The sequence below is a fragment of the Bradyrhizobium sp. AUGA SZCCT0176 genome (assembly GCF_018130145.1).
Taxonomy (GTDB): Bacteria; Pseudomonadota; Alphaproteobacteria; order Rhizobiales; family Xanthobacteraceae; genus Bradyrhizobium.
Map to the genome: position 1 here is coordinate 1 of NZ_JAFCMB010000004.1, position 56,698 is coordinate 56,698.

A 56,698-nucleotide genomic window follows, 5' to 3' on the forward strand; every position below is an offset into this window, starting at 1 on the left:
GCAAACCAGCGTCCACCGCAACCCGCCCAACGTCCGTGACGACGGCCGACGCCCTTCTGAGTAGGACGGGATGGGCAAAGATATGCACCTGATTTGCCTTCTGGTAAACAGAAATATTTTTTATTTTGGGGCTTGACACGATTTCCGTAAATCAGAACTGATTTGCCCGTCGGGTCGTTTTGTCGCGCCCACGCGTCATTGCACGCAGGCCCGAACGGCCTTCGCGACCATCGCGGCGGCTGGCCTGCTTCAAGCCGATCGCATCGGATCAGGCGACAGACAGCTTTCCGGCCGCCCCGAACCCCGGCATGACGCCGCCAAGCATCGTGCCCAACGCCGCCAGGCACGGCTTCACCATGCGGCGCTCGCACCAATTGCCCGGCGTATTGGAGAAGGAAAAGCCTGCCTTGCGCGCAAGGGCCTGCATCTCATCGTTGGTCCGCAGCGTGTCGCCGAAGATATGGCGGGCGCCGAATGCCGCCGCGAGGCGCTCGAGATTCGAAAGCAATGCAGAACCGATGCTGCAGCCCCGGTGCTCATCGTGGACGGAAACGCCGAACTCCAGGCCGCCGGTTGCCCGATCGAACGCATAGCAGGCCTCGGCGACGATCGTTTCGACGCCGTTCACCGTCATGACGGCGACCACAGCGAAGCGACTGTCCGCGCTGGACCGAAACAACAAATCGAGATCCCGGTCCGAGGGGCCATGGCTGGCGCCGGTGAACCGGTTGCGCCGCGCGGCCGGCGACAGCGCCTCGAAGTAGGCCTGCAGCGCTTCGCGGTCATCTGGTTCAAGCAAGCGGATCACCACCGACTTACCGGTCCGCAACCGCACAATCTCGAAAACCGCCGCGGTTGCCGTGGCTACGAAGGCCGCGGCGACGTCGAGCACTTCGCCCTGGAGCATTGGTGCGAGCGCGGGAGAGTCGCAATCCACAACCATCACTTCATGCCGCCATTCGATCGAATTCATGACCGGCTCCTCTGAACATACTGGTGAAGGGGTCGAGGAGGTCATGCCCTCCCCGGGAGCGCACTAGGCGGCAACGGGCTCGATATTCTGATATTTGACCACGTCGACCAACGCCTTGCGGGCGTAGAACAAGCGCGTCTTGATCGTCGCCTGTGGGAGGCCGATGATCTCGCTTGCTTCCTCGAGGGACTTGAGCGCGAAGTCGACGAGTTCAATCACCTCGCGATGCGCCGGCAGCAACCTCCTGAGATAGTGGTCGAGCTCCACGCTCGTCCTGGCGCATCCAAGCCGCAGCATCATCTGAGACAGATCGATGCCGGCCTCGTTCAGCCAGGAGATTCCGTTCTCTCGGGCCGATGCGCTGGTCTCGGCAGAAGTCGTTTGCATGATCGTCTCCTTATTGCGCTTCCATTCACGCGATGGAACGGACGAATAAGGAGGCCGCGTTTCTGCACGACTTCGTGAATTGCAGAGAATAGTTCTGTGGAACGGAAAATGGTTTCAGGTTCGCTTTCGCGGTGAAACCCTAAAACAGGATAAATTTTATTCAAATGATAGATATGCACGCGTCAAAGCGACGCCTGAACTCAGCTTGCGGCCAACTCGGCGAACGTCCGGCCGGCAGCGGCGCGCAATGGCGAACCCTTTGAGAGAATCGCGAGCAGTGCTGCGTGCTGATCGCCTTCCGCGCTTTCAAGCGTTGATTTTGCCCACAGATAGGACGCTTCGAAAACACGCTTGTGATTGTCGAACTCCATGACCTTGGCGCCAGGAATGGTCGGCGGACGCATCACAAAATCGGCGGGGCCCACCGGAATCGAATCCACGCGCTGATGCACGAGCAGGCTGCGCCAGAGCACGCTGACCGCTGATGGCGCCCTTGGCAGGCGCTTTTTGCCAAACGGCAGCAGCAGACTGGAAATCAGCTTGAGGCGTCCCGGAAGCGCATCGTAATCCACCTCGAAGCGTTCGATTTCCTGCTTGCCAAAATGGACCACCAGGTTGGGCCCGCGCTTGAGATTGTGCATCGGCGCAAGCGGAATGTTGTCGATCAGACAGCCGTCAACCAGCATCGAGCCATCCTTGGTGTAGAACGGCGGCAAGATGCCTGGAATCGAGGCTGACGCCCGCACGGCCTGCCACAGCGAACCAGTACGAATGACTTCGCCAGCCTGGGTGGAGAGATTGGTTGCCACGGCGGCAAACGGCTTCCAGCAATCCTCGATGTTGCAATCCGCCCCGAGCGCCTCCGCAAGCGCGCGGTCGAGGGCCTTGTGGTCAAGCAGGGAGTATCGCGGCCAGGTGGGGCGCTTGAAACTCCGGCTCTTGACGAAGATATCGTCCGTGCCTCGATCAAGATCTTCAGCTTCGAGGTTCTTGGCGAAGCCGGCGACCATGGCAGCCCCGACGCTGGTTCCGACGAAGATATCGAAGTCAACGCCGCGTTCGCGAAACGCCTTGTAGATTCCAAGGTGCGCCGGCCCCAATCCTCCTCCGCCAGCCGCCACAAACCCGATCGCCCGGCCGAGCAGGAAGCGCGCCAGGCTCCGTACATCGATGTCGTCCTGGAGCGATATGTGGTGATGCATGAAGACGGGCATGCGCCTCAACCAGGCGCCCGTGCCACGCACTTCACCGCTTCGCTCATCATGAACGAGCACGAGCCGCCGCTCGTTGGTTCGATGATAGGTCGACGCCGCAGCCTCTACTTCGGTCAGGGAATCGTCCGGCGCCCTGCCCCTGCATACGAACAGGACCTGATCGGATTGCCGGATGCATTTCTGGGTCCAGCGCGTCAGCTCCCGGTCGCCAAAATAGGCGACGAGATCGGATGCCTGCTCCAGTCGATGCAGCCAGCCGGTTATTTCTTCATCGTCCGGATCCCGTCCGGGGAACATTTGATTGATACGCTGGGAGGTTACGATCTCAACCACCGCGTTGCCGAGCGCCTGTGTCAGCAACGCGTAAAACTGCGGCGGCACCGGCTCCCTTCCCCCTTCCAGAACCACGATTGTTCGCGTGCGCGCAAGTTGTCGATTGGGAACGACGCGCGACGTCGTCTCGGCCACCCGAAGCGCCATCGCCTCAAGCAGGAAACCAACGATGCTGGGCGCTTCAGTTGCAATTTTGTTGTAAGCGGCACGCGACAATGAGAGAACACAGGAATCCCTGATCGCCGTTACGGTGGCCGTCCGCCGGATCTTCCCAAAAAAGCCGATTTCACCGATGAGATCGCCCGGCCCCAGTTCGGCAATCGGCCCTTCGTCGCCCGCGCGCTGCACCGTGAATGCGCCGCGCACGACTTCAAAGAAAGCGTCCGACGCATCGCCCTCGGCGACAAGCTCTTCGCCGCGCAGAATGACCAGCTCGCGCATGAAACCCCGGATCTCCTGACGCTGCTCTGCGGTCAGCATCCTGAAGATCGAGACGTCGGAGGGAACGAAGGCCTCGGGAGGCGTTGCGGCATCGGCGAGAAGGGGAGCGTCGGGGACGAAGGGTGGCTCAGATGCGGTGGCACCATCTACCATTATGTTTTCCTCGATCGAGACTGCGCGGCGCAAGTGACCTTGTTGCCGCCAACTTATTTCATAGCCGCGCCGACACATAGCAGCTCACGCGTTCAAATTGCCTTGCCATACGTCAGGACAACGGGATTAGTTGAGCCATGGTAGATGGGCGGTAATGTCAATTACTCGACATTTGATCGATCGCGTTAAGCCGCCTGCAATCTTCGGCATCTCGTTGCAATTATCCGGACGAATCTGAAAAAATCCTGATATCGCTTCGCTCGCCCGGGCCAAGCTCGCTAACGTACGGGTCCAAGAAGGAGCACCGATGAGCAACGGCGATGACGTGCAGATCGAAGTTGCGCTGGCCGCGACCGATGAGGTGCGCCTGCTGATCGGCGAGCTCGAGGCCGTGCTCGCGGTGGAGTATCCGCCGGAGCAGCGGCATGGCTTTTCCATCGATGCGATCTTCCAACCGCATGTCCGCTTCTTCCTCGCGCGACGTCACGGCGCGGCGGTGGGCTGCGGCGGCGTCGCCCTCTTCCCTGAATATGCCGAGGTCAAGCGGATGTATGTGCGCGGCACCGCGCGGGGCCAGGGCGTCGCCGACGCCATTCTCGCACGCATCGAAGACGAGGTGCGTGGCGCCGGACTTCCCATGTTGCGCCTGGAGACAGGAACGCGCCAGATCGCGGCGATGCGGCTCTATATACGGACGGGATTCCGGGAATGTTCCGCGTTTGGGGATTACGCGCTGAAAGCGCCGCAATCCATTGCGGCGAGTGTGTTCTTCGAGAAGCGGATGTGAAGCGGATTGTTATGTAGCCCGGATGAGCGAAGCGATGTGCGGGGCTCTCGCACCTCCGATACCCGCATATCGCTAGCGCTCATGCGGGCTACCAGCTTCAGGTCAGCTTCCCCGCCTCGTTCAGCCCGCTCTGCCAGGTCGACGGCTGCGTGCCAAAGCCGCGCTTGGCGCGCGTGCCCAGCCAATAGCCGAATTGCGGGGGCACGTTGCGGAACGGGCCTTCGACGCCGAGTTTGAGGGCGGCGTCCATCGGCCAGTTCGGGTTGTTGAGGATTTCGCGGCCCACCGCGATCAGATCGGCTTGCTTGTCCTGCAGGATCTGCTCGGCCTGGTCGCCATGGATGATGAGGCCGACCGCCATGGTCATGATATCGGCGTGGCGTTTGACATAGTCCGACAGCGGCACCTGGTAGCTGTATTTGATTTCCTTGCCCAGGATCGGCGCCATCTCGGTGATGCCGCCGGACGAACAGTCGATGACGTCGACGCCCTTGCTCTTGAGGATTTTCGCCAGCCGTGCGCTCTGCTCCGGTCCCCATCCGGCGTTGTCGTCCACCGACAGGCGGACGAACAGCGGCTTGTGGTCGGGCCAGTGCGTGCGCACCGCTTCGGTGATCTCGGTGATGAAGCGCATCCGGTTGGCCTCGGAGCCGCCATATTCGTCGGTGCGCTGGTTGGATCGCTCGGACAAAAATTGATGCACGAGATAGCCGTGCGCACCATGCAGCTCCAGCACGTCGAAGCCGGCCTCATGGGCGCGCCGCGCGGCCTGGCCCCAGGCCTGCACGAGGTCTTTCACTTCGCTCCGCTCCAGGGCCTTCGGCACCGGCCATTTCTCGCTATGGGCAATCGCGCTCGGCGCCACCGGCGACCAGGCGTCCCAATCCTCGATCTCGGGCGTCCGTTGCAGCGGCCGGTCGCCTTCCCACGGCCGGGTCGCGCGCGCCTTACGCCCGGAATGGCCGAGCTGAATGCCCGCGACCGCATTCTGCTGATGGATGAATCTAACGAGGCGGCCAAGCGGCTCGACAAAGGCATCGTCCCAGATGCCGAGATCGCCGACCGTGCCGCAACCGCGGCGCTCGACCTTGGTCGACTCGACGACGACAAGCCCGGCCCCGCCGGCGGCGAATTTGCCTGAGTTCATCAGGTGCCAGTCGGTCGGAAACCCCTTCACGGCGGAATATTGGTGCATCGGCGGCACCACGATGCGGTTCTTCAGCTCAACGCCGCGGATCGTCACCGGCGAAAACAGCAGCGTGTTCGACATTCTAGCGTCCTCGCCGGTTTCCTGGAATCCTGGGCACCCCAGTCCCGGCAAGCTGCCGGCGGGCGGCTGTTATTGTTTTGCGGTGGTCTCGGTCTTGATATCCGTTTTGGCTGCCTTCGGCTTCGCGGGCGGCTTGGCTGCGGCTTTCGGGGCGGCATTGTCGCTGCGCACGGTTCCCCAGGGATCGGTGCTCTTTTGCTCCGGAATATTGCCCAGCGACCGCTTGTAGGCCCGCTCGGCCTCCTTCGCCGCCGCGATCTCCGACGGCGACTTTTCCTTGTCCGGCTCCCCGTATTGTTGAACGGGTGCCTGCTGGGCCAACGCCGGCCCGGCCAGCAAGACCATCACAGCCACGATACCAATCATTTTCATGCGATCACTCCCCGGACTTTCCGGCCAAACGCTTAGCACAGCTCCCGCGCCAGCCTAAGTGCTGGATTGGGCGGAAGTTGCTCGCGAAAACAAGCATTTTGCTGGTTGCAGCCAGTCGTTGCCCAGAGCGGTCCAGTTTTGTAAACGTCTGGCATGAACGCCCCGCTTCTCCCCAACTCCGCCGACGCGCTCCTGTTCGATCTTGGACGCGTCGTACTCGATATCGACTTCGGCAAGGTGGTGGCCAATTGGGCCGGCCATGCCGGCTGCGAGCCGGCACAGCTGGTCGAGCGGTTCTTGCCCAATGATGCCTGGCATCGCCACGAGCGGGGCGAGATCAGCGACGCCGAATTCTTCGCAGGCCTGCGTGGCTCACTCGGCATCGGGATATCGGACGCCCAGTTCCTGGAAGGCTGGAACGCGATCTTCGCCGGCGAAATGCCCGATATCGCCGCATCGCTGGCGCGCGCCGGACAACGCCTGCCGCTTTATGCCTTCTCCAACACCAATAACGCGCATGTCGTGCATTTCAGCCAGGCCTATGCCGGCGTGCTCGGCCATTTCCGCGAAATCTACCTGTCATCGACGATCGGGCTTCGAAAGCCCGATGCGGCGGCCTATGATCACGTCGTCAAGGCGATCGGTGTTCCCGCCTCCCGCATCGTGTTCTTCGACGATTCCGCCGCGAACATCGACGGCGCGCGGGCGCGCGGCCTGGCCGCGGTGCATGTGACAGGGCCGGATGACGTCGCAAAGGCGCTTGCCGCGCTGGGAATTTGAGAGGGTGTTGCCGTGGCCCTGATGCCGGTCGTTGATGCGCTGGCCGCGATCCTTGCGGGCGCCGATCCCTTGGCGGAAGAAATGGCCGCACTCGACACCGCCTGGCATCGCGTGCTCGCGCGCGACCTTGCGGCAAAGCGCACCCAGCCGCCACAGGCGATGTCCGCGATGGACGGCTATGCGGTGCGATCGGCCGACGCCGCCGACCTCTCCGCGCGGCTGAAGGTGATCGGCGAAGTCGCGGCGGGCCGCCCGTTCGAGCGCATGGTGGGCCCGGGCGAAGCGGTCCGGATTTTCACCGGCGGCGTGATCCCTGATGGCGCCGACGCCGTCATCATCCAGGAAGACACGGCTGCCAGCGGCGACCACGTCACGATCACGGAAACCGCCAAACCGGGACGGCATATCCGCGCCGCCGGCGCCGATTTCCGCGAGGGCGATGTGCTGCTCACCAGGGGAAGCCGCCTCACCGAACGCGACCTGTCGCTCGCCGCCGGCATGAATTATCCGGAACTCGCCGTGATCAGCCGCCCCAAAGTGGCGGTGCTCGCCACCGGCGACGAGCTGGTGATGCCGGGCTCGACCCCGGGCCCGGGCCAGATCGTCTACTCCAACGGCTATGCGCTGCGCGCGCTGGCGCGGGCCGAGGGCGCCGAGACCATCGATTTCGGCATCGCCGCCGACACGGTCGAGGCGACCACCGACGGCATCCGCCGCGCCCGCGCATCGGGCGCCGACATCCTGATCACGATGGGCGGCGCCTCGGTCGGCGACCACGACCTCGTCAAGCGCTCGCTGGAGGCCGAGGGCGTGGCCATGGCGTTCTGGCGCATCGCGATGCGGCCGGGCAAGCCGATGATGCACGGGCGCCTCGGGGCGATGCGGGTGATCGGCCTGCCCGGCAATCCGGTCTCGTCCTATGTCTGTGGTTTCCTGTTTCTGGTGCCGCTGATTCGCGCGCTGTCGGGCCGAAAAACCATCCATCACGCGCGTGAGACCGCCCTGCTCGGCCGCGATCTCCCCGCCAACGACCAGCGCGAAGACTATCTTCGCGCACGACTTGAAGAGCGCGAGGACGGTGCGTTGATCGCGGTGCCGGTGAGCCACCAGGACTCGTCGCTGCTTGGAAATCTCGCTGCGGCACGGGCGCTTTTGATACGTCCGCCGTTTGCGCCGGCGCTGCCGACAGGCGCGCCATGCGAGTTCCTGCGCCTGCCGGAATGACGCATCGCGGCGGCCTGTTCGGGCGAAGTCGGCGCGCGTTCACCTGAAATTAAGTGGTTGCGGAACATGTATCGAACATATAGTGTCCGTTCATGATTTGTTTCGAGAGCTAGTGTCTACAAATGGGAGTTTTGGACTTCCGAATTTGAGACCGCACTCGCAACTGAACTGAACGACCACGAATTACGACGCGCCAACCGGGGGATTGCTCGAGATGCTTACGCGCAAACAGTATGAACTTCTGCGTTTCATCAACGAACGGCTCAAGGAAGCCGGCGTGCCGCCCTCCTTCGACGAAATGAAGGATGCGCTCGACCTCCGCTCCAAGTCCGGCATCCACCGCCTCATCACCGCCCTGGAAGAGCGCGGCTTCATCCGCCGCCTGCCCAACCGTGCCCGCGCCATCGAAGTCATCAAGCTGCCCGAGCTTGCGGGCGCCGGTAACGGCAACGGCCGCCGCGGCTTCACTCCCAGCGTCATCGAAGGCACGCTCGGCAAGGTCCGCGCCGCCAGCGCGCCCGCCGAGGACGATGGCAACCGTCCGGTCGCCGTTCCCGTAATGGGCCGGATCGCCGCCGGCACCCCGATCGAGGCGCTGCAGACCCGCAGCCACACCATCAGCGTACCGCCTGACATGCTCGGCTCCGGCGAACATTACGCGCTCGAAGTCCGCGGCGATTCCATGGTGGACGCCGGCATTCTCGACGGCGACATGGCGCTGATCCAGCGCAACGAGACCGCCGACACCGGCGATATCGTGGTGGCGCTGATCGACGAGGAGGAAGCCACCCTGAAACGCTTCCGCCGCCGCGGCGCCTCGATCGCGCTGGAGCCTGCCAACACCTCCTATGAAGTCCGCATCCTGCCGCCTAACCGGGTCCGGATTCAGGGCAAGCTGATCGGGCTGTACCGGAAGTACTGAGGGCGGCCCGCTTTCGCGGGCGCTTCTGTTCGGTAACGACATCCGTAAGCTCGTCATGCCCGGCCTTGTGCCGGGCATCCACGTTGTTGGCTGCAAGATCAAGACCCGGCCCTGACGGAGAACGGTGGGGCCGCGCGTCGCACAATTGCCCAGAATGCGGCAAAAACTGTGCGGGCGAGGATGGTTGGTTTGACGCGTTTTCTTCGACTCGAAGACGCAAAAACCGGGGGGACGAGACGTGGTCAGCAGTATGATCACCAAGATCACCTGGCAGAGGGCGGGACTCGTGACCGAGCCGGGCCGCTACATGCTCCGGTTCGGCTGGCTGATGGTGACGGCGGAAGATCTCGCGATCTGGCAGCAATATCCGGAGGCTGCGTTCACGCTGGTCGCGCTGCCCGGGATTGCCGACGACGGAAGGGAGCAATTCCATCTCGGCGCCTTCGAACTGCCGCTGCCGCCGATGCCCGAAGATCCGCAGCCGCCGTAGCGCGTTTGTGATCGGGCACGCCGGCCTTTCCGTCGCACTATTGCCCAGAACAGGAATAGACTTTGCTCAAGTCCACTCTGATAGAGGCCAGCGCCTCGAGGGAGGCACGGGTCTCTATCTCTTACGAGGGAGCGATCCGATGTGTGACTATAGTTTGCACGCGATGGCAACGCGTCCTGCTGAGGTCGGCGAGACATTGATATCGACCACCTTCCGCGGCACCTCGACCCGCGGCTTTGCCAGCGAACGCGACCCCGCAGTCGCGGTCTGCATGCTGCCCGGGACCGAACTGGCCTTCGCGCAAGACGTCAAATACGACAATCGCTGGATCTGGACGCGGACGATCGGTTTTCGCGTCGGCAAGTTCAACACCATCGATCCGCATATCAAGGAGCGTCACCACGACGCGATCGAATTTCCCGACGGCAGCCATGTGCTGGTGACGCAGCTTTGCGAGGGTCAGCGCGTCACCGTGCTGCAATTGCCGGTGGTGCATCCGATTCCCGAGCGCACAACAACGAAGGCGGACACGGCGACACCGCTTTCCACCGGTTGAATTCCGCGCCGTCGGTCGCGCCCCGCCGGGGAACGTGAATCCTTATTCCTCGGCCTGGAGATCCGCTTCCGACGGGGTCGCATCGACCGCACGCGGCGCCGTACGGCGCGGCGCGAGGATGGTTGTTTCCGCGTCCCCCTCGCCCGCGATCGCCGGCGACCATGGACGATCGACGCCCCGGAGCTTGACGGCATCGATGGTAAATCCGCTGCCGCTTCGCCGCAGCACCATGGCGCCCTGCCGCCGCAGACGCTCCGCAGAGATCACCGAGGCGCCGCACCCCGCAGGCGCCTGCCTTGCGGTGACCACCAGCGCCGCGCGCTCACAATCATCCGCCAGCGCTTCCGGCCGCAGCGCCAATGCCACGAACCCGCCACCGGCGCCTTGCATCACGCAGCCGCTCTCGTCGCATGAGACGCCCTCGGTGAGCGAGGCATCGGCAGGCTTTCGGGCGTCGGCATCCGCCGCCAGCCATTCCTTGACGAGGAAGCCATCCCTCGCGGCGCCCTTGGCCGCGCGCATCAAATGTAGTTTGCCGTCCTGGCCGCGGACACCGACATTGCGCCCGTCGGCGGCGATCAGGATGTCCGGCTGCGGCACCCTCGCCGCCCACACCGCCGCCACCAGCACCACGGCCGCGCCGGTATAGCGCAGCGGCGTCCGCAACAAGCCGAGCAGGATGATGCCAAGACTCGCCGCAATCAGCGGGCCGATGCCGAACGCCGGCACACGACCAACCGCGCCCGGCAAGGCCGCGACCCATTGCGTGACAACGATCATCCAGTCGATGCCGACGCCCATGATGGCCCAGAACACACCGTCAAAACCGAACGGCATCGCAACCAGGCCGAGCAGGCCCGCCGGCATCACCAGCGCCGAGACCACCGGCATCGCCGCGAGATTGGCGAGCACGCCATAGGGCGTCACCCGGTGGAAATGAAACGCCGCGTAAGGCGTGGTGGCAAGGCCCGCCACCAATGAGGCCAGGAGCAGCATCGTGATCTCGCGGCCGCCCCACAGCGCCACCTGCGCCGTCGCGGAATGATCCGGCTGCGCGAACAGGCGCGGCATGCCGAGTTGCACCAGCGCCACCAGTCCGAGGGTCGCCGCAAACGACATCTGGAAGCTCGGATGCACCAGCGCCTCCGGTGCGATGGTCAAGACAATGAGGGCCGCGACCGCGAGCGTTCGAAACGTGATGGCGCGGCGGTCGACCATGACCGCGATCAGCACCACGGCCGTCATGAAGAACGAACGCTGGGTCGCGACTTCAGCGCCGGAGAGCAACAGATAAAACGCCGACGCGGCGAGTGCCGCCACCGCCGACCATTTCTTGATCGAAAAACCAACCGTGAGCGTCGGGAACAGCGCCAGCAGTGCCCGTACCGCAAAGAACACGACGCCCGCGACGACAGCCATGTGATAGCCTGATATCGACAGCACATGGCCAAGGCCGGAGATGAACATCGCGTCATTGACGGGCTCGGAGATCGCATCGCGCCGGCCGGTCAGAAGCGCGGTCGCGATCGCGCGCTTGTCGCCTTCCAGCACGGTCCGGATCCGCGCATCGATCGCATCCCGCATGCCTTGCATGAACGCCGAATAGCGCAGCTTCCACCCGCCGCCATCAGGCGCTTCCGCGGTCCTGATCGCGCCCATCACAAAACCGGAGGCGCCGATGCCGGAGAAGAACATGTCGCGGCCGAAATCGTAGCTGCCGGGCCGCAGCGGCGACATCGGCGGCAACAGCCGCGCTTTCAATTCGACAAAACTGCCCACGTCAGGCGCGGTACCCTTCTTGACCGACAGCCGCACCCGTTCGATTTTTGTCGCGTCGCGCGCGCTCTCCATGGTCACGACGCGCAGTACAAAACGGTCGGTGCGCTCGCGGATGTCGCGGGTTTCGACAAATCCCGTCAGCGCCACCGAAAACATCGGCCGCGCCAGCACGCCATGCGCGATCCGCGCCGTCTTCCAGGTGGCAATCGCAAAGCCGGCGGCGACGGCGGCGATCATCACGGCGACCGGAAACATCTTGTGCCGCCGCAGCAAGAACGCCGCCGCGCACAGCACGATGGCGGTGACAGCCGCGACCGACAGCACCGGCTCATGGTCGGCGGCAAAATAGAACGCGATGCCGGTGCCGAAGGCGACGGGCACCCAGGGCAGCAAACGCCCCGCCCCCGCCTCCGCGCGCGCCCATTGCCGCAAGGTCTCGATCAGCGGTGCCCACAGCGCAAGACGCTGGGGCGCGAGACCGCCGACCGGCGCCGCCCCACGCGGCGGCCACGTGCCGGCGTAGCCTCGCCTTTGGCCCGACGTGTTGCCCTGCTCCGACATCAAGCTACCCACACGATACGCTCGCGGGGACAAAGCTACCGGAAGGTGTCAGGTGCCGGCTAGCAGAACGGAAGTAGAATATCGGGGAAAGGCGCCGCGCGCGCGGAAGCGAAGCCCCGCGCTCTCAAGACTGCTGTGGGAAGAAAAACCCGCCGGTAACTGCCCCGGCGGGTTTCCTTTACGCATCACTCTCGCGGGGGCTTTGGGGTCCGTTCCGCGATTGCCTTCAGGATGACTTGTGACCGTTAAAAGTTGATTTTCTGACGACATCGGCAGTCAATATTGACTCTCGTCACAGCACGTCAGATCGCCACCCGGCATACTCGCTCCAGATCAACAGCGCACAGCGCCACAACATGGAGCGGGACAATGACCAACCAGACCTCGATTTACGAATTGACCGCCTCCGAACTCGATGCAGTCGCCGGTGGCTGGGCGGGACTGGTCCCTGCAGCTACGAAGTCCGCCCCAACTAGCGGCCGCACCCCAGTAGACCTAAACAGCAAATCGTCTTCGGGCGCAGTCTTCTCTGCCGTCGGCAGCCAGACTTGGTGAAGGCCGAGTCTGTTGCGATAGTCGCCTCAGTTTGGCGGCCTCTTTCATTCCGAAATTTCAAACCGAGACACTACCGGCGCTAGGGCTGAAGGCGAAGACGGTGCCGGTACGCCTGGTGTGAGCCGTGGGGACGTTCCAGCGCAAGAAACCGGCGGCATCGGCGTCAAGGCGCCCTCTCTAGACGAAAAACCCCGCCGGTTAGGGCGGGGCTAAGTCGGGTATCATTGCTTCTTTAGCCCGCGTGAGGGCTGCTGACAGCGTAACAAACCAGCCGGCATAGTCGATTCGCTTTTCTTGCATGCTTGCCTGCTTATCCCGCATGCGCGTACGCAGTGCGGTTCCGCAACAGAGCCGCACTCCCACTCTGGCTGCGCTGGTAGCGTCGCTAAGTGCCACGGGACCGCGGGTTCAATGAACTGTCGCCGCCTTGCAACATGCAGGTGACCTTGGCATGACCGCTGACCCAAACGGGTGATGGAAAGATGATGGGTTAAGGTGTTTAATCTTTGCCAACTTGGTGGCACGCATTAAGTGTCCGCTGGTACCTATTATTTTATTGCGCTTTAGCGAAATTTATTTTTGAAGATTTGCAATGGTTCGGGAAATCGACAGGATAGTTGTCGGGACTCGCTTCAAGACGAGTAAGCTAGGCGCTGCTCGATGCCCGGAACTGGCTAATCTGAATGGCATCGTTGTCGAGGTGAGTCATACCAACACGGGCATTACCGTGTTGTTCGATGGCGCCAAAAGACCAACATGCCTGCACAGGCAGTTTATATCCCCCGTCTCGGGTACTGGATCGGGGAGCTATTTGGCTGGCTCTGAAAAAACGCGTCCCTGACCTCGACTTGTTTTGATCATCGGTTCGGTATTACGGCGCGGCATGATGTTCCCATCACCGCCCCGACTCGGCAGCTACCGGTGACTGAGAAGCTTTGCGCTCCCGCCTGATCAAGGCGTGCATCATTCGTAACTTCTGCCGGTGGCGAAAGAAGCACTATTCGCGGCGCGCGCCTACTCTGAAATTACCTCTCCGGAGCCACCAAACTCTTTCGGAACATCCTTCAACTTGGTCACACCGTCGCGCATGGGCAGAGCTGTTTCTGAGTAATTTATATGTACGCCCGGCGTAAACTTCAGCGTTGGCAATGTTGCTGCAAAGACGTCTACCAGTCCCAAGGGCGGGTGATTGGTCATTAGGTGCCCGCCACATTTTTTACGGTACTGCGGCTTACTGACCTCGGTCTTTTGGAACATTCCTACATGCCCGATGTTATTCGGACCGCCTCGGGCTTCCCGAGACTAAAAGCGTTGACGGGTCCGCCTGACCATGAACGGCACGAACTGCAATGGCAGTAGCCCATTGCTTCCGGCTCGCCTGATACCTCCACATGAACCGTGCCGCAGCAGCACTCGCCTTTATGTGTAGTTGCCATTGCACACTGCTATCTCCCAACCCTTCAACCATAAGCCGGAATGCGCGCAGGCCAGATTTAGTTCCAGACTCCCGACCGCCTGGAACGAATCCGCCGGGGCTAGCTTGAATCGCGGTCCTGTAAGCCGGATTCATGAATGTCCGGGATTACCCCCAAAGGCCCACGCACGGGATCGAATGTTTTTGTTAACGAATAGACCGATGGGTTTGCTTTCGACTGACGGCTTCGGTTCGTCCTTCTGGAGGCTGGCATTGTATTCTGGACCGGGAGTTCCGTTATGCGTCGCTCACCGTCGATCGTGCCGCGCGAAGCGGACCGGGACGTTTATCTGGTGCTGGACGATTTCGGCGCCCGTTTAGGCCGAGCATGGCGCGAGACCGACGAAGCGGGTACCGATCGCGAGACGCTGATCCAAGACCTTATGAACGACGAATGTGGGCATCCGGCGCGCATCGTAGCCTTCAATACCGTCGACGGCTGGTCGCGGGACGTGACCATGGATATCGCCGACGAACTGCGCCGACGATTTGTCGAATACGATCAAGTGCCGCGCTCTGTGCAGGAGTTCTTGGAGACGGCTGTCCGGCGCTAATCTGGATCTGCAATCGCGACAAATTCGGCTTGTCCGGGGGTTGAAGGCCAAAAAATGAGTACGGATAAACTTCAGGAGATGGACAAGGTTCTTGCGGAGATATTCCGCGAGCCTCCACTAATTTCGACCCAGATTGAGCCCGCGCCGGCAACATCCTTTGACCCACCAAACGAAGAGGAGCCTTCTGTTCAAGCCCCTGCAGTTGACGCTGCACCCGATGCCGAAGATGCGTTGAGACGGGCGGAGCAAGCAAAGTCATTGCTGTCCGGACTAAACCTTGACACCGCGATCCGCCTCCGCTGGGCGATGCGCGATATCAGAAGTAAGCGAACGAAATTGACGCCCGTCAGCGAAAATGACCTAGCGGCGCTCGTGGATCTGGGCTTCGTCGAGATGCAAGAAGGAATACCGAGGCTCACCGGTTTGGGCGTCCTCGCGCTCGATTGACCCGTCGAGATCGAGATGAAGGCGATGGGTAAGTGAATGCCTGAAGATGCGGCCCGCGGAACGTTTCCAATGAATCGACGTCAGAGCGACGACCCTCTACCAGAATTTCACGTGGGAGATCGCGTCCGGTTGAGTGAGCTAGGGAAATCGCGCACGCCCCGAACTAAGTCTCGTGGCACGGTAGTGCGTATTCCTGGGTGGACGGCCGCACAAGGTTCTGTTCAAGTCTTGTTTGATGGCAACAAAGAACCGACAAAAATGCACCGGTCCTACCTCGAGATCGACCTGTAATCTGTAATATTCACCAAAATGGAAACGGCCCCAGCGCGGGAGCGAGTACCGCTGGCCTGCCGTTGCCGACGCAATCAACCAGTGCACGGGCACGCTGTTTCTGTGGCGCCACGATCGACATAGCGACGGCCGACCGTCACATATACGAAGCACATATGATGGATTTGCATCCCGCATGAAACACGTCACCGCCCGCCCCTACGCCGATCCCGCCAAGGCCGCACAGCGCTGACACCGCCGCTGCCCCGCTTTACGTCCTACGCTTCTCCCACCCATCGTGGCGTTCCGCCGCGCCACGTGCCGGCACTTCCCCTTGACATGCCGGCGCTCCGCCGCCCGAATGGCGGGTAGCGCAAAAAGCGCGCGCCGCGGTGCAATGCCCGGCGCATCAAAAACAAAATCGGGAGGGTTTGCGAATGCTTCGCCAAGTAATCCGCGATGCCAAACGTCTGGCCAGAAATGTTGCCCTTGCTTCGCTTGCAGCGTTAAGCCTGCTCGGCGCCCGCAACGCGCAAGCGGCCTTCCCGGAGCGACCCATCACGCTGATCGTGCCATGGGCCGCCGGCGGCGGCACCGACGCGGTCGCGCGCCAGATCGCCAACATCATGGAGCGCGATCTCAAGCAGCCGGTGAACGTCGTGAACCGCACCGGCGGATCGGGCGTGGTCGGCCACCAGGCGATCGCGACTGCAGCGCCTGACGGTTACACGTTCGGCCTCATCACGCTGGAGATCACCCTGATGCACTGGGCGGGGCTTACCGATCTTACGTTCGAGAAGTTCACGCCGCTCGGGCTGGTCAACCAGGACTTCGCCGCGATCCACGTCAAGGCGGACTCGCCCTACAAGAACGTCAAGGAGCTGTTCGCGCATATCAAGGCGAACCCGAACAAGGTGGTGGCCTCGGGCACCGGCCAGGGCGGAAGCTGGCATGTCGCGCTCGCCGGCCTGATGCAGGCCGACGGCGTTTCGCCGACCTCGATCCGCTGGGTGCCGTCCACGGGCGCTGCGACCGCGCTGACGGATCTGGCCGCCGGCGGCGTCGACTTCGTCGCGTGCTCGATGCCGGAAGCCGAGGCGCTGATCAAGGCGGGGCGTATCCGCAGCCTCGCGTTCTTCTCGCCCAAGCGCGCGCCGAACTTCCCTGACGTGCCGACCACCGAGGAGGCGACCGGTCACAAGTTTCACAAGGGCGTGTGGCGCGGCTTTGCGGCGCCCAAGGGCCTGCCGCCGGAGATCGCCAAGATGTATGAGGCCGCGATCAAGAAGGCCTGGGACAGCGACGAGTTCAAGGATTTCATGACCCGGCGCGGCTTCGACATGATCTATCTGGATGCGGCAAGGTACGGCGAGTTCATGAAGGCCGACGATGAGGACAACGGCAAGGCGCTGAAGTCGCTCGGGCTGGCGAAGTGAAGCGCCCCGCAAGCCTCGTCGTCCTCCCGTTTCGCCATTGTGGCGTTGCCTTTCCCTTCTGCCGCTGACACGACTTCCTGAAGATCACCCCGGCCGGCGCCGAAATGTTCGCCTGCTGGCTCGGAGCAGGGGTAGAGGGGAATTGCTTTTGCCGCTATTGGCCCCGCCGATTAATGGCCGGAGCATTTTCTACCGCCATGTCCAGTAAGTAGCAGGCGAGAACGCCCAGCTTAGCACCACCGATCAGCGCAAGGAGCGCCATTGCCCATCGGAGGCTCATCTCCGCAAACATGTCGGACGTGAAAACGAACAAGAGCCCGACGCTGGCTCCCACCGCTGCACTGAAAAAATACCTGACGGGCATGCTGTTCAACAGCAAATGACGTCATATAGTTCCGGGGAACCTTTGGCCGGCGCGGAGATGTTTGCGTGATGCTTAAAGGATGGCTCCGCAAATTCGACGAGGCGATCGAGGCGCCGGACGGCACACAGCTCAACACGCTGCGCGAGGCGGTCGCCTACCTCGCCGAGACCGTTCCCAAATCAGAACGCGATATGCCGGCAGTCACGACCGCGGCGGAAATCCTTACCTACGCCGCGGAGCGCGGTATTGCCTGGATGTTCTTGGCGCGCATGGCTGTGCTCAAGGCACTGCACCGCCACGAAGTCCTGCAGTTCAATCCCGATGCCAAAGAGCATAATTGGGGAGAGCGGAAGCTCAAAAGAGATCAGTAAGGCGCGCGCTCCCGCAACCGTGAACCGCACGGCCCCAAGCCGCACTATTTCCACGACCTGTAAGCGTCCAGCGCGTGAGCGACAAGGATGCCGACGCTGAGAATTATCAGAAATGCTGCAACGGCCTCGAACATTGGCGATCCTCGCAGGGTCGCTCAAGTAAGCAACTCGCCGCGCTGCACAGTCAAAATGATTCGCCTTGTCGCCACAGATCGCGGTGCGACTGGTGACTTTGAGCAACGGTTGACCTGGTTTTCACCCGAATCTCTAAGCTTGACTGCCCATTTTTTGCCTGTTTTTGGGCGGAAACAGCGATCCTAGCCTTAACCTAGCGGCCAACGCAGGCGGTGGCTGAAATGGCGGACCTATCCCACGAAGTTGCGCAAGACCACGACCTCCGTATCCTTGTCCGCGTGGTCTCATTTTGTACTCTGGGCCTCTGGTCATTTGCAGCCGGTTTGCTGATAGGCACCTTTCTGTTTTCGTGATCGATGCCCGCTGCTGCGTAAAGGCCTCTCGGCCATCAAGTTGGTCGCGGGTGAGTAAACTCTGCCTTCTAACATTCAGCGCCGTTCACCCCTGACTTCGGCGAGGTGCTTGATGCAACGGGCGATCATCGGACTCTTGCGCAAGATTTTGGCCACCGGGCTCTTCGCTTCACGCGCGCAGCGATATCGGCGCCCTATGATCGGCGCTTCAAGACGCATGTCGTCCGTGCTGGTTGGCATGGCAGCGTTCGCACTCCTGGCCCCGCAAGCCGCTGTTTCTCAAGGCCGCATCGAAATAGTGAACTTCCAAAGCCTGACCTTCCCCGGCAGCCTGTTTACGCCCCCCTTCATGGCTGCCCCACAGGAGGGGTCGCCGGCAACTATCTTTGGTATTCTGAGGCTTCCGGAGACCACGGACCGGGTTCCTGCCGTCGTCATAACGCATGGTTGTTCGGGCATCACAGGGGCGGAGACGTATTGGGCGGAAAGTCTCATTCAACTCGGCGTCGCTACGTTCGTCGTCAACAGTTTTGTCGGGAGGAATATTCCGCGTGTCTGCTCAGGTCCTCACACAATAAGCACAGCCAGTGTGCTCACGGATGTCTATCGCGCACGGGATCTTCTGGCAGTCCATCCGCGCATCGACCCTTCACGAATTGCAGTATTGGGATTTTCCTTCGGTGGCCGCAACGCGCTCTGGGCTGCGTCCCCGCGGTTCCAGCAACGCTACGGTCCCGGGCTGTCACCCTTTGCAGCCTATCTCGCGTTTTACCCCACAGGCTGTCATATCAAGCTCATCGATGAAGATCGCGTGGCGAATGTCCCGATACGAATCTTTCATGGCGCAGCGGATGACGCGACGATCATCGGCCGCTGCAGGGAGTACGTCGCAAGGCTCCGCAACGCCGGCAATGACGCCGCCTTATTCGAATACGTTGGCGCCAAGCACTGGTTTGACAACGCCGATCTCGCCAACCGTCAAACGCCGACCGGCTTCCTGAATTACAACAACTGTACGTTCCTCGAGCAAGACGACAAGATCATCGACGTGATGACCGGCAGCCTGGCAGGAACGGGGGCGCCATGCGTCGTGTCGAAGGGGTCGTTTGGTTATAATCCCGCGGCACGCGAGCAAGCGACAGCGGATGTGCAGAATTTTCTGCGATCGTTGTTCAAGCTTTGACCGCTGCACCTTGCGCGCGCCCATGTGCGCAGAGTCTTGATGAACGGCGGCCAGATCGCAAGACGCGAAGCGAAATCTCGGAGAAAGCGCCGTCAGGAATGCGTGGCCAGCCATCCAAACGCGCGGCGCAGGAATACCCGGGCATCCGTCTCTACCGGCGGTCCGTGGGCCATCAGCACCTTCTCGGCCGGCCATGCGAAAATGCGTTCCAGAGAGAGCCGCGCGGCGCGGCGGTTGGTAAAGGCGAGTCGAAACTTGCGCGGCACCGACGGCTCGGGGCCTACCATGAGGTCCAGTTTCGCCACGACAGCCCGCCAGCCGGAGAACGAACTGGCAGGAAGCTGCTGAATCAAATCGGTGAAGAGCACGGTGCGGCTGCTGGCGTGGAAGAATACCACCTCTGTCGTGATGACATTTCCCTGCATCAGGACCTGGTCGATCTCCTGATCCCATTCCGGGCTCGGCGCGTCGCCGAGATCGGCGTCAAAGACAATGTCCTCACGCTTCTTGCGCAACCCCGGAGGGGCGTAGACCTTGGCTCCGGGATAGGCCTGCTTCCACGCTGGAAGAAACAAGTGGTGAAGTGAATTGGGCGCAACGATGTGCCGCACTGGGCCGAGGGCATCGACCTCTGCCCGCAAGCCATCCGTGAGCTGGATCGGCGACCAGATGAAGAGGCCGCCGCCGGACAGTTTTATGACAGCCATCCGAGTGGGATAATGAAATCCGACGATCACGATTTCGGTTCCATCCACGGTCCAGATATCGTGAGCGAATTGCTTCAACATTCCCGATCCAATGCAACTGGCATTGGCCGATCGTTAGCCATTGCAGGCTGCCCTCGCAAGCGCCGACAAAATCGTATCGCGCGAGCGTCAAGTCGAACAGCGAACGATCCTGCGAGACGTCGCCTAAATCAGCGGCGCCTTCGACGACACGTGATGGCTGACGATTTTCCAGTCGCCGTCTTCGCGGACAATGACCCAGGTGATCTTCACGGTCAGTGTTGCATCGTCGAAGGCGAAGTTAGCCGTGCCTGCCGTGTTGACCACCTCAGTGCCGGCGGCTTCGGTCGACACGTCAGTGAAGCGGACGGATTGCGCCTTCCAGCGCGGCAGGCCTGCGAAATAAGACCTCACGCCTTCCCGTCCGCGATAGAGCGTCGGATTCGAGCCGAAGAACAGGGCATGCTTCGAATAAAGCGATGCGAGCGCGTCGGCGTCCAGCCTGCTGAACGCCGCGGCCCATTTCGCCATGGTGCCGGATGCGATGTCGTCGGCCGCGCTTGGCATCGGAATATCCAATCGTTGTGAGGCCGACGTCAGCCCTTCTCAGCCCTTGGCGACTTCCTTGGCAAAGGTATCGCGCAGGCCGATGGTGCGGTTGAAGACCAGCTTGTCCGGCGTCGAGTCCTGATCGCGCACGAAATAGCCCTGCCGCTCGAACTGCATCACCTCGTTCGAATTGCTTTCGGCAACGCCGACCTCGATCCGCGCGTCGGACAGCACTTCCAGCGACTGCGGATTGATGTCGGCGGCGAAATTGCCGGCGTCGGGGCTCGGTTTTGCGAACAGCTGGTTGTAGACGCGAATTTCGGCGGGCCGCGACTGCGCCGCCGGCAGCCAGTGCATGGTGGCCTTGACCTTGCGTCCGTCAGGCGCGTTGCCGCCCTTGGTCGCGGGGTCATAGGTACAGCGCAGCTCGACCACCTCGCCGGCGTCGTTCTTGATGACGCCGGTGCACTTGATGAAATAGGCGTAGCGCAGCCGCACTTCATTGCCCGGAGAGAGCCGGAAGAATTTCTTCGGCGGGTTCTCCATGAAATCGTCCTGCTCGATATAGAGCTCGCGGCCGAACGCGATGCGGCGGGTGCCGGCGTCGGGATTGTCGGGGTGATTGATGGCTTCGAGCTCCTCGACCTGGCCTTCCGGATAATTCTCGATCACAACCTTGAGCGGCCGCAGCACCGCCATGCGGCGCTCGGCCGTCTTGTTGAGCAGTTCACGGATGCAGAATTCCAGCATGCCGACATCGACCACGCTGTTGGATTTCGCCACCCCGATGCGCTTGACGAATTCGCGCACCGCCGCCGGCGGCACGCCGCGCCGCTTCAGGCCGGCGACGGTCGGCATCCGCGGATCGTCCCAGCCGGCGACATGGCCCTCGCGCACGAGCTGCGTCAGCACCCGCTTCGAGAGCAGCGTGTAGGTGATGTTGAGCCTTGCGAATTCATACTGCCGCGGCTTTGACGGCACCGGCAGCTTGTCGAGCAGCCATTCGTAGAGCGGCCGGTGATCCTCGAATTCCAGCGTGCAGATCGAATGCGTGATGCCTTCGATGGCGTCCGACTGGCCATGGGCGTAGTCGTAGCTCGGATAGATCGACCATTTGTCGCCGGTGCGCGGATGATGGGCGTGCAGGATCCGGTACAGCACGGGATCGCGCATGTTGATGTTGCCGGAGGCCATGTCGATCTTGGCGCGCAGCACGCGGGTGCCGTTCGGGAATTCGCCGGCCTTCATGCGGCGAAACAGATCGAGGTTTTCGTCCACCGGGCGGTCGCGGAACGGGCTGTTCTTGCCGGGTTCCGTCAGCGTGCCGCGCGAGAGGCGGATTTCCTCCTGCGACTGGTCGTCGACATAGGCGTGGCCGGCCTTGATCAGGCCTTCCGCCCAGTCGTAGAGCCGCTCGAAATAGTCGGAGGCGTAATAAAGATCGGTTCCCCAGTCGTAGCCGAGCCAGCGCACGTCGGCCTGGATGGAATCGATATATTCCTGCTCTTCCTTGGTCGGGTTGGTGTCGTCGAAGCGCAGATGGCACTTGCCGCCAAACTCCTGCGCGATGCCGAAATTAAGGGCAATCGACTTGGCGTGGCCGATATGCAGGTAGCCGTTCGGCTCCGGCGGAAATCGGGTCACGATCCGGCTGTGCTTCTGGGTGTCGAGGTCGGCCTGGACGATGTCGCGAATGAAATCGCGCCCTGCTTCTGCCGCTGCCGGTTCTGTGGTCATTACGTGTTCCCGCTCGGTAAGCGGCCCTTCTGCCAAATTCGCCCCGGCCCGCCAAGCCTGCTTTGTCCAGGACCGGACATTAATGGCGAGACTTTAGTTATGCACCGTCCTGCTATACACCACGGCCGTTCAAGCATAGGCCTGCCCAAATCATGACCGATTCCGTCGTCACCCGCTTTGCCCCCTCGCCGACCGGCTTCCTCCACATCGGAGGCGCCCGCACCGCGCTGTTCAACTGGCTCTACGCCAGGAAGCATGGCGGCAAGATGCTGCTGCGGATCGAGGATACCGACCGCGAGCGGTCGACCGAGCCGGCGATTGCCGCGATCCTCGACGGATTGAAGTGGCTGGAGCTCGATTGGGACGGCGACGTCATCTACCAGTTCAGCCGAGCCGCCCGCCACCGCGAGGCCGCCGAGTCCCTGCTCGCCAGCGGCCGCGCCTATCGCTGCTACGCCACGCCTGAGGAACTGACGGCGATGCGCGAGAAGGCCCGCGCCGAGGGCCGCACCCGCCTCTATGACGGCCTGTGGCGGGACCGTGACCCGTCCGAAGCGCCCGCGGGCATGAAGCCCACCATCCGTCTCAAGGCACCGCAGACCGGCGAGACCGTGATCGAGGATCAGGTCCAGGGCCGCGTGGTCTGGCAGAACGAGAACCTCGACGATCTCGTGCTGCTGCGCGGCGACGGCAACCCGACCTACATGCTGGCGGTCGTGGTCGACGACCACGACACGGGCGTCACCCATGTGATCCGGGGTGACGATCATTTGATCAACGCCGCGCGCCAGAAGCAGATCTACGACGCGCTGGAATGGGACATTCCGAACATGTCCCATATCCCGCTGATCCATGGCGCCGATGGCGCAAAACTGTCGAAGCGCCATGGCGCGCTCGGGGTCGAGGCCTACCGCGCACTCGGCTATCTGCCGGCGGCGCTGCGCAATTACCTGGTCCGGCTCGGCTGGGGCCACGGCGACCAGGAGATATTCTCGACGGAGGAGATGATCGACGCGTTCGACCTGCCCGCCATCGGGCGTTCGGCGGCGCGCTTCGATTTCGCCAAGCTGGAAAACCTCAACGGCCACTACATCCGCCAGGCCGACGATCAAGCGCTCGTGACCATGTTCGAACAGTTGCTGGATTACGTCCCTGATGGCGCCGAGCTGAAGGCCAAGCTCAACGACACCACGCGGGCGCAATTGCTGCGGGCGATGCCGAGCCTGAAGGAGCGCGCCAAGACGCTGCTCGAACTGATCGCCGGCTCCTACTTCATCTTTGCCGACCGTCCGCTCGAGCTCGAGCCGAAAGCGGCCGCCCTGCTGACGCCGGAAACCCGTGAACTGATCGGCAAGCTGCGCAATGCGCTGCAAGCCGTGACCGACTGGAATTCCGAGAGCACCGAGGGGGCGATGCGGAATTTCGCGGAGCAGAATAACCTCAAGCTGGGCGCGGTCGCTCAGCCGCTCCGGGTGGCGCTGACCGGGCGGACGACCTCACCCGGGATTTTTGACGTCCTGGCGGTGCTGGGGCGCGACCAGTGCCTGGCCCGGCTCGGCGATCAGGCCGCCGCTTAATTCCTGTTTTGACGCGTTTTCTTCACGCGAACCGGTACCCACTTCGCTGGAAAACGCTATTGGAGCCCCTGCTATGTGCTAGCGGCGGCCATCTTGCAGTGCACAGGGCAATAAGCTACGCATTTTGAAGCCGCCTTCTAGACAATCCGGCCTGCCCTGTTATCTGCCAGAAAACGGCATCAGGTCAGCCCGGTTTTCGCAACGATTTCATCGGGGACTTCGCGATGGACGCAAAATCCAGCAACAAAACTGCAACGCTAACGGTAGGTAACAAGACCTACGATTTCCCGATCCTGAGCGGCACGGTGGGGCCGGATGTCATCGACATCGCCAAGCTCTACGGCCAGGCCGGGATGTTCACCTATGACCCCGGCTTTACCTCCACCGGCAGCTGCCAGTCGAAGATCACCTATATCGACGGCGACGCCGGCATCCTGGAATACCGCGGCTATCCGATCGAGCAGCTCGCCGAAAAGGGCGATTTCCTCGAGACCTGCTATCTCCTGCTGTACGGAGAACTTCCCACCAAGGCGCAGAAGGAAGATTTCGACCACCGCGTGATCCATCACACCATGGTTCACGAGCAGATGGCCCGCTTCTTCCAGGGCTTCCGCCGCGACGCCCACCCGATGGCCATCATGGTCGCGGCCGTCGGCGCGCTGGCCGCGTTCTATCACGACTCTACCGACATCAACGATCCGAAGCAGCGCATGATCGCCTCGATGCGCATGATCGCCAAGGTTCCGACGCTGGCCGCTATGGCCTTCAAATATACCGTCGGCCAGCCCTTCGTGTACCCGAAGAACTCGCTCACCTTTGCCGAGAACTTCCTCAACATGTGCTTCGCGGTGCCCTGCGAGGACTACAAGATCAATCCGGTGCTGGCTGACGCGCTGGACAAGATCTTCATCCTGCACGCCGACCACGAGCAGAACGCCTCGACCTCGACGGTGCGTATCGCCGGCTCCTCCGGCGCCAACCCGTTCGCCTGTATCGCCGCCGGCATCGCCTGCCTGTGGGGACCGGCGCATGGCGGCGCCAACGAAGCCGCGCTGGCGATGCTGGCCGACATCGGCACCGTCGACAAGATTCCCGAGTTCATCGCCAAGGTGAAGGACAAGAACAGCGAAGTCCGCCTGATGGGCTTCGGCCATCGCGTCTACAAGAACTACGATCCGCGCGCCAAGATCATGCAGAAGATGTGTCACGCGGTGCTGGCCGAGACCGGTCACGGCGACGACCCGATGCTGAAGGTCGCGCTGGAGCTGGAAAAGATCGCGCTCAGCGATCCCTACTTCATCGACCGCAAGCTCTACCCGAACGTCGACTTCTATTCGGGCATCACGCTGAAGGCGATGGGCTTCCCGACCTCGATGTTCACCGTGCTGTTCGCAGTCGCCCGCACCGTCGGCTGGATCAGCCAGTGGAGCGAGATGATCGAGGACCCGCAGCAGAAGATCGGCCGTCCGCGCCAGCTCTACACCGGCGTCGCCCGCCGCGACTACGTCGACATGGGCAAACGCAAGTAAGGCCTGACGGATACGAGACCCGAGAAAGCCGGATGCGGTCACCGCCTCCGGCTTTTTTCTTGTAGGGTGGGTGGACCAACGGGTCGCGCGAACGCGCGCCCGATGACAGGCTTCGCGATACCCACCGCCACGGCAAAGAAAGTTGGTGGGTATCGCTTCGCTCCAACCACCCTACGATTCCAGGAGGAACCATGCTCACCGGAAGCTGCATGTGCAAAAGCGTGGCCTATGAGGTGGACGCCGAACCCGGCGCCATCGTGCACTGCCACTGCGCCACCTGCCGCAAGGCGCACGGCTCGGCGTTCTCGACGGTGACCAATGTGCCGCGCGACCGCTTTCGCTGGACCAGGGGCGAAAGCCTGCTCAGGGGTTTTGAATCCTCGCCCGGCAAGCAACGCTATTTCTGCACGCAATGCGGCTCGCATATCGTCGCCGAGCGCGCCGGCAGCCGCAGCGTCCTGCTGCGGATGGGGTGCCTGGACACGCCGATCACCAACCGGCCCGCCGCGCACATCTGGCGATCGGATTGCGCGACGTGGTTCGATCCGAAAGACCAGTTGCCGGAGTGGCCGGAAGGTTCGGCGCCGAAGGGTTAGCGCTAGAGCCTTTTCCGTTCCGATTGAATCGGAACGGGGCTCTAGATTCTTGGTTTGACGCGTTTTCTTAACGCGAACCGGCGTCCACTTCGCTGGAAAACGCTCTACCGCCGCGCTTTTCGCATCGTCGCGAGCACGATGTCGGCGGCGCGGGCGCTCGGCGGCGTGTTGCCGGTCGACATGATCCGGTCGATTTTCGCGAAGGCTTCGAGCTGCCTTCGACGCAGCGCGGACTCGCCAAGCAACTCGCGCAGTACCTGCGACAGTTTTTCCGGCGTGCAGTCCTGCTGCAGGAATTCGGGAACGACATTTTCGCCGATCACGAGATTGGCCAGGATCACCGAACTCACATTGATGACCCGCAGCAATATCCAGGCTTCCATCGCGCCGGTCCGGTAGGCCGTCACCATCGGCACGCCTGATAGTGCAAGCTCGAGCGTCACGGTGCCGGATTTTGCCAGCGCCGCATGCGCGATCCGGAACGCGGCCCGCTTCTCCTGCTCGCCGATCACGACGCGGGGCTGCACCGTCCAGGTCTTCAGCGCTTCCGCGACCGCTTCCTGCAGATGCGGCATGGTCGGCAGGATCAGTTCGAACGCCACGCCCTCGGCATTGAGCCGGGCCAGCGCCTGGCCGAACACCGCCATGTGGTGGCGGATCTCGCTGCGGCGGCTTCCCGGCAGCACCAGCAGCACCGGCGGCGCCGCTTCCCGCCGCTGCCGTTCCTCAGGGTTGGGCCGCAATGAAGCGAGTTGCTCGGTCAGGGGATGGCCGACATAGCTGCAGGGCGGCCCGCGCAGCCGGAGATAGGCCTCCGGTTCGAACGGCAGCAGGGCCAGCACATGATCGACGTAAGTCAGCATCGCGCGGGCCCGGCCGGGCCGCCACGCCCAGACCGAGGGCGAGACATAGTCGACGATCGGAATCTTGGGATCGCTGGCGCGGACGCGCTTCGCCACGCGGTGGGTGAAATCGGGGCTGTCGATGATGACGAGAATGTCGGGCGCGGCCTCGGTGACCGCAGCGGCGGTTTGCTTGATCAGCCGAAGGATCTTCGGCAATTGCTTGACCACGGCGGCAAGGCCGATGATCGAGAGTTCCTCGATCGGAAACCACGAATTCATGCCTTCGCGCGCCATCGCGCGGCCGCCGACGCCTTCGAACTGCACCGCGTCGCCCAGGCGCTGGCGCAACACTTTCATGAGATTGGCGCCGAGGCGATCGCCGGATTCCTCCGTCGCAATCAGGACGATCTTGCGCACCGTGTCGGTGGTCGGACGCGGCGGCATCACGCCGGCAGCCCCTGGATGAACAGGCCGGCGCTGTCGGCGGCCTCGATCATGGCCTGTGCGTCGGCCGCGATGGTTTGTCCGGCAATGATGGCAATGCCGGCCAGCCCTGCCTTGGCCGCGCCTTCGACCGTCATTGCCCCCACCGTCGGCAGATCGAAGCGCAAATCCTGGCTGGTCTTGGGCGCCTTGACCAGCACGCCACGGCCCGTGCCGGCGCGGATGCGGCCCTCGCTGCGCAGGCGCGCCACGCGCGCCAGCAGCCCGTCGGTGCCCTCGATGTCCTCCACCGCCACCACGTGACCGTCGATCACCACGACGGCCTGGCCGATGTCGAACGGACTTAGCGCGCGCAACACGTCCCGCCCCTTCTCGATGTCGGCGGTGCCGGCCGGATCGGGCGTTGCGCGGGCAATGCGCCCCTCGGGCATCAGAATATCAGGGGCGACATCCCTGATGCCGACCATGCGGAAACCGTCCTGCTCAAAAATCCGGCCGATCCCCGACAGCAGATGGTCGTCGCCGCCGCGAAACGCCGCCAGGATAGGGCCGATGACGCGGATCGTCCCCCAGTCCAGCCTGATTTCCGACAGCGCCGGCCGCAGCAGCGTGCCGATGAAGATCAGGTCGCGGCAGCCTTCGCTGCGCAACAGTTTTTTCGCCCGGCCGATTTGTCCGACCGAAATCCAGTGATGGCGGAAGCGTTCGGCCCGAACCGGGTCGCAGGAGCCCCGCAGCGCGAACAGCACCGGCGCGACGCCGCGCGCGGCAAGTGAATCCGCGACCGCGAACGGCATGGCGCCGCCGCCCGCGATCACGCCGACCGGCGAAGAGATTTCTGAAGCCGCTGGACTCATGGGCTGCGGCGATCCCGTCATCAGGATTTATGAGCGCCGTCGGCCGGCAGGCACAGCGCGCGATGCTTGCCCGCATCGATGAAGGCGAGGATTTCCGCGATCGCCGGATCGTTTGCCGCCAGCGGCTGAACCTCGCTCAGCCGTTCGGCAAAGATGCCTGGGCCATGGAACAGCTTTTGATAGAACGCGCGCACCATGACGAGCCGGTCCTTGGTGAATTTGCGCCGCTTCATGCCGATGATGTTCAGGCCTTCGAGGCTCGCATACTGGCCGTTGACGAGGCCGAACGGAATGACGTCACCGCGCACGCCGCAGACGCCGCCGACCATCACCTGCGGCCCGATCCGCGTGAACTGATGCACGGCGGAAAGCCCGCCGATGAAGACGAAATCGCCGATCTCGCAATGGCCGCCGAGCGTGGCCGACGTGGCGAAGATCACGTCATTGCCGACTTGGCAATCATGGCCGACATGGCTGCAGTTCATGAAATAGCCGCGCCCCCCGACCCGCGTGACGCCGCCGCCGGCAACCGTGCCGGCGTTCATGGTGACGGATTCGCGGATGGTGCAGCCGGCCCCGATTTCAAGCCTGGTCAGTTCGCCGCGATAGCTCAGCGATTGCGGCGGGGTGCCGAGCGAGACGAACGGATAGATCGTGCAGCCGTCGCCGATGGATGTCTGCGCCGTGACGTGCACATGGCCGATCAGCTTGCAATTGGCGCCGATCACGACGTGAGGCCCGATGATGCAATAGGGACCGATCGAGGTGCCCTCGCCGATCACAGCGCCATCTTCAATCCGCGCGGTGGGATCGATCGTCGTCATCAAATGCGTCCAGGTTGGGCTGATATCGCCGGGGCGATATTATCTCGGGTTTTCCGGTGGTTACCGCGACAGGACAGCGCTTGTCCAGTGACGTATGGTTACGGCCGATGTCGTCACGTTTGGATCAATGGCCTTTGCCCGAACCTCCGGTCTTCCGGAGTTGGGTGGTCGATGGAAATCAATACAGGAATCGCCGGCGCTGAGGCCGGAAGCCGCAAGACCGGTAGACGCGAGACCGGCAGACGCTCAGGTCATGCTACCCGGCAGGAAACAGCGGATGGAAATCCCGAGCGCGCTTTTGACCGGCCAGACCATCGTTCGACCGGCGCGATTGGGCTCCGTGATAACGGCATCATCGGGAACGATGACCCAAATGCCCTCGAGGCGGACACGGTAATGTCCATTCTGGGATTCCCAGTCCGGATCGGAGACGACAAAACCATCCGCATCCGAGCAGCACAGGCCCTGGCCGCTCCTCAACCTATCGAACCATGGCTTCAACGGAGACCCGGCGTAGCGGCCGTCGTCGCGCGCACTACTCGTGTTTCCTGCCCAAAGAATCGCCAAAAGCACCGCGATCCAAATCTTCGAGAAATTCGTGCAATGCATGTTCGCCCCCAGTGCTGAGGACCAGGTTTCACGCCGGCATAACAAAGCGCTTGCTTGGCTGAAGTTCCAATGCCGCGGGCGATCGAACTACCCGGCTATGAGCCAAGTACGCGATCCAAGGGGGCTGTGCAGGATCAAATTCAATCCAAGTCGCAAGCGACGGCGCCTTGCGTGCTGCCGGGTTACGGCACGCTTCGGGGCGTTTTCCAAAATCGAAGCATCTGCGCTATCCTGTGCGCGCCATGGTCAGAATTGCGACGCTGCTTCTGCATCTGTTCACCGCCGGGGTCGCCTCCGAAACCGTTGATGTCAGGGATCGCGGCCCGGTCGATCTCGGGACGTTCGAGTGCCGCGACATCACCCGCAGCAGCATCGTGCAACGTGTCTGCTACGACCGCGCGCAACGCCGCCTGATCGTCGCGATCAAGGGAGCCTACGACCAGTATTGCGAACTGCCGGCCGAGACGTACGACGCCTTGCTGGGCGCGCCGTCGATGGGCGGGTTCTTCAACCGCCATATCAGCGGAGCGTCGGGCGCTCGCTTTGCTTGCCGGAATTAATCCGTCAGCATCGCGCCGACATCGGCCTCGGCGACCACGGTGCCATTGACCTTGGCGTCGCCGTGAAACCACCACATCGCCTTGCGGCGGCCGATCGAGCGCATGTGGTATTCGATGGTGTCGCCGGGCATCACGGGTTTGCGGAACTTGCACTTGTCAATGGTCAGGAAGTACACCGCGCGCGGCTTCTCGGTGCCTTCGACCGACTTGATGCCGATCACGCCGGCGGTCTGCGCCATGGCCTCGATCATCATCACGCCGGGATAAACCGGGCGTTCCGGGAAATGTCCCTGAAAAGCCGGCTCGTTGAAGGTTACATTCTTGACGCCGATGCCTGAGTAATCGGTGCGGATGTTGATCACCCGGTCGATCAGCAGCATCGGAAAACGATGCGGAAGCGTCTTGAGGATCTCGTTGATATCAACGAGTTCAAACCTGACCGGCACCTCCTCCATCACTCCCGTCCCTCGTTCTTCGGATCGGCGGCGCCCTGCACCAGTCGCTCCACTGCAATAATCTCCCTAAACCACTGTTTGGTCGGTTTTGCAAAATAACCGCCCCAGCGGCCATTGGGCGGGATGTCGTCCTTGACCCCGCTCATGGCGGTGACCTGGGCACCGTCGCCGATCTTGAGATGGTTATTGATGCCTACCTTGGCGCCCAGCGCGACATTGTCCCCGATCGTCAGGCTGCCCGCGAGCCCGATCTGGGCCGCGAGCAGGCAGTGCCTGCCGATGGTCACATTGTGGCCGATCTGGACTTGATTGTCGATTTTAGTGCCCTCGCCGATGACGGTATCGCGCAGGCTGCCGCGATCGATGGTGGTGTTGGCGCCGATCTCGACATTGTTCTGGATCAGGACGCGGCCGGTCTGCGGCACCTTCAGATGGCCCTCGGGACCGAAGAAAATGAAGCCATAGCCGTCCTGGCCGATGCTGCAGCCGGGGTGGATCAGCACGTTGTTGCCGATCAGGGCGAACTGGATCGCAGTACGCGCGCCGACATTGCAGTCCCGGCCGATCCGCACCTCGGCCCCGATCACGGCCCCTGCGCCGATCACCGTTCCCGCCCCGATCTCGACCCGAGGGCCGATCACCGCCAGCGGATCGACGATGACGCCGTCTTCCAGATGGGCTGACGGATCGATGATCGCGGACGGGGCAATTCCGTCATTGTCGAACCAGGACTGCGGACGCAACGCGTCTTCATGCCACTGGCGCGCGATCTGCACGAACGCGCGGAACGGCTGAGCGGCCCGCAGCACCGCGACATGAGGCGGTACCTGCGCCTCAAAACGCGGGCTGACCAGACAGGCACCGGCCTTTGTCGAGGCGAGCTGGTCGGCGTATTTGAGGTTGTCGAAGAACGCCAGGTGCATCGGGCCGGCCTCGTCGAGCGACGCAAGGCCCCGGACGACATGGCCGCCTTGTGCGGGGTCGACCAATACCGACTTCGTCAACGCGGCGATATCAGCCAGCGTCGACGAAGGCGGTTGCTTGAAGAACATCGGCTGCGCCATTCCACCCGTCGCAGTCCGGCCGGTTGCTGGATTTAGAACGATGTACCGCCGCCGAACCTGAATTCCTGCACGCGGTCATTCTTACCCTTGGTGATCGGAATCGCATAGTCGAAGCGCAGCGGACCGAACGGCGACGCCCAGATCAAGCCGACACCGACCGAGCTGCGGACGACATTGCCTTCGTCATACTGCAGGCCGAGGCAGGTGCCCGGCGTTGCCGGGTTGGTCGTCGGCTTCACGCAACCAGGAACGTTGACTTCACCGGTCTGTGCCCATGCGGTCGACCCCTTATAGTCAAACAGGCCGCCGGCGTCGGCATAGATCGCGCCTTTTAGCCCGACTTCCTTCGGCAGGAACCAGAACGGCATCTGCAATTCCGCCGACGCGCCCCAATATTTGGTGCCGCCGAGCGCATCACCCGTACCGTAGGGGTTGATGTCACGCGGTCCGATACCGTTCGGCGCAAATCCGCGGACCAGGTTCGGACCCATCTGGAAGTGATCGAGCATGCGCAGCTGGTCGTTGCCGACCTGGTTGAGCATGCCGCCCTGGAAGCGGAGCAGGCCGACGATGTCGGCGACCAGCGGTGTGTAGTACTTCGCATCGATCGCGGACTTGACGTAGGAGACATCGCCACCGAGGCCGGCGAAGTCCTGCTTCCAATCGATCAGCAAGCCCGTAGTCGGATTCTTGTTGTTGTCCAGCGTGTTGTAGTTCAGCGAATAGCCGACCGACGAGGTCAGGGTCCTGCCGCTCTGCAGCTCCTTGCGGACCGGCAGCGAAGCTTCGCCGTCGCTGTAGCACCACAGACCGACGCCCGAGGCATCGGTAGCGCCCAGTGCGGTCGCGGCCGGCGCGCCGTTCAGATTCACCCAGGCCGGCGACGGATTGAACGCCAGCAATCCGTTGTTCGGGTTGTTGTTACAGTTCGACAGCGAGCTCGGCAGCGAGATTTGCTGCTGATAGATCGAATAGCGCAACTGCAAGGCCAAATCTTCACGCAGGGTGAAGCCGAGCCGCGGGCTGAAGCCCAGCGTCTTGGTCCCGTACGAGATGTAGCTGTTGGCCAGTTGCTCGCGCTGGAACAGGTCGAGGCCGAGCGCGACGCGATAGTCCAGCAGATAGGGCTCGACGAACGACAGCGAGTAACCGCGTGCGTATTGGCCATAGGTCACCGACGCCTTCGCGTACAGGCCGCGGCCGAGGAAATTGCGTTCCGAAATACTGACCTCGGCGAGCGCGCCGTCGGTGGTCGAATAGCCGCCCGACACCGAGAAGTCGCCGGTCGACTTCTCTTCCAGATCGACGATCAGGATCACACGGTCGCTCGATGAGCCGGGCTCGGTGACAACCTTCACGCTCTTGAAGAAGTCGAGATTCTTCAGCCGGCGCTCGGCACGATCGACCAGCGCACGGTTGTAGGCGTCGCCTTCCGAAAGGTCGAATTCGCGGCGAATCACGTAGTCGCGGGTCCTGGTGTTGCCGCGGACATTGATGCGCTCGATATAGGTTCGCGGGCCTTCATCGATCGAGAACACGATCGAGACGGTGTGCTGTTCGAAATTGCGATCGCCGCGCGGACGCACGATGGCGAAGGCATAGCCGCGCCGCGAGGCTTCGATCTGCATTTCCTCGACGGACTTTTCGAGCGCCTCGGCGTTGTAGAGCGACCCGACGCCGACACGCGAGTAGCTGCGCATCGAGTTCACATCGAGGGTCGCGATGCTGGTCTGGAAGTCGACGGTCGCGACGCGGTATTGCTGGCCTTCCTCGATCTTGAAGGTGACGAGGAAGCCTTTGCGCTCCGGATCGTATTCGGACAGCGCGGCCACCACTTGCACGTCGGCAAAGCCGTTCTTGAGATAGAAGCGGCGGATCAGGTCACGGTCGGCCTCGACCCGGTCCGGATCGTAGACGTCGGCGCCGCCGAGGAAGCTCAAGAGGTTGGATTCGCGCGTCTTGATGACATCCTTCAACCGGTAGGACGAATAGAACCGGTTGCCGATGAATTCGATGTTCTTGACGCCGGTCTTGCCGCCTTCGTTGATCGTGAAGATCAGGTCGACGCGGTTGTTCGGCTGGTCAATGATTTCCGGGGTGACGCTCACGTCATAGCGGCCCGAGCGGCGGTAGATTTCAGCGATACGCTGGGCGTCCGACTGAACCATCGGGCGGGAGAAAGTGCCGCGCGGCTTGGACTGGATTTCGGACGAGAGCTGGTCGTCCTTGACCTTCTTGTTGCCCTCGAAGGCAATGCGCCCGATGACAGCGTTTTCGACCACGACCACGATGATCCGGCCGCCGGCCTGATTGATTCGCACGTCCTGGAACAGGCCGGTTTCGATCAGCGCCTTCAGGCCGTCATCGATTTGGGCCTGCCCGAGGCGGCCGCCGGGTCCCGGCTTGAAATAGGAGCGAATGGTCTCGATTTCGACGCGCCGATTCCCCTCCACGGCGATCGAAGCCACCGTCTGGGCAGCAGCCGGCGCCGAAACAAGCACCGCCGCTAGCGCGGCAGCAACTGGCACGGCGAACATGATCGAGGCGGCCAACAAGCCCCCCCGCACTCGCATTCCAAACATCATGCGCCAAGCGCCCTTGTCATTCTTGTGCTGGTCCGCACCCCTACGAACCGGCAGATTCCCATTTTCTGCATGTCTTGTAGCCAATTTCCCCAAGGCGGCAAACGGAACATCGCCCCGCGATTCCATTTTCATTCCAAGACGTTGCCGATGGGCAACGCCACAAAAAAGCCGCTTCACGATGCCGCCAGATGCAGGATGTCGTTATAGGTCGCAAACACCATCAGCATCAGCACCAAACCCAATCCGATTCGGAACCCCATCTCCTGAGCCCGGTTCGACAGCGGGCGTCCTCGGACCGCCTCCACGGCATAGAACAAAAGATGACCGCCATCGAGCAGCGGAACCGGGAACAGGTTCAGCAGGCCGATCGAGATCGACAGCACGGCTGCCAGGTGCACCAGCGCGGTAAGGCCGATGGTGGCCACCTGCCCCGAAATCTGGGCAATCCGAATCGGGCCACCGACCTGGTCGGCGGCTTCCCGGCCGGTAAAGACGCCGCCGATATAGGCCAGCGTGCGATCGATCACGAACCAGGTTTCCTTGACGCCCAGCCACATCGCGGTTGCCGGATCGACGCGTTCGGTCACGACATCGCCCGGCGCGGTCGCGCGGGTAATGCCCAAAACGCCGAGCCGGTGGGCGTTGCCGAACGGATCCTTTACTTCGCGCTGCTCCGGCGTGCCCTTCACTTGCAGCGTGGCATCGCCGCGCTTGATGGTGAAGTTCAGCTGAACGCCGGCATTGACGCCAACGACGCGCTGCATGTCGGAGAAGCTGCCGATGGTCTTGCCGTCGATCGCGGTGACGATGTCGCCGACCTGAAAGCCCGCTTTCGCAGCGGCGCTGTTGGCTTCGATCTTGTCGACGCGCGCGGTCGTGCTCGGCTTGCCGAAGAAGGTGAACAAGCAGGTGAAGATCACGATCGCCAGGATGAAATTCGCGATCGGTCCGGCGGCAACGATGGCCGCGCGCGGACCGACTTTCTTGTGGTGGAAGCTGCCCGCCTGCTCTTCCGCGCTCATGCTGGCGAGCGCCTCGGTCGAGGGCGTGGAGGCTTCGCTGTCGTCACCGAAGAACTTGACGTAACCGCCGAGCGGGATCGCCGATATCTTCCAGCGGGTGCCGTGGCGGTCGTTGAACCCTGCAAGCTCCGGCCCGAAACCGAGCGAGAACGTCAACACCTTCACGCCGCACCAGCGGGCGACCAGGAAGTGGCCGAGTTCGTGGAAGAAAACAACGATGGTCAGGACGAACAGGAAGGGAATGATGTAGCCGATGAGCCCACTGCTCAACGTATTGAAACTATGTAGAAAAAACTCAGTCATTCGATTCCCCTCGACGCGAGCCTAAGGCTGCGCCCCCAACCCTCTAGGATGCCTTTAAGGCAATTTGAGGCAATAGGGAGGCAGCTTTATTTCGCGCATTATGGTCAACGGAAATCGCATCATCCGCTGAGCTCAATGGCGCCAGGTTTCCGGAGCGGACCCAGTCGTTCATGGTCGCCTCGACAAGCCGTGCGATCGCGCCGAATCTGATCTTTCCGGCAATGAAGGCCGCCACCGCCACCTCATTGGCGGCGTTGAACACCGTGGTCAAACCGCCGCTGGCGCGCAGCGCATCGTAGGCCAGCCGCAAGCCGGGAAATCGCTCGAAATCCGGTGCCTCGAAGGTCAGCTGACCGATTTTGGCGAGATCCAGCCGGGCCGAGGGACCGACGATTCGATCGGGCCAGCCGAGGCAATGGGCGATCGGGATGCGCATGTCAGGCGCGCCGAGCTGGGCCACCACCGAACGGTCGGAGAATTCGACCATGCCGTGGATGATCGACTGCGGATGTACGAGCACATCGATCTCGTCGGGCCTCAGCGCGAACAGATACGACGCCTCGATCACTTCGAGCCCCTTGTTCATCATCGACGCCGAATCGATGGTGATCTTCTGGCCCATGCTCCAGTTCGGATGCTTCAGCGCCTGCGCCAGCGTCGCCTGCTCGATGTCGGTAGAGGTCCAGGTGCGGAACGGCCCGCCCGACGCGGTGATGATCACGCGCACAAGCTCCTCGCGGTTGCCGGAGCTGAGCGCTTGAAACAGCGCATTATGCTCGGAATCCGCAGGCAGAATGCAGGCGCCTGCCTTGGCGGCGCGCTGCATGAAGAAATCGCCGGCGCAGACCAGGCATTCCTTGTTTGCGAGCGCGACCGACGCCCCGCGATCGACCGCGGCGAGTGCCGGCTTCAGCCCGGCGGCGCCGCTGACGGCGGCCATCACCCAGTCGGCCGGGCGCGCCGCGGCCTCGATGATCGCGCTTTCGCCGGCGCCGCATTCGGTCCGCGTGCCGGCCAGCGCTTCCTTCAATGCGCCGAGCTTGGTGGGGTCGGCGACCGCTGCAAAGCGCGCGCCGAATTCGCGTGCGAGTTTGGCGAGCCCCTCGACATTGCCATTGGCGGTCAGCGCCTCGACCTGGTAGCGGGCGCGGTCGCCGCGCAGCAAATCCATGGTGCTGTCGCCGATGGAACCGGTGGCGCCCAGCACTGTGACGGTGCGCGCGGCGGATGCCGCGGCCTTGTTATTACGCAATGGAACCGCGCTCATTTTTTCACCAAATCATAAGTCCGCGGCCGACGCCATCGGCGCCGCCCCGGAGGAAACCAATCAGCGCCGCCATCGCGACAGCTGCAACAAATCCATCCAGGCGATCCAACAGCCCGCCATGGCCGGGAATGATCTGGCTGGAATCCTTGACGCCAAAGCGCCGTTTGACCGCGGATTCGAACAGATCGCCGAGTTGAGAAACCACCGAAAGAACACCTGATATCATCAACAGCGGTCCGATTTTCCCGAGATCCAGCACCGCGAATATACAGGCCACCGCAAGACTTGCGACAAAGCCGCCAATGGCGCCGGCCCAGGTCTTTTTGGGGCTGACGCGCGGCCAGAGTTTTGGGCCGCCGATGCCGCGGCCGGCGAAGTAACCGCCGCTATCGGTTACCCAAACGATGACCAGCACGAAGATCAGCGCGATAAAGCCCTTCACGGGATCAAGCCGCAGCAGGACAGACGCGACCTCCGCCACCGCCGCATAGCAAAATCCCGCAGCGCTCCAGTTTCGCTGCGCCGGCGTGATCAGGGCGACCGCCACCAGGCCGACAGCCAGCACCGCGAGCGCAGCATCGATCCGCCCGATGGCGAGACAAAGCCCGGCCAATGCGAGCGCGGCAACGCCCGACACGACCACGCGTTTGTCAGCCGCGCGGCCCACCACCATCAGCCATTCGACATAAAGGCCGATCGCCGCCAACGTCACCAGCACGGCCCAAAACCAGCCGCCGGCATAGGCGATGGCGACGGCGAGCGGGATCAGCACGGCGGCTGCAACGATGCGCGTCGAGAGGTTGCGCGTATCCTGTTCGGCAGCGGCCGCCGGCGCGGCCTTGCCCTCGGTCACGATCCGGTTTTCGCGGCCAGACCGCCGAAACGGCGCTCCCGTCTGGCATATTCTGCGATCGCGCTTTCAAGCGCCGCCTTGTCGAAATCCGGCCAGTGGATCGGCACGAAGACGAGTTCGCTGTAGGCCGCCTGCCACATCAGGAAGTTCGACAACCGCTGCTCGCCGCTGGTGCGGATGATCAGGTCGGGATCGGGAATATCGGGCGCGTCGAGATATTGGCCGAGCGTGTCGGTGTCGATCGATGCGGGATCGCGCTTGCCTTCAGCTACTTCGCGCGCCAGCCGTTGCACCGCGTTGGCGATTTCCTGGCGCGACCCGTAATTGAACGCGACGACGAGATTGAGCTTGGTGTTGGCGCGCGTCAGTTCCTCGGCCTCGTTCAGGAGCGCGCAGATGTCCGGCTCCAGTCCCTCGCGCTCGCCGATCACCCGCACCCTCACCCCGTCGCGGTGCAGCGTCGCCAGATCGTTGCGGATGAAGCGGCGCAGCAATCCGAACAGGTCGCCGATTTCGGTCGCCGGTCGCGACCAGTTCTCAGAGCTGAACGAGAAGATCGTCAGGTAGACCACACCGAGTTCATGGGCCGCACGAACCACGCGGCGCAGCGCCTCGACGCCGCGGCGATGGCCCTCCGCGCGCGGCAATCCCCGCGCGGCCGCCCAGCGCCCGTTGCCGTCCATGATGATCGCCACGTGCAAGGGACCGGTTCGATCCGGTCCTTCGGTTGCGGGGGCGGCGGCATTCGGCATCGTTAAAGTTCCAGGACCAGTCGCAAAGTCGCGGTCTCAAGTTTCGATCTTAAGGCCTTAAACGGTAAGGATTTCCTTTTCCTTCGCCGCCAGCAATTGATCGATCTCGGAAATCATCCCGTCGGTCGCCTTTTGCACGTCATTGGCCAGGCGCTCCTGGTCGTCCTCGGAGATTTCGTGGTTCTTCTCCAGCTTCTTGACCGTATCGAGCCCGTCGCGGCGGACGTGCCGGACCGCAACCTTGGCCGCTTCGGCGTATTTATGCGCGACTTTGACCAGTTCCTTGCGGCGTTCCTCGTTGAGTTCCGGAATCCGCAGGCGCAGCACCTGCCCTTCGGTCGCGGGGCTCAGGCCGAGGTTGGAGTCGACGATCGCCTTCTCCACGGCCTTGACCATCGATTTGTCCCAAACCTGGACGGAAAGCAGCCGCGGCTCGGGCACGCTGACGGTTGCGAGCTGATTGAGCGGCATGTGCGTGCCGTAGGCATCGACCTGCACCGGCTCCAGCATGGACGCGGCCGCACGACCGGTGCGCAAACCGCCCAGTTCATGCTTGAGCGCCTGGGTGGCGCCCTGCATGCGGCGCTTCAATTCGTTGATGTCAAAACCAGGTGTGGGCATAACGCTCTCCCCTCCTCAGAAAACCATCCGCCGGCATCATCATTCCAGCGGTTCGACGTGGCGCGGGCCGGTCAGCCGGCGACAACCGTGCCGTGGCCGGTACCGCGCAGGATCGCACCTATCGAACCGGGCTCGGCAACCGAGAATACGATGATAGGCAGCGCAGTCTCGCGGGCAAGCGCGAAAGCGGTCGCGTCCATCACCTTGTAGCCACCTTCGATGGCCTGCGAATGCGTCAGGCGGTCGAAACGCTTGGCCGACGGGTCCTTTTTGGGATCGGCGCTATAGACACCATCGACATTGGTGGCCTTCAGCACCGCCTGCGCCCCGATCTCGGCCGCCCGCAACACCGCTGTGGTGTCGGTGGTGAAAAACGGATTGCCGGTTCCGCCGCCGAGCAGGACGATACGGCCCTCGGCGAGATATTTGTGCGTCGCACTGCGGGTGAATAGTTCGGAAATCTCGGGCATCACGAACGCCGACAGGGTTCGTGCCGGCGTCCCCTTGCGTTCGATGGCCGCCTCGAGCGCAAGGCAGTTCATCATGGTGGCGAGCATGCCCATGGTGTCGCCGGTCGGGCGTGACACGCCACGCGAGGATACTTCGACGCCGCGAACGATGTTGCCGCCGCCGACCACCACCGCCACCTCAACCCCGAGCTGGCGCGCGGCGATCAAATCGTCGGCGATACGGTCCACGGTAGGCTGGTCGATGCCGAAGGACTGGCTGCCGGCGAGATATTCGCCCGAGATCTTAATCACGACGCGACGATAGACCGGCTCTGCCATAGCGAATCGCTTCCTTCATTCCGCGCAGGCGTCCTCCGGCGCAACGGCGCCGGAAGATTGTCGACCGCGGTTACTTCTTGCCGCTGGCCGCCGCGACTTCGGCTGCGAAGTCGGATTCCTGCTTTTCGATTCCCTCGCCGAGAGCATAGCGCACAAATCCGGCGATCTTAACGGGCGCTCCGATCTTGCCTTCGGCTTCCTTCACCGCCTGCGCGACCGATTTGCCCTTTTCGTCGTGGATGAACGCCTGCTCCAGCAGACAGACTTCCTTGTAGTAGGTCTTCAGACCGGACTCGACGATCTTCTCGATCACGTTCTCAGGCTTGCCCTGCTGGCGATACTTGTCGGCCAGCACGTCCTTTTCCCGCTTCACGGTTTCCGGGTCGAGGCCGGACGGATCGAGCGCCTGCGGATTGGTCGCGGCGACGTGCATCGCGAGCTGGCGGCCGAGCGCCGCGAGCTCATCGGTCTTGCCGGTCGATTCGAGCGCCACCAGCACGCCCATCTTGCCGGCGTTGTCGATGACAGCGCCGTGGATGTAGCTCGCCACCACGCCATTGGCGACCTCGAGCAAAGCCGCACGGCGCAGCGTCATGTTCTCGCCGATGGTGGCGATCGCGTCCGAAATCGCGGTCTCGACGGTGAAGTCGCCGATCTTCGCAGCCTTGATTGTTTCGACGTCGGCACCGACGCGAAGCGCGACCTGCGCGACCATCTTGACGAGGCCCTGGAACTGCTCGTTGCGGGCGACGAAATCGGTCTCCGAATTGACTTCGACGACGACGCCCTTATTGCCCGAAATCATCGCGCCGATCAGGCCTTCCGCAGCGACACGGCCGGCCTTCTTCGCGGCCTTGGACAAGCCCTTCTTGCGCAGCCAATCCTGCGCTTCCTGCATATTGCCCGCGGTTTCGGTGAGCGCAGCCTTGCAGTCCATCATGCCTGCGCCGGTCGACTCGCGCAGTTCCTTGACCATCGCCGCAGTGATCGTTGCCATCGTTGAATGTCCTTCTGCCTGTTAGCCACGAGCGCGGCGCGCCTTGCGCCGTGCCGCCATCAGCTACAGGAATGCCGTAACAGGGAAATCAAACCGGTGGCCGGAAGGCCGGCCACGCGGCGTTACAATTATTCCGCTTCCGCGGTCATCGCCTTGGCCTGGGCAACCCAGCCATCGGCGCGGCTCGGAAGTCCGACCTCTTCGCCGATCTTGTGCGCGGTATCGTGATCCAATTCGGCCAGCTGCCAATAGTGGAAGATACCGAGATCGTTGAACTTCTTCTCGATCGCACCCGACACGCCGGTGAGCTTCTTGAGGTTGTCGGCGGTGCCACGGGGGCCCGCCAGACCCTGGAAGCCGGCCGGCTGCGGAGCAGCCGGGATTTCCTCACGGACCGGCTGCGCGGAAGCGCCGATGTCGATGCCGTGGTCGCCCTGGGCGCGCGAGATGCCGTCGATGGCGGCGCGGGCCACCAGATCGCAATACAGCGAAATGGCGCGGCCGGCGTCGTCATTGCCCGGCACCACATAGGTGATGCCCTTGGGATCGGAATTGGTGTCGACGATCGCGGCGACGGGAATGTTGAGCCGCTGCGCTTCCTGGATCGCGATGTCTTCCTTGTTGGTGTCGATCACGAAGATCATGTCGGGAAGCCCGCCCATGTCCTTGATGCCGCCGAGCGAACGGTCGAGCTTGTCGCGCTCGCGCTGCAGCGTCAGCCGTTCCTTCTTGGTGTAGGCGTTGGCATCGCCGGAATTGAGCACTTCATCGAGATGACGCAGCCGCTTGATCGAACCGGAAATGGTCTTCCAGTTGGTCAGCGTACCGCCGAGCCAGCGCGAATTGACGAAATACTGCGCCGACCGCTTGGCGGCCTCGGCAACGCCGTCCTGCGCCTGTCGCTTGGTACCGACGAACAGGATACGGCCGCCCTTGGCGACGGTGTCGCTGACCGCCTTCAACGCGGTGTGCAGCAACGGCACGGTCTGCGCGAGGTCGATGATGTGGATGTTGTTGCGGGCACCGAAGATGAAATCCGCCATCTTGGGATTCCAGCGGTGCGATTGGTGGCCAAAGTGAACGCCAGCTTCAAGCAGCTGACGCATAGAAAAATCGGGTAGCGCCATGGTAATACTTCTCCGGTTGGTTCCTCCGGAAGCGTGTGAGCAGACGAGCCTTATGGCCCGGCTGCCACCGGACGGCCTTTGAGAGCCATGCTTCCGTGTGAGATGGCGCGGTATATAGCCGGATTCCAGCCAGAAGCAAGGAAATACGGCCGGTTTTTGTCGCCAGCTGGCCCGGTCCAGGCCCATAAATGCGGGCATTCGGGGCCCTAATCCGCCGAAAACCCCCGCGGAGACCCTATCTCGGCCGGGATGGTGAGAACGATTCGCATTGTCGCCGGCTTCCGGCAGGCGTAACCTTCACCCAATTCGCAAGCGCCCGCATCGTGAGGCGACGACGCGAGTTCCTCCCGATGTCCGGATTGCGCGTTGCAATGGAGGAACCGTTATGACCGTCTCCCCGACCCTGCAGAACTACCTGGACCAGACCGTCACCTACGAATTGATCCCTCATGCCCGCACCATGTCGTCGACGCGCACGGCCGAGGCTTGCCATGTGCCGGGCGACGCGCTGGCCAAAGGCGTCGTCCTTCGCCGTGAGGACGGCTACATGATGGCGATCCTTCCGGCTTCCCGCCATCTCCATTTGCCGGCCTTGAAAATGCAGCTCGGCCACAAGGTTGATCTGGCGAGCGAAGAGGAGGTCGCGAAGCTGTTTGGCGACTGCGAGCGCGGGGCCGTACCGCCGGTTGGCGAATGCTTTGGGCTCGATGTCATCGTCGACGACAGCATCGATGCGCAGAGCGAGATCTACATGGAGGGTGGCGACCACGCTACACTCATCCGTCTGGACCGCGAGCAGTTCGCACGATTGACCGCGAAGGCCTGGCATGGCCACTTCACAACGCACGATTGAGGCCGCTCGAGCGCCGGTCGAGCGACCTCAAGCAACGCCATCGCGCGCGTTCGCCGTTGAACAGCCGCGTCGCGAGGCGTCGCCGTGCTTCAGTGATGGGCTGAAACGCTCTTGACGTACCCGGACACCACGTCGCCGGACGTTGAATGGCTGATGTCACCCAGGCTGATCATGCCGACCATCCGCTTGCTTTTGTTGATCACCGGCAACCTGCGGACTTTCAGCGTTTCCATGTGATGCACCGCCTTGGCGAGGTCATCGTCCTCCCGGCAGCAGTGGATACCTTCGGTCATCACGTCGCGCGCCTTGGCCCGGCTGGCATCGAAGCCGTTGCCAGCAAGTCCTTTGCAGACGATGTCGCGATCGGTCACCATTCCGATCAGCTGATCGTCCTCCCCGATCGGAATGCAGCCGATATCATGCGCTCGCATCAGCTTTGCGATTTCGGTGACAGGCGTGTCGGGGCTGACCCAGTCGACGCCCTTGTGCATCGCGTCTTTGACTTTCATGGCGGACCTCCGTTGCTGCGATTTCAGGTGGTATCCCCGTGATGCAGAACAGTTCCCCCTGGCTCGACTATACGACGGATCGGATCGGACAGCATCGCAAAAAAATGCGATGACAACTCCGCAATGCAGGGAAAGCCCTCGCCGGCAGCACGTCCATCAATCCAGGATGCCTCGCCAGTCTCGAATGGCGGGCCGGCGCACAGACGCCGGCCTCAGCTCACCATGCGCTGGCGGTTTTCCCAATACGGCTTGCGCAACTCACGCTTCAGGATCTTGCCGGCGCCGGACAATGGCAGCGGGGTCTCCGTGACCCCGACACTGCGCGGGCATTTGTAACCTGCGATCAGCGTCTTGCAGAAATCCATCAACTCGTCGGGGGTTACCCTCGCGCCAGGCTTGGGAACGACAATGGCGTGAACCTGCTCGCCCCAGCGCTCACTCGGAATACCGATCACGGCGCATTGCGCCACCGACGGATGCTGCGCCAGCGCGTTCTCGACCTCGGCCGAATAGACGTTCTCGCCGCCGGAGATGATCATATCCTTGACGCGGTCGACCACGTAGACGAAGCCGTCGTCATCCATGTAGCCGCCGTCGCCGGTGTGCATCCAGCCGTCGATCACCGCCTTGGCGGTTTCCTCGGGCCGCTCCCAATAGCCCATCATCACATTGTCGCCGCGCACCGCGATCTCGCCGACCGTGCCCGTGGGCACCACCTTGTCATCGGCATCGACGATCTTGACCTCGCAGCCGAGCGTGGCGCGGCCGGCGCCGCGATGCCGCCCCTTGGTGCGGCCATCGCCGACATGCTCCTTCCAGTGCAGTATCGTCGCGATCGGCGACAATTCCGTCATGCCATAGGCTTGCGTGAACTGCACGTTCGGCAATGCCTTCATGGCGCGGCTGAGCACGGCATCGCTGATGACGGAGGCGCCATAGGCGATACCCGTCAGCGACGACAGGTCGTACTCGCCGAGTTTGGGATGATCGACGAACATCTGGATCATGGTCGGCACCAGCAGCACGTCGGTCACGCGATCGCGTTGCATCGCGCCGGCGACGCCGTCGGGCGTAAAACTCTGGATGATGACGTTGGAGCCACCGCTCAGCAGCACCGAATACATAGCCGCCCCATTGGCAAGGTGGAACATCGGCGCAGCGTGCAGGTAGACCGTGCTGCTCGGCCACAGGCCTTCGCCGAGCGCGTTCAGCGCATTGACCATCAGATTGCCGTGGCTGAGCATCACGCCCTTGGAGCGTCCGGTGGTGCCGCCGGTATAGAAGATGCCGGCGAGATCCTCGCTTTTGCGCATCGCATCCTGCATCGGCGCGCTGCGCGCGATCAACGCCTCATACCCCTCCATGCCGGCGGGGGCGTCCCCATCATCGGCATAGATCAGCTTGAGGCCCGGGATCGCCTGAGCGAGCGTCGCGCCGACCGCAGCAAAGGCCTTGTCGACGAACAGGATGCCGGCGCGGCAGTCGCGCATGGCGTCCTCGTTCTCCAGCGGGCTCCAGCGGATGTTGAGCGGCACGATCACGGTGCCGGACCAGCCGGCGGCAAGATAAAGCTCGAGATAGCGGTCGGAATTGAGCGACAGGATCGCGACCCGGTCGCCGGCTTGCGCGCCGAGGGCCCGGATGCCGGCGGCAAGCCGCGCCACGCGGTCGCCGACCTCGCGCCAGCTTTTCTTGCGGTCGCCACAGACGATGGCAAGCCCGTTCGGATTGATCTGCAGCGCGCGCCGCAGGCCGTGCGTGATGTTCATTTCCGTCCTCCCTTTGCCGGCCGGCTTTTCTTTGGTGTTCCCGGGCCGCGTTTGCTTGGCCGGTCGTTTGCCAGCCCTTCGGTGAGTTGAGCCGCGAACCGGCTGGCGACGGCTTCCGCCGACCACGCGCCGGCGCGCTGATACCAGTGACCGATCCAGTTCAGTGAACCTGCGATCGCAAAAGCCGCGAGCTTCGGGTCGCACGGCTTGATCGAACCGTCGGCGACGCCGTCGGCGAGGTACTTGCGAAAGGTCCGGTCGATGCGCTTCTTGGCGGCGCGGACGATCTTCTGGTTTTCCGCGGTCAGGTCGCGCGCATCGAACCGCACCAGACTGGCGCCGGAATCAGTCGTCATCTGCTCGGCATAAGCCTGGATCAGCTTGCGCAGCTTGGCGAGCGCATTGCCGCCGCCATTGTCGATTTCAGCAATGAACTCGTCGACGATTTCCTGCCCCAACGCCCAGCATTCGAACAGGATCTCGTCCTTGCTGCGGAAATAATTGTACAGCGCCGGCTTGGTGATGTTCAGCCGCTCGGCGACATCGTTCAGCGTGACGCGGTGATAGCCCTGCTCGAGAAACAGCCGCACCGCGGTACGCAGCACGGCTTCGCGTTTCTCGTCGCGCGCGCGGCGGCGGCTTTCGAACGGCATCCATGGCGATAGATTGGTTTCGGGTGACTGCGCATCCATCCTGATAATTGCCTGCTCTGCATTGACGGGCTCCGTCGGCCCGTATATTACCCATGAGTAATAAAAAGTCCAATGGGTAATAAAGGGAGCGCACCATGACATCCAGCGTCTATGTTGCCGGCGTCGGCATGATCCCCTTCGTCAAGCCGGGCGCGAGCGCGCCCTACCCGGTGATGGGCGCGGAAGCGACCAGGCTCGCGCTGGCTGACGCCGGCGTCGGCTACGAGATGATCCAGCAGGCCTATGCCGGCTATGTCTACGGCGATTCAACCTGCGGGCAGCGCGCGCTCTACCAGGTCGGCATGACCGGCATCCCCATCATCAACGTCAACAACAACTGCTCGACCGGTTCGACCGCGCTGTTCATGGCGCGGCAGGCGATTGAATCAGGCGCGCTCGATTGCGTGCTGGCGCTCGGTTTCGAGCAGATGAAGCCCGGCGCGCTCGGCGCTGTTTTCACCGACCGGCCGAGCGCGTTCGACGAGTTCGACGCCGCGGCCGACAAATTGGTCGACGCGCAAGGCGTTCCGCTGGCGCTGCGTTATTTCGGCGGCGCCGGTCTCAGCCACATGAAGAAATACGGCACGCCGCTGACCTCGTTCGCCAAGGTGCGCGCCAAGGCGAGCCGGCATGCCAAGAACAATCCGCTGGCGCTGTTCCGCAAGGAAGTCAGCGCTGACGACGTCATGAACGACCAGGTGATCTGGCCCGGCGTGATGACGCGGCTGATGGCCTGCCCGCCAACCTGCGGGGGTGCGGCGGCAGTATTGGTCTCGGAGAAATTCGCCAGCAAGCACGGCCTCCGCAAGGACGTCCGGATCGCGGCGCAGGCGATGACCACCGATACGCCCTCCACCTTCAAGGCCGGCGACATGATGCAGGTGGTGGGCTTCGACATGACGCGCGCCGCGGCGAACAAGGTTTACGAGGCCGCCGGCATCGGTCCTGGCGATCTCGACGTCGTCGAGCTGCACGATTGCTTCGCGCACAATGAGCTGATCACCTATGAGGCCCTCGGCCTGTGCCCTGACGGCGGCGCGGAGCGCTTCATCGACGACGGCAACAACACCTATGGCGGCAAGACCGTGACCAATCCGTCCGGCGGGCTGCTGTCCAAGGGGCACCCGCTCGGCGCAACCGGTCTGGCGCAATGCTACGAGCTCACGCATCAGTTGCGCGGTTCGGCGGAAGCACGACAAGTGGACGGCGCAAGGCGCGCCCTGCAGCACAATCTCGGCCTCGGCGGCGCCTGCGTCGTCACACTCTACGAACGCGTCTGAGGCCCGGATATGATTGCCCCCTCCCTCATCGGGCACAGCCTTTCGCCTGTCACCGCGCATGTCGAGCCCGGACGCCTGCGTTATTTCCGCGAGACGCTCGGCGAGACCAATCCGGTCTATGGCGATGTCAAGGCCGCGCAGGCCGCCGGCTATGCCGCGACGCCGGTGCCGCCGACCTATCTGTTCTGCCTTGAGATGATGGACGCGGAACAGGCCTTCGAGTTCATCACCGTCATCGGCGTAGACATCGGGCGCCTGCTGCATGGCGAACAGCGCTTTACGTACCGGGCACCCGTGGTGGTCGGCGACACGCTTAAGTTCCAGCCGCGCATCGTCAGCGTCGCCGACAAAAAGGGTGGCGCGATGACGCTGGTCGGCATCGAAACCAAAGTCACCAATCAGAACGGCACCCACGTCGCGGACGTCTCGCGCACCGTGGTGGTGCTCAATCCCAAAACCGCATGAGCAAGCCTGTGAAAACTCAGCCCGCGATAGGCGACCGCATCGTGCACAAGGTGTTTCCGCCGATCAGCCGCCACACGCTGGTGCTCTATTGCGGCGCCTCGGGCGACCACAATCCGATCCATGTCGACCTGGATTTCGCCAAGGCCGCCGGATATCCGGATGTCTTTACCCACGGCATGCTGGTCATGGGCTATCTCGGCCAGGCGCTGACCGATGCGGTCCCTCCCCCGCGGCTTCGCATGTTCTCGACGCGCTTCGTCGCAATCACGCAGCTCGGTGCACGCCTGACCTGCGAGGGACATGTTTCCGAACTCGTCGAACATGATGGCGAGCGATGCGCGAAGCTGGCGCTGACGACCAAGGACGAAAACGGCGATCTCAAGCTCGCCGGTGAAGCCGTTATCGCGCTCTGAACAGGAAGCACACATGACCAAGCTCAAGGGAAAAGTCGCGCTGATCACGGGATCGGGGCGAGGCATCGGCCGCGCGATCGCGCTGAAACTCGCCAGCGAGGGCGCGAGGGTCGTGGTCAACGATCTCGATGCCGCGCCGGGCGACGCCGTCGCCGCGGAAATCCGCGATGGCGGCGGCGAAGCCATCGCGATCAACGGCAGCGTTTCCGAATCCGGCTTCTCCGACCGTTTCGTCGGCGCAGCCATGGAAACATTCGGCGGCCTCGACATCATCATCAACAACGCCGGTTATACCTGGGACTCGACGATCCAGAAGATGACCGACGAGCAGTTCCAGGCCATGCTTGACGTCCACCTGGTCGCACCGTTCCGTCTGCTGCGCGCCGCCTCCGAGCCGATCCGGATCATGGCAAAGAAAGAGGCCGAAGCCGGCCGCGAAGTGTTTCGCAAGGTGGTCAACATCTCCTCAATCGCCGGCCTTTACGGTAACGCAGGCCAGGCCAGCTATTCGTCGGCCAAGGCGTCGCTGATCGGGCTGACGCGCACGCTTTGCAAGGAATGGGGACGCTACAAGGTGAACGTCAATTGCGTGGCCTTCGGCCTGATCAATACGCGCCTGACCCAACCGATCGAAACCCAGCAGAAGACCATCGACGTCGCCGGCCGTGACATCAAGGTGGGGGTCCAGCCCCAGATGCTCGACGCGATGGCGAAAATGATTCCACTCGGACGCGGCGGCACGCCGGAAGAAGCCGCCGATGCGGTCTATCTGTTCTGCAGCCCGGAATCGAACTACATCAGTGGGCAAGTCGTCGTCTGCGGTGGCGGCCTCATCATCTAGCGCGGGGATCCAATGCAATATCGATCATCCTGGATGACGGAGGAGCTGGACGCTTTTCGCGATCAGTTTCGCAAGTTCCTCGCCAAGGACCTGGCGCCGCATGCGGAGATCTGGCGCGATCAGAAGATGGTCGATCGCTCGGCCTGGCGGGCGCTGGGCGAGATGGGCGCCCTGCTCCCGAGTATCCCGGAAGCCTATGGCGGGTTGGGTGCCAGCTTCGCCTATGAAGCTGCCGTGATCGAGGATCTCGAAACCGTGGTACCGGAAGTAACGACCGGGTACTCGGTGCATAGCGCCATCGTCGCGCATTACATTTTGAACTACGGGTCCGAGGAACAGAAACAACGCTGGTTGCCGAAAATGGCCAGCGGCGAGTTCGTCGGCGCTATCGCCATGACCGAACCGGGCACGGGCTCCGATTTGCAGGCCGTACGGACGACGGCCAAAAAGCAGGGCAACAATTACGTCATCAACGGCCAGAAGACTTTCATTACGAACGGCCAGGCTGCGGACCTGATCATCGTGGTCGCGCGCACCGGCGAGCCCGGCGCCAAGGGAATCTCGTTGATCGTCCTGGAAGCCGAAGGCAATGAAGGTTTCCGCCGCGGCCGCAACCTCGACAAGATCGGCCTGCACGCCTCCGACACGTCGGAATTATTCTTCGACAATGCGGTGGCGCCGCCGGAAAACCTGCTGGGCAGCGAGGAAGGCAACGGCTTCGTGCAGCTGATGCAGCAATTGCCGCAGGAGCGCCTCTCGCTTGCCGTCGGCGCCGTGGCGTCGATGGAGCGCGCGATCAAGTTGACCGCCGACTACACCAGGGAACGCAAGGCCTTCGGCAAGCCGATCATCGAATTCCAGAACACCGCTTTCAAGCTGGCCGAGCGCAAGACCGAAGCTGTCATCGCGCGCGTCTTCGTCGACTGGTGCGTCGAACGCCTGGTCGCCGGCGATCTCGACACGGTCACCGCCTCGATGGCGAAATGGTGGTGCTCCCAGAAGCAGGTGGAGACCGCGGATGAATGCCTGCAACTCCACGGCGGCTACGGCTACATGGAGGAATATCCGATCTCGCGGATGTTCGTCGACGCGCGGATCCAGAAGATCTACGGCGGCACCAACGAGATCATGAAGCTGTTGATCGCGCGGTCGCTGTAGCGGGTATAATGCCGAGACGTGGCTAAATTGGAGGCCGAGACATGGCTCGCGCAGTTCGCAAGACCGGCAAGGAAGTTGCACTCTCCGAGGTCAAAGACGATCGGCTCGAAAACGATCCGCGATTTCTGCAGCGCATCGAGCGGGCCCGCAACAGCCTGCAATCAGGGCGCGGCGTCCGCCTCGAAGATATCGAGCAGGAATAGCGCCCAGCCCGCTAAAGCGTCTGCACATCCACCACGCCCGACACCGCCTTGATCGCGCCGGCGATCTGCGGCGAGACCTTGAAGCGACCGGGAAGCTTCATCTCGACCTCGGTTTCGAGGTCGAGCATGATCACCAGCGAGACGTCGCCGTCGGCGCCCCCCACCGGCGCGGGCGCCGGTTTCGCCGGCAGGCCCTTTGGCGCGCCGGGCACGACCGGCTCCGGCATGTTCAGCCGTCGTGCGATCGAATCCAGCGGCTTGGTGTCGCGGACGAAAATCCGCAAACCCTTCTGGGTTTTGGCCGCCGCGTCATCCAGCGGCTCGGCATGCAGCACCCTTGCCCGCACGTCCTCGCCCTGCAGTTCGGCGCCGAGCTGCAGCAACACGGCAGCCCCCGGCTCCAGCACGTCGCGATATTGCGCGAGGCCTTCGGAGAACAGCACCGCTTCGAAATGGCCGGTCGGGTCGGACAGGCCCATGATGCCCATCTTGTTGCCGGTCTTGGTCCGCCGCTCCATGCGCGAGACGACAGTGGCCGCGACCTTGCCGGCGGTCGCGCCGGTTTTGACCGCGCGCGAGAATTCCGCCCAGGACTGCACGCGCAGCCGCTTCAACACCATGGCATAGTCGTCGAGCGGATGGCCCGACAGGAAGAAGCCGATGGCGTCGTATTCGCGCCGCAGCCGATCGGCCGGCAACCACGGTTCGACCTGCGGCAGCATGATGGTCGGAGCATCCGCGGCGCCGCCGAACATGTCGTTCTGCCCGATCGTCGACGCCTCGTGGCTGCGCTGGCAGGCGGCCAGAATAGCCTCCGCGCCGCCAAATACCCGCGCGCGGTTTGAATCGATCGTGTCGAAAGCGCCGGCGGCCGCCAGGCTTTCGATGACGCGCTTGTTGATGGCGCGCGGATTAACGCGCGCGGCGAAATCGGCGAGCGAGGTGAACAGCCCTTTGCGCCGTTCTTCCACGATCAGTTCGACCGCCTGCGGGCCGACGCCCTTCAGCGCTGCCAGCGCATAATAGATGGTGTTTTCGCCAACCTCGAAGGTCGCACCCGAGCGGTTGATATTGGGCGCCTCGACCTTGATACCGAGCCGCTGCGCCTCGGCGCGAAACTCGCTGAGCTTGTCGGTGTTGTTGAGTTCGAGCGTCATCGACGCGGCCAGGAACTCGACCGGATAGTGCGCCTTCATATAGGCGGTGTGATACGACACCAGCGCGTAAGCCGCGGCGTGGCTCTTGTTGAAGCCGTAGTCGGCGAACTTTGCCAAGAGTTCGAAGATCGTATCGGCCTGCCCTTTCGGCACGCCGTTCTTGACCGAGCCGGCCACGAAGATCGAGCGCTGCTTCTCCATTTCGGCACGGATCTTCTTGCCCATCGCCCGGCGCAGCAGGTCGGCGTCGCCGAGCGAATAGCCGGCCATCACCTGGGCGATCTGCATCACCTGTTCCTGGTAGATGATGACGCCAAAAGTTTCCTTCAGGATCGGCTCCAGGATCGGATGCAGATATTCCGGCTCCTCGTCACCGTGCTTGCGCGCGCAATAGGTCGGGATGTTAGCCATCGGGCCAGGGCGATAGAGCGCCACCAGCGCGATGATGTCCTCAAAGCGGTCGGGCCGCATATCGACCAGCGCGCGCCGCATGCCCTGGCTTTCCACCTGGAACACGCCGACCACATCGCCCTTCGCCAGCATCTGGTAGCTTGCCGCGTCTTCGATCGGCAGCGTCGCCAGATCGACCTGGATATTGCGCTGCCTGAGCAGTTTGACCGCGACGTCGAGCACGGTCAGCGTCTTCAGGCCGAGAAAGTCGAACTTCACGAGGCCGGCGGGCTCGACCCATTTCATGTTGAACTGGGTGACCGGCATGTCGGATTTGGGATCGCGATAGAGCGGCACCAGTTCGCTCAAGGGGCGATCGCCGATCACGATGCCGGCGGCGTGCGTCGAAGCGTGACGGGTCAAACCTTCCAGGCGCTGCGCGATATCGAAGGCGCGCGCCACGACGGGGTCTTCGTCGCGGAACGCTTGCAGTTTTGGTTCACTCTCGATCGCCGCGGCCAGCGTTACCGGAGCTGCGGGATTCTGCGGCACCAATTTGGTCAGTTTGTCGACCTGCCCGTAAGGCATCTGCAGCACGCGGCCGACGTCGCGCAGCACGCCTCTCGCCTGCAGCGTTCCGAAGGTGATGATCTGCGCCACCTGATCGCGGCCGTAGCGCTGCTGCACGTAGTCGATGACCTCGCCGCGGCGGTCCTGGCAGAAGTCGATGTCGAAGTCCGGCATCGAGACGCGTTCGGGATTGAGGAAGCGCTCGAACAGCAGGCCAAACCGAAGCGGATCGAGGTCGGTGATGGTCAGCGCATAGGCCACCAGCGATCCCGCGCCCGAGCCGCGGCCCGGCCCCACCGGAATGTCGTTGTCCTTGGCCCATTTGATGAAGTCGGAAACGATCAGGAAGTAGCCCGCATAGTTCATGCGGTTGATGACGTCGATCTCGAACGCCAGCCGCTTCCGGTAATCCTCCTCCGAGGTGCCCTGCGACAGGCCATGCACCGAAAGGCGCCTGGCAAGCCCCTCCTCGGCCTGACGCTTCAGTTCGGCAGCCTCTTCGCCTACCGCATCGGATCCCGATCCCGCGCCAACCGTAAAGCGCGGCAAAATCGGCTTGCGCGTCATCGGCCGGAACGAGCAGCGTTCGGCGATCTCGACGGTGGAAGCCAAGGCCTCCGGAATGTCGGCGAACAGGACCGCCATTTCGGCGCGGGTTTTGAAGCGGTGATCCGGCGTCAGCTGTTCGCGGTCGGTCTCGGCGATCAGGCGGCCGCCGGCGATGCAGAGCAGCGCGTCATGGGCTTCGTAGTCGTCAGAGCTCGCGAAATACGGCTCGTTGGTCGCGACCAGCGGCAGGCCCTTGGCATAGGCGAGATCGATCAGGCCCGATTCGACACGGCGCTCCTTGTCGATGCCGTGGCGCTGCAATTCAATATAGAGGCGGTCGCCGAACAGGCTGGTCAGCCGGTCGCAGCGCGTCGCCGCCAGCGCTGAATGATCGCCGTGCAGCGCCAGCGAGATCGGCCCCTCGGGGCCGCCGGTCAACGCGATCAGGTCCTCCGAGTAGCCTTCAAGCCATTCGAGCTTGATATGCGGGGATTGGTGAACCGGCGTCTCCTGGAACGCCCGCGAGTTCAGGTGCATCAGGCTGCGATAGCCGCGCTCGCGCGCCGCCAGCAGCACGATTCGCGCAGGTGCGGTGGCAAGCGCATTGCGCGCGTTGGGATCCTGGTCGCCGAAATCGATCGCGAGTTCCAACCCGACGATCGGCTGGATGCCATAGCCCGCCATCTTGTCGGAGAATTCCAGCGCCCCGAACATGTTGTCGGTATCAGTCAGCGCCAGCGCCGGCTGGCGGTCGGCTTTGGCAAGCTCGCCGAGCTTGGCGATCTTGATCGAACCCTTCAGCAGCGAATAGGCCGAATGAACGTGGAGATGAACGAATCCGGCGTTGGACATGTCGCTTTGAGGGCTCTTGCATCGTGGATGGGAGCGATCGTCAGGCTCTCCGAGAAACTTCCCCGGGCGCCGACTCGCCAACTCCAATGGTGATGCGTTGGGCTAGCGGAGTCCACGCGGAACGCTCAGCTTGCGCCCGCCATCCGGCTTTTCCCCAAGGGGCTGTCGAAGCCTGCTTTGCAGGTACGTCGGCCTCGATCCCGCCCCACCTCAGAGCTGGGGAATGAGCTGCGCCCACACCGCGATCATCCCGACAAACAGCGTAATCGACGCCAGAGCAGCGGCTTCTTCCACAAACATCCTCAACATCGCAGGCACTCCCGATCCAAGAACATATGAGGAACATTGTTCCTTTTTTGTTCTAAGAGTCAAGCGCGCCTGGCGGGTCAGTTTGAAGAATGATCCCTGTGGTTAATTCTTGGGGGCCCGTCCCCCCGTCGCAATGTCTGTGATCGCTTGGCGAGCTGGTTGGGGTCGCTAGGGCGTTTCGGGTGGCTTGCCATTCCCGCCTTCTGTCCGAGGCCGTTCAATAAGCTCGTATGTGGGAACGTGGCCGCTATTCCACCACGACTCCAGCGCAGCCCCGCAGACCGTGCAGACCGCGTCACCTGTTTGCGGTACCAAGAACTTCTCTTCAGTACGTCTGTACTCGGCGCCGCAATTGCATTGGACAATTGTCGCCATCCCCGGAATATGCGCCTGGAACCGCCCTTTTTCCAGCCCGGAACTCTGCAACAATCAAACTGACCCACTCCGGGCCGCCTCCCGTCGCGGGGTCTATCATCGACTTGGCGTTGGTTGGGGTCGCGGGGCGCTCGGGGATCAGATGAGCGCTCTCATCAGCTTTTCGATGTAGTCATTCACGGCATCTGCAAAGTCGCACTGAGAGCCGGGCCCGGCCGCGTCTCCGTGAGCTTTCACCACCGACCGAACGCTTTCCAAGGCGTCCCTTTGCTGAGGTGCGGGCGTCACGGCGACCATCTCGTTGATGGCATTTTCTGCCAGAGGAATGGCGCCCGTCTTGGCCTCCGCAATCAGCGGGCTCAGCACGGATGTGCATTTGTGTACGTTTTCCATGCCCCAAATATGCGCCCGGCCCGGTCTGTTTTCCAGCCCTCCGGGAAGCTGTCATTGGCACGACATCCCCGCCTCCATCGACCCCCAGAAGCCGCATTCTGTCGTGGGGTGATGGGGACCGCGCGCGTGAAGGCGGCCGTTGAAAACCAAGAGGGCTGCGGCGGCGAGTAGGACGGCTGAAACGACGATGGGGAATCTTATTTTCATGCCCCGTATATGCCTTCGCAAGCTGACCAATTCCAGCCCGCGCGGCTACGCCGTTTTTCGTCCAAAGACCGGCTGCGTCCGCCTGATCGGCTTCCAGCCGAAATAATCATGGGTACCGGACCAGGCGTGGACTTCGGTCTGGCAAACCATGCATTCGAATTTGCCCGCATGCTTGTGCTGATGCTGCTCCCTCGTCGCGGAGTAATCCATCCCGCAACCGGGGCAGGTAAATTCTTCGGATGTCCAGATGCTGCTTGCCATTGCGCAACTATGCGCCGGCGGTGGGCTAATTCAAGTCCGCGACAGCCCTGTAGTTAAGGACGCGATAAGTGGACTGGCGCTCTCGCGTTAACAAACACTTCCGCGATGTCTGACCATCCCGACCGGGCCCAACAAAAAAGCCCCGGGCAATGCCCGGGGCTTTGATGGTCTCGCTAGAGGATAGCGAAATCAGTACTCAGTTAGATCAGTACTTGGCGATGATCGGGCCACCGAACTTGTAGTTCAGGCGAGCGGTCACGAGATCGACGTCCTGGCTGATGCGATCGGTGCCGAAGAACACGCCAGCCGGCGTGGTGAACGTGTAGGTCCGATCCTGCAGGAAGATGTGATTGTATTCGACGCCAATCGACCAGTTCGGGGCGAAGCCGTATTCGAGGCCAGCACCGACCGTGCCACCCCAGCGGGTGTCGTCGCCGGTGGACGCAGCAAGCGCGCCAGCAACGGTGTTGATGTGGTTACGATTCGAGGTCACAGCAGCACCGCCCTTGACGTAGAGCAGGACGTTGTTGACGGCATAGCCGACCTGACCGGTGAACAGGCCGAACGCGTCGATCTTCGAGTGGTTGACGAAGCCGGGGAACAGCAGGCTGGTGTTCGAGCCCTTGAAGTCAGCCCAGTTGCCCTGCGCTTCCAAGCCGAACACCCAGGTGCCGGCCTGCCAGCGATAGCCGATCTGACCACCGACCGTGGCGCCCGATGCGTCATGCGAACCCTCGGGGCCAAACGCAACGTTGGGAGCGACCGCGTCCCAGTCATTGCGGCTCCAACCGCCGCCACCGTTGACGCCGATGTAGAAACCACTCCAGTCATACACAGCGGCGATCATCGGCGGCGCCTTGGTGTAAGGACGCGCAGCGAGATCCGCAGCCACTGCCGGCGCAGCCGCGCCGAGCGCGATCAGACTGGCCGTTACAAGCAAAACCTTCTTCATCTTTTTTAATTCCCGTTCCAGTTGGTACAGCCCCCAAGGCCGTGGCAGCGTCATATCATTGTTCGTTTGAATTACTGTCACTTGGCTGCAACAGCGCACGCGAAACGAGTTCAGTGAAAATGTAAGTTAATATTGTGTAACAGGCACTTTTCGAAACATTGCGTGCACGTTCGCCGCAGAAAAATCACAATGGAACCGCGCAGCGGTATCACCGTGTGCGATTGTGTTGAAGAGATGGCGCGCGTGCGCGGCTAAAGATGTTCAACGATCCGTGATCGAACCGACGAGCGCGCTCCGAGCTCAACGAGATTCGAATGTGTGGAGCGATTCCAATTCCATTGTGAAGCTGTCGTCATTCCAGCTCGACGACCTGACCGTCCACCAGCGACACCCGCCGGTCCATGCGCCCGGCCAATTCCATGTTGTGGGT

53 protein-coding genes and 1 pseudogene (1 of these 54 cut by a window edge) are annotated in these 56,698 nt (G+C 62.7%); 22 read left to right on the forward strand and 32 right to left on the reverse strand.

Annotated elements, in window-relative coordinates; genetic code table 11:
• Positions 1-268: 268 nt before the first annotated feature.
• From JQ600_RS11260 to JQ600_RS11270, 3 genes are all read right to left on the reverse strand, one after another.
• Positions 269-973 (reverse strand): GNAT family N-acetyltransferase, encoded by a 705-nt coding sequence (locus tag JQ600_RS11260; protein ID WP_212388837.1) that lies wholly within the window; start codon positions 971-973, stop codon positions 269-271.
• A 63-nt stretch (positions 974-1,036) separates the two neighbouring features.
• The gene (locus tag JQ600_RS11265; protein ID WP_212262318.1) at positions 1,037-1,360 is read right to left on the reverse strand and encodes a sigma factor-like helix-turn-helix DNA-binding protein; all 324 of its coding nucleotides are present in this window, start codon (positions 1,358-1,360) and stop codon (positions 1,037-1,039) included.
• Between the two features lie 200 nt (positions 1,361-1,560).
• Positions 1,561-3,501, reverse strand: a complete 1,941-nt coding sequence (locus tag JQ600_RS11270) for a cyclic nucleotide-binding and patatin-like phospholipase domain-containing protein (RefSeq protein WP_212388838.1) — start codon at positions 3,499-3,501, stop codon at positions 1,561-1,563.
• 307 nt (positions 3,502-3,808) lie between these two features.
• Here JQ600_RS11270 and JQ600_RS11275 point away from each other — a divergent pair, with 307 nt between their 5' ends.
• Entirely contained in the window at positions 3,809-4,288 is a 480-nt protein-coding gene (locus JQ600_RS11275) for a GNAT family N-acetyltransferase (RefSeq protein ID WP_212388840.1), read from the forward strand.
• A gap of 97 nt (positions 4,289-4,385) precedes the next feature.
• Here the strand turns inward: JQ600_RS11275 and JQ600_RS11280 are convergent, their stop codons facing one another.
• Complete coding sequence (locus JQ600_RS11280; protein WP_212388842.1) at positions 4,386-5,558, reverse strand: NADH:flavin oxidoreductase/NADH oxidase; 1,173 nt, start codon at positions 5,556-5,558, stop codon at positions 4,386-4,388.
• Between the two features lie 69 nt (positions 5,559-5,627).
• Positions 5,628-5,930, reverse strand: coding sequence for a hypothetical protein (locus JQ600_RS11285; protein WP_212262330.1), 303 nt, complete (start codon positions 5,928-5,930; stop codon positions 5,628-5,630).
• A 153-nt stretch (positions 5,931-6,083) separates the two neighbouring features.
• Between JQ600_RS11285 and JQ600_RS11290 the strand changes: the two genes are divergently transcribed.
• The 5 genes from JQ600_RS11290 (at position 6,084) to JQ600_RS11310 (ending at position 9,902) form a co-directional block, all read left to right on the forward strand.
• Complete coding sequence (locus JQ600_RS11290) at positions 6,084-6,710, forward strand: HAD family phosphatase (RefSeq protein WP_212262333.1); 627 nt, start codon at positions 6,084-6,086, stop codon at positions 6,708-6,710.
• A gap of 12 nt (positions 6,711-6,722) precedes the next feature.
• The gene (gene glp / locus JQ600_RS11295; protein ID WP_212388844.1) at positions 6,723-7,934 is read left to right on the forward strand and encodes a gephyrin-like molybdotransferase Glp; all 1,212 of its coding nucleotides are present in this window, start codon (positions 6,723-6,725) and stop codon (positions 7,932-7,934) included.
• Between the two features lie 214 nt (positions 7,935-8,148).
• Entirely contained in the window at positions 8,149-8,856 is a 708-nt protein-coding gene (gene lexA / locus JQ600_RS11300; RefSeq protein ID WP_192733386.1) for a transcriptional repressor LexA, read from the forward strand.
• A 250-nt stretch (positions 8,857-9,106) separates the two neighbouring features.
• Entirely contained in the window at positions 9,107-9,346 is a 240-nt protein-coding gene (locus tag JQ600_RS11305) for a hypothetical protein (protein WP_212389021.1), read from the forward strand.
• A gap of 139 nt (positions 9,347-9,485) precedes the next feature.
• Positions 9,486-9,902: a hypothetical protein gene (locus JQ600_RS11310; RefSeq protein WP_212262341.1), complete on the forward strand. Its 417-nt coding sequence runs from the start codon at positions 9,486-9,488 to the stop codon at positions 9,900-9,902.
• A gap of 42 nt (positions 9,903-9,944) precedes the next feature.
• Here JQ600_RS11310 and JQ600_RS11315 read toward each other — a convergent pair whose 3' ends face one another.
• Positions 9,945-12,242: a ComEC/Rec2 family competence protein gene (locus tag JQ600_RS11315; protein ID WP_212388846.1), complete on the reverse strand. Its 2,298-nt coding sequence runs from the start codon at positions 12,240-12,242 to the stop codon at positions 9,945-9,947.
• Between the two features lie 1,569 nt (positions 12,243-13,811).
• Positions 13,812-14,233, reverse strand: a pseudogene (locus JQ600_RS11320) (GFA family protein).
• Between the two features lie 277 nt (positions 14,234-14,510).
• Between JQ600_RS11320 and JQ600_RS11325 the strand changes: the two are divergent.
• The 5 genes from JQ600_RS11325 (at position 14,511) to JQ600_RS11345 (ending at position 19,384) form a co-directional block, all read left to right on the forward strand.
• Positions 14,511-14,825: a hypothetical protein gene (locus tag JQ600_RS11325; RefSeq protein ID WP_212262347.1), complete on the forward strand. Its 315-nt coding sequence runs from the start codon at positions 14,511-14,513 to the stop codon at positions 14,823-14,825.
• A 54-nt stretch (positions 14,826-14,879) separates the two neighbouring features.
• Positions 14,880-15,272, forward strand: coding sequence for a hypothetical protein (locus JQ600_RS11330; RefSeq protein WP_212388848.1), 393 nt, complete (start codon positions 14,880-14,882; stop codon positions 15,270-15,272).
• Between the two features lie 707 nt (positions 15,273-15,979).
• A complete protein-coding gene (locus tag JQ600_RS11335; protein WP_212489922.1) occupies positions 15,980-16,978 on the forward strand; it encodes a tripartite tricarboxylate transporter substrate binding protein in 999 nt (332 codons plus the stop codon).
• Between the two features lie 429 nt (positions 16,979-17,407).
• Positions 17,408-17,713 (forward strand): hypothetical protein, encoded by a 306-nt coding sequence (locus JQ600_RS11340; RefSeq protein WP_409363297.1) that lies wholly within the window; start codon positions 17,408-17,410, stop codon positions 17,711-17,713.
• A 600-nt stretch (positions 17,714-18,313) separates the two neighbouring features.
• Entirely contained in the window at positions 18,314-19,384 is a 1,071-nt protein-coding gene (locus tag JQ600_RS11345; protein WP_212388852.1) for a dienelactone hydrolase family protein, read from the forward strand.
• Positions 19,385-19,476: 92 nt separating this feature from the next.
• Here the strand turns inward: JQ600_RS11345 and JQ600_RS11350 are convergent, their stop codons facing one another.
• The 3 genes from JQ600_RS11350 to JQ600_RS11360 all read right to left on the reverse strand — a co-directional run bounded on the left by JQ600_RS11350 (position 19,477) and on the right by JQ600_RS11360 (position 22,395).
• Positions 19,477-20,172, reverse strand: a complete 696-nt coding sequence (locus JQ600_RS11350; RefSeq protein WP_212388854.1) for a DUF4336 domain-containing protein — start codon at positions 20,170-20,172, stop codon at positions 19,477-19,479.
• 123 nt (positions 20,173-20,295) lie between these two features.
• Positions 20,296-20,676 carry a nuclear transport factor 2 family protein gene (locus JQ600_RS11355; RefSeq protein ID WP_212388856.1) on the reverse strand — a complete coding sequence of 127 codons (381 nt, stop codon included), beginning with the start codon at positions 20,674-20,676 and terminating at the stop codon, positions 20,296-20,298.
• Positions 20,677-20,715: 39 nt separating this feature from the next.
• Positions 20,716-22,395, reverse strand: coding sequence for a glutamine--tRNA ligase/YqeY domain fusion protein (locus JQ600_RS11360; RefSeq protein ID WP_212388863.1), 1,680 nt, complete (start codon positions 22,393-22,395; stop codon positions 20,716-20,718).
• A 152-nt stretch (positions 22,396-22,547) separates the two neighbouring features.
• Between JQ600_RS11360 and gltX the strand changes: the two genes are divergently transcribed.
• The 3 genes from gltX to JQ600_RS11375 all read left to right on the forward strand — a co-directional run bounded on the left by gltX (position 22,548) and on the right by JQ600_RS11375 (position 26,097).
• Positions 22,548-23,972 carry a glutamate--tRNA ligase gene (gltX, locus tag JQ600_RS11365; protein ID WP_212388865.1) on the forward strand — a complete coding sequence of 475 codons (1,425 nt, stop codon included), beginning with the start codon at positions 22,548-22,550 and terminating at the stop codon, positions 23,970-23,972.
• A gap of 224 nt (positions 23,973-24,196) precedes the next feature.
• Complete coding sequence (gene gltA, locus JQ600_RS11370) at positions 24,197-25,501, forward strand: citrate synthase (protein ID WP_212262361.1); 1,305 nt, start codon at positions 24,197-24,199, stop codon at positions 25,499-25,501.
• A 209-nt stretch (positions 25,502-25,710) separates the two neighbouring features.
• Positions 25,711-26,097, forward strand: a complete 387-nt coding sequence (locus JQ600_RS11375) for a GFA family protein (RefSeq protein ID WP_249133041.1) — start codon at positions 25,711-25,713, stop codon at positions 26,095-26,097.
• Positions 26,098-26,201: 104 nt separating this feature from the next.
• Here JQ600_RS11375 and lpxB read toward each other — a convergent pair whose 3' ends face one another.
• The 4 genes from lpxB to JQ600_RS36815 all read right to left on the reverse strand — a co-directional run bounded on the left by lpxB (position 26,202) and on the right by JQ600_RS36815 (position 29,676).
• A complete protein-coding gene (gene lpxB, locus JQ600_RS11380) occupies positions 26,202-27,386 on the reverse strand; it encodes a lipid-A-disaccharide synthase (protein ID WP_212388866.1) in 1,185 nt (394 codons plus the stop codon).
• A complete protein-coding gene (locus JQ600_RS11385) occupies positions 27,386-28,243 on the reverse strand; it encodes an LpxI family protein (RefSeq protein ID WP_212388868.1) in 858 nt (285 codons plus the stop codon). The genes lpxB and JQ600_RS11385 overlap by 1 nt, the downstream gene beginning before the upstream one ends.
• A gap of 20 nt (positions 28,244-28,263) precedes the next feature.
• Positions 28,264-29,067 carry an acyl-ACP--UDP-N-acetylglucosamine O-acyltransferase gene (gene lpxA / locus JQ600_RS11390; RefSeq protein ID WP_212388870.1) on the reverse strand — a complete coding sequence of 268 codons (804 nt, stop codon included), beginning with the start codon at positions 29,065-29,067 and terminating at the stop codon, positions 28,264-28,266.
• A 246-nt stretch (positions 29,068-29,313) separates the two neighbouring features.
• A complete protein-coding gene (locus JQ600_RS36815) occupies positions 29,314-29,676 on the reverse strand; it encodes a hypothetical protein (RefSeq protein ID WP_249135839.1) in 363 nt (120 codons plus the stop codon).
• 242 nt (positions 29,677-29,918) lie between these two features.
• On the opposite strand from JQ600_RS36815, the gene JQ600_RS11395 reads away from it, so the two are divergent.
• Positions 29,919-30,236, forward strand: a complete 318-nt coding sequence (locus JQ600_RS11395) for a KTSC domain-containing protein (RefSeq protein ID WP_212388871.1) — start codon at positions 29,919-29,921, stop codon at positions 30,234-30,236.
• Here the strand turns inward: JQ600_RS11395 and fabZ are convergent.
• The 11 genes from fabZ to JQ600_RS11450 form a co-directional block, all read right to left on the reverse strand.
• The gene (gene fabZ / locus JQ600_RS11400) at positions 30,233-30,691 is read right to left on the reverse strand and encodes a 3-hydroxyacyl-ACP dehydratase FabZ (protein ID WP_192733399.1); all 459 of its coding nucleotides are present in this window, start codon (positions 30,689-30,691) and stop codon (positions 30,233-30,235) included. The two genes, JQ600_RS11395 and fabZ, sit on opposite strands and share 4 nt — an antisense overlap.
• Positions 30,691-31,755 carry a UDP-3-O-(3-hydroxymyristoyl)glucosamine N-acyltransferase gene (lpxD, locus tag JQ600_RS11405; protein ID WP_212262369.1) on the reverse strand — a complete coding sequence of 355 codons (1,065 nt, stop codon included), beginning with the start codon at positions 31,753-31,755 and terminating at the stop codon, positions 30,691-30,693. The genes fabZ and lpxD overlap by 1 nt, the downstream gene beginning before the upstream one ends.
• Before the next feature lie 32 nt (positions 31,756-31,787).
• Complete coding sequence (gene bamA / locus JQ600_RS11410; protein ID WP_212388873.1) at positions 31,788-34,340, reverse strand: outer membrane protein assembly factor BamA; 2,553 nt, start codon at positions 34,338-34,340, stop codon at positions 31,788-31,790.
• Between the two features lie 173 nt (positions 34,341-34,513).
• A complete protein-coding gene (rseP, locus tag JQ600_RS11415) occupies positions 34,514-35,665 on the reverse strand; it encodes an RIP metalloprotease RseP (protein ID WP_212262373.1) in 1,152 nt (383 codons plus the stop codon).
• A 43-nt stretch (positions 35,666-35,708) separates the two neighbouring features.
• Positions 35,709-36,932, reverse strand: a complete 1,224-nt coding sequence (gene dxr, locus JQ600_RS11420) for a 1-deoxy-D-xylulose-5-phosphate reductoisomerase (RefSeq protein ID WP_212388876.1) — start codon at positions 36,930-36,932, stop codon at positions 35,709-35,711.
• Between the two features lie 4 nt (positions 36,933-36,936).
• Positions 36,937-37,785 carry a phosphatidate cytidylyltransferase gene (locus JQ600_RS11425; RefSeq protein ID WP_212388878.1) on the reverse strand — a complete coding sequence of 283 codons (849 nt, stop codon included), beginning with the start codon at positions 37,783-37,785 and terminating at the stop codon, positions 36,937-36,939.
• Positions 37,782-38,537: an isoprenyl transferase gene (locus JQ600_RS11430; protein WP_192733405.1), complete on the reverse strand. Its 756-nt coding sequence runs from the start codon at positions 38,535-38,537 to the stop codon at positions 37,782-37,784. The genes JQ600_RS11425 and JQ600_RS11430 overlap by 4 nt, the downstream gene beginning before the upstream one ends.
• 57 nt (positions 38,538-38,594) lie before the next feature.
• Entirely contained in the window at positions 38,595-39,158 is a 564-nt protein-coding gene (gene frr, locus JQ600_RS11435) for a ribosome recycling factor (RefSeq protein ID WP_212001459.1), read from the reverse strand.
• A gap of 71 nt (positions 39,159-39,229) precedes the next feature.
• Positions 39,230-39,946 carry a UMP kinase gene (pyrH, locus tag JQ600_RS11440; RefSeq protein WP_212262379.1) on the reverse strand — a complete coding sequence of 239 codons (717 nt, stop codon included), beginning with the start codon at positions 39,944-39,946 and terminating at the stop codon, positions 39,230-39,232.
• 70 nt (positions 39,947-40,016) lie between these two features.
• Complete coding sequence (tsf, locus tag JQ600_RS11445) at positions 40,017-40,943, reverse strand: translation elongation factor Ts (protein WP_212262381.1); 927 nt, start codon at positions 40,941-40,943, stop codon at positions 40,017-40,019.
• Between the two features lie 128 nt (positions 40,944-41,071).
• Positions 41,072-42,070, reverse strand: coding sequence for a 30S ribosomal protein S2 (locus JQ600_RS11450; RefSeq protein WP_192733409.1), 999 nt, complete (start codon positions 42,068-42,070; stop codon positions 41,072-41,074).
• 385 nt (positions 42,071-42,455) lie between these two features.
• Here JQ600_RS11450 and JQ600_RS11455 point away from each other — a divergent pair, with 385 nt between their 5' ends.
• Positions 42,456-42,923 carry an aminoacyl-tRNA deacylase gene (locus JQ600_RS11455; RefSeq protein ID WP_212388880.1) on the forward strand — a complete coding sequence of 156 codons (468 nt, stop codon included), beginning with the start codon at positions 42,456-42,458 and terminating at the stop codon, positions 42,921-42,923.
• Between the two features lie 89 nt (positions 42,924-43,012).
• Here the strand turns inward: JQ600_RS11455 and JQ600_RS11460 are convergent, their stop codons facing one another.
• The 3 genes from JQ600_RS11460 to JQ600_RS11470 form a co-directional block, all read right to left on the reverse strand.
• Entirely contained in the window at positions 43,013-43,432 is a 420-nt protein-coding gene (locus JQ600_RS11460; RefSeq protein ID WP_192733411.1) for a CBS domain-containing protein, read from the reverse strand.
• A gap of 212 nt (positions 43,433-43,644) precedes the next feature.
• Entirely contained in the window at positions 43,645-45,201 is a 1,557-nt protein-coding gene (locus JQ600_RS11465; protein ID WP_212388882.1) for a long-chain-fatty-acid--CoA ligase, read from the reverse strand.
• Positions 45,198-45,995: a TetR/AcrR family transcriptional regulator gene (locus JQ600_RS11470; RefSeq protein WP_249135840.1), complete on the reverse strand. Its 798-nt coding sequence runs from the start codon at positions 45,993-45,995 to the stop codon at positions 45,198-45,200. Before JQ600_RS11470 ends, JQ600_RS11465 begins: the two co-directional genes overlap by 4 nt.
• Here JQ600_RS11470 and JQ600_RS11475 point away from each other — a divergent pair.
• Genes JQ600_RS11475 through JQ600_RS11500 form a run of 6 tightly spaced genes read left to right on the forward strand, consistent with a single transcriptional unit; the run spans position 45,989 to position 50,253 of the window.
• On the forward strand, positions 45,989-47,173 hold the full coding sequence (locus JQ600_RS11475) for a lipid-transfer protein (protein WP_212388884.1): 1,185 nt from the start codon (positions 45,989-45,991) through the stop codon (positions 47,171-47,173). The two genes, JQ600_RS11470 and JQ600_RS11475, sit on opposite strands and share 7 nt — an antisense overlap.
• A 9-nt stretch (positions 47,174-47,182) precedes the next feature.
• The gene (locus tag JQ600_RS11480) at positions 47,183-47,638 is read left to right on the forward strand and encodes a MaoC family dehydratase N-terminal domain-containing protein (RefSeq protein ID WP_212388886.1); all 456 of its coding nucleotides are present in this window, start codon (positions 47,183-47,185) and stop codon (positions 47,636-47,638) included.
• A complete protein-coding gene (locus JQ600_RS11485; protein WP_212388887.1) occupies positions 47,635-48,051 on the forward strand; it encodes a MaoC family dehydratase in 417 nt (138 codons plus the stop codon). The genes JQ600_RS11480 and JQ600_RS11485 overlap by 4 nt, the downstream gene beginning before the upstream one ends.
• Positions 48,052-48,064: 13 nt before the next feature.
• On the forward strand, positions 48,065-48,892 hold the full coding sequence (locus tag JQ600_RS11490) for an SDR family NAD(P)-dependent oxidoreductase (protein ID WP_212388888.1): 828 nt from the start codon (positions 48,065-48,067) through the stop codon (positions 48,890-48,892).
• Between the two features lie 12 nt (positions 48,893-48,904).
• A complete protein-coding gene (locus JQ600_RS11495; RefSeq protein WP_212262395.1) occupies positions 48,905-50,050 on the forward strand; it encodes an acyl-CoA dehydrogenase family protein in 1,146 nt (381 codons plus the stop codon).
• A 41-nt stretch (positions 50,051-50,091) separates the two neighbouring features.
• Positions 50,092-50,253, forward strand: coding sequence for a hypothetical protein (locus tag JQ600_RS11500; RefSeq protein WP_212388889.1), 162 nt, complete (start codon positions 50,092-50,094; stop codon positions 50,251-50,253).
• Between the two features lie 11 nt (positions 50,254-50,264).
• On the opposite strand, the gene dnaE is transcribed toward JQ600_RS11500, so the two are convergent.
• The 4 genes from dnaE to JQ600_RS11520 all read right to left on the reverse strand — a co-directional run.
• Positions 50,265-53,771, reverse strand: a complete 3,507-nt coding sequence (gene dnaE / locus JQ600_RS11505) for a DNA polymerase III subunit alpha (protein ID WP_212388891.1) — start codon at positions 53,769-53,771, stop codon at positions 50,265-50,267.
• 822 nt (positions 53,772-54,593) lie between these two features.
• Complete coding sequence (locus JQ600_RS11510; protein ID WP_212388892.1) at positions 54,594-54,848, reverse strand: hypothetical protein; 255 nt, start codon at positions 54,846-54,848, stop codon at positions 54,594-54,596.
• 673 nt (positions 54,849-55,521) lie between these two features.
• Positions 55,522-56,268 carry an outer membrane protein gene (locus tag JQ600_RS11515; protein ID WP_212262407.1) on the reverse strand — a complete coding sequence of 249 codons (747 nt, stop codon included), beginning with the start codon at positions 56,266-56,268 and terminating at the stop codon, positions 55,522-55,524.
• A gap of 352 nt (positions 56,269-56,620) precedes the next feature.
• Positions 56,621-56,698, reverse strand: partial view of an ABC transporter ATP-binding protein gene (locus JQ600_RS11520; RefSeq protein WP_409363298.1) — the end only. The gene runs 636 nt beyond the window's last position; 78 of the gene's 714 nt are visible here — the last part of the coding sequence; its start codon lies beyond the right edge, outside the window; its stop codon occupies positions 56,621-56,623.

Excerpts from the sequence above, each read along its gene's own strand:
- JQ600_RS11260 (WP_212388837.1), bottom strand. The coding sequence starts at position 973 with ATGAATTCGATCGAATGGCGGCATGAAGTGATGGTTGTGGATTGCGAC.
- JQ600_RS11265 (WP_212262318.1), bottom strand. The coding sequence starts at position 1,360 with ATGCAAACGACTTCTGCCGAGACCAGCGCATCGGCCCGAGAGAACGGA.
- JQ600_RS11270 (WP_212388838.1), bottom strand. The coding sequence starts at position 3,501 with ATGGTAGATGGTGCCACCGCATCTGAGCCACCCTTCGTCCCCGACGCT.
- JQ600_RS11275 (WP_212388840.1), top strand. The coding sequence starts at position 3,809 with ATGAGCAACGGCGATGACGTGCAGATCGAAGTTGCGCTGGCCGCGACC.
- JQ600_RS11280 (WP_212388842.1), bottom strand. The coding sequence starts at position 5,558 with ATGTCGAACACGCTGCTGTTTTCGCCGGTGACGATCCGCGGCGTTGAG.
- JQ600_RS11285 (WP_212262330.1), bottom strand. The coding sequence starts at position 5,930 with ATGAAAATGATTGGTATCGTGGCTGTGATGGTCTTGCTGGCCGGGCCG.
- JQ600_RS11290 (WP_212262333.1), top strand. The coding sequence starts at position 6,084 with ATGAACGCCCCGCTTCTCCCCAACTCCGCCGACGCGCTCCTGTTCGAT.
- lexA (WP_192733386.1), top strand. The coding sequence starts at position 8,149 with ATGCTTACGCGCAAACAGTATGAACTTCTGCGTTTCATCAACGAACGG.
- JQ600_RS11305 (WP_212389021.1), top strand. The coding sequence starts at position 9,107 with ATGATCACCAAGATCACCTGGCAGAGGGCGGGACTCGTGACCGAGCCG.
- JQ600_RS11310 (WP_212262341.1), top strand. The coding sequence starts at position 9,486 with ATGTGTGACTATAGTTTGCACGCGATGGCAACGCGTCCTGCTGAGGTC.
- JQ600_RS11315 (WP_212388846.1), bottom strand. The coding sequence starts at position 12,242 with ATGTCGGAGCAGGGCAACACGTCGGGCCAAAGGCGAGGCTACGCCGGC.
- JQ600_RS11325 (WP_212262347.1), top strand. The coding sequence starts at position 14,511 with ATGCGTCGCTCACCGTCGATCGTGCCGCGCGAAGCGGACCGGGACGTT.
- JQ600_RS11330 (WP_212388848.1), top strand. The coding sequence starts at position 14,880 with ATGAGTACGGATAAACTTCAGGAGATGGACAAGGTTCTTGCGGAGATA.
- JQ600_RS11335 (WP_212489922.1), top strand. The coding sequence starts at position 15,980 with ATGCTTCGCCAAGTAATCCGCGATGCCAAACGTCTGGCCAGAAATGTT.
- JQ600_RS11345 (WP_212388852.1), top strand. The coding sequence starts at position 18,314 with ATGCAACGGGCGATCATCGGACTCTTGCGCAAGATTTTGGCCACCGGG.
- JQ600_RS11350 (WP_212388854.1), bottom strand. The coding sequence starts at position 20,172 with ATGTTGAAGCAATTCGCTCACGATATCTGGACCGTGGATGGAACCGAA.
- JQ600_RS11355 (WP_212388856.1), bottom strand. The coding sequence starts at position 20,676 with ATGCCAAGCGCGGCCGACGACATCGCATCCGGCACCATGGCGAAATGG.
- JQ600_RS11360 (WP_212388863.1), bottom strand. The coding sequence starts at position 22,395 with ATGACCACAGAACCGGCAGCGGCAGAAGCAGGGCGCGATTTCATTCGC.
- gltX (WP_212388865.1), top strand. The coding sequence starts at position 22,548 with ATGACCGATTCCGTCGTCACCCGCTTTGCCCCCTCGCCGACCGGCTTC.
- gltA (WP_212262361.1), top strand. The coding sequence starts at position 24,197 with ATGGACGCAAAATCCAGCAACAAAACTGCAACGCTAACGGTAGGTAAC.
- JQ600_RS11375 (WP_249133041.1), top strand. The coding sequence starts at position 25,711 with ATGTGCAAAAGCGTGGCCTATGAGGTGGACGCCGAACCCGGCGCCATC.
- lpxB (WP_212388866.1), bottom strand. The coding sequence starts at position 27,386 with ATGCCGCCGCGTCCGACCACCGACACGGTGCGCAAGATCGTCCTGATT.
- JQ600_RS11385 (WP_212388868.1), bottom strand. The coding sequence starts at position 28,243 with ATGAGTCCAGCGGCTTCAGAAATCTCTTCGCCGGTCGGCGTGATCGCG.
- lpxA (WP_212388870.1), bottom strand. The coding sequence starts at position 29,067 with ATGACGACGATCGATCCCACCGCGCGGATTGAAGATGGCGCTGTGATC.
- JQ600_RS36815 (WP_249135839.1), bottom strand. The coding sequence starts at position 29,676 with ATGCATTGCACGAATTTCTCGAAGATTTGGATCGCGGTGCTTTTGGCG.
- JQ600_RS11395 (WP_212388871.1), top strand. The coding sequence starts at position 29,919 with ATGGTCAGAATTGCGACGCTGCTTCTGCATCTGTTCACCGCCGGGGTC.
- fabZ (WP_192733399.1), bottom strand. The coding sequence starts at position 30,691 with ATGGAGGAGGTGCCGGTCAGGTTTGAACTCGTTGATATCAACGAGATC.
- lpxD (WP_212262369.1), bottom strand. The coding sequence starts at position 31,755 with ATGGCGCAGCCGATGTTCTTCAAGCAACCGCCTTCGTCGACGCTGGCT.
- bamA (WP_212388873.1), bottom strand. The coding sequence starts at position 34,340 with ATGATGTTTGGAATGCGAGTGCGGGGGGGCTTGTTGGCCGCCTCGATC.
- rseP (WP_212262373.1), bottom strand. The coding sequence starts at position 35,665 with ATGACTGAGTTTTTTCTACATAGTTTCAATACGTTGAGCAGTGGGCTC.
- dxr (WP_212388876.1), bottom strand. The coding sequence starts at position 36,932 with ATGAGCGCGGTTCCATTGCGTAATAACAAGGCCGCGGCATCCGCCGCG.
- JQ600_RS11430 (WP_192733405.1), bottom strand. The coding sequence starts at position 38,537 with ATGCCGAATGCCGCCGCCCCCGCAACCGAAGGACCGGATCGAACCGGT.
- frr (WP_212001459.1), bottom strand. The coding sequence starts at position 39,158 with ATGCCCACACCTGGTTTTGACATCAACGAATTGAAGCGCCGCATGCAG.
- pyrH (WP_212262379.1), bottom strand. The coding sequence starts at position 39,946 with ATGGCAGAGCCGGTCTATCGTCGCGTCGTGATTAAGATCTCGGGCGAA.
- tsf (WP_212262381.1), bottom strand. The coding sequence starts at position 40,943 with ATGGCAACGATCACTGCGGCGATGGTCAAGGAACTGCGCGAGTCGACC.
- JQ600_RS11450 (WP_192733409.1), bottom strand. The coding sequence starts at position 42,070 with ATGGCGCTACCCGATTTTTCTATGCGTCAGCTGCTTGAAGCTGGCGTT.
- JQ600_RS11455 (WP_212388880.1), top strand. The coding sequence starts at position 42,456 with ATGACCGTCTCCCCGACCCTGCAGAACTACCTGGACCAGACCGTCACC.
- JQ600_RS11460 (WP_192733411.1), bottom strand. The coding sequence starts at position 43,432 with ATGAAAGTCAAAGACGCGATGCACAAGGGCGTCGACTGGGTCAGCCCC.
- JQ600_RS11465 (WP_212388882.1), bottom strand. The coding sequence starts at position 45,201 with ATGAACATCACGCACGGCCTGCGGCGCGCGCTGCAGATCAATCCGAAC.
- JQ600_RS11475 (WP_212388884.1), top strand. The coding sequence starts at position 45,989 with ATGACATCCAGCGTCTATGTTGCCGGCGTCGGCATGATCCCCTTCGTC.
- JQ600_RS11470 (WP_249135840.1), bottom strand. The coding sequence starts at position 45,995 with ATGTCATGGTGCGCTCCCTTTATTACCCATTGGACTTTTTATTACTCA.
- JQ600_RS11480 (WP_212388886.1), top strand. The coding sequence starts at position 47,183 with ATGATTGCCCCCTCCCTCATCGGGCACAGCCTTTCGCCTGTCACCGCG.
- JQ600_RS11485 (WP_212388887.1), top strand. The coding sequence starts at position 47,635 with ATGAGCAAGCCTGTGAAAACTCAGCCCGCGATAGGCGACCGCATCGTG.
- JQ600_RS11490 (WP_212388888.1), top strand. The coding sequence starts at position 48,065 with ATGACCAAGCTCAAGGGAAAAGTCGCGCTGATCACGGGATCGGGGCGA.
- JQ600_RS11495 (WP_212262395.1), top strand. The coding sequence starts at position 48,905 with ATGCAATATCGATCATCCTGGATGACGGAGGAGCTGGACGCTTTTCGC.
- JQ600_RS11500 (WP_212388889.1), top strand. The coding sequence starts at position 50,092 with ATGGCTCGCGCAGTTCGCAAGACCGGCAAGGAAGTTGCACTCTCCGAG.
- dnaE (WP_212388891.1), bottom strand. The coding sequence starts at position 53,771 with ATGTCCAACGCCGGATTCGTTCATCTCCACGTTCATTCGGCCTATTCG.
- JQ600_RS11510 (WP_212388892.1), bottom strand. The coding sequence starts at position 54,848 with ATGGAAAACGTACACAAATGCACATCCGTGCTGAGCCCGCTGATTGCG.
- JQ600_RS11515 (WP_212262407.1), bottom strand. The coding sequence starts at position 56,268 with ATGAAGAAGGTTTTGCTTGTAACGGCCAGTCTGATCGCGCTCGGCGCG.